Annotated in this window: 66 protein-coding genes and 1 tRNA gene (1 of these 67 only partly in view); 52 read left to right on the plus strand and 15 right to left on the minus strand. The window is 39.7% G+C overall.

Annotation, left to right across the window (positions count from 1 at the left end; all coding sequences use genetic code 11):
* On the plus strand, positions 1-1,053 hold the 3' portion of the coding sequence (locus EP1X_RS01720) for a type II secretion system F family protein (RefSeq protein WP_055281093.1). Its footprint begins 9 nt before the window's first position; 1,053 of the gene's 1,062 nt are visible here — the last part of the coding sequence; the start codon falls outside the window, past its left edge; its stop codon occupies positions 1,051-1,053.
* A gap of 4 nt (positions 1,054-1,057) precedes the next feature.
* A complete protein-coding gene (locus EP1X_RS01725) occupies positions 1,058-1,984 on the plus strand; it encodes a type II secretion system F family protein (protein WP_055281094.1) in 927 nt (308 codons plus the stop codon).
* On the opposite strand, the gene EP1X_RS01730 is transcribed toward EP1X_RS01725, so the two are convergent.
* A complete protein-coding gene (locus tag EP1X_RS01730; protein WP_055281096.1) occupies positions 1,964-2,446 on the minus strand; it encodes a peptidylprolyl isomerase in 483 nt (160 codons plus the stop codon). The two genes, EP1X_RS01725 and EP1X_RS01730, sit on opposite strands and share 21 nt — an antisense overlap.
* Before the next feature lie 130 nt (positions 2,447-2,576).
* Between EP1X_RS01730 and EP1X_RS01735 the strand changes: the two genes are divergently transcribed.
* Positions 2,577-2,864: a hypothetical protein gene (locus tag EP1X_RS01735; protein ID WP_055281098.1), complete on the plus strand. Its 288-nt coding sequence runs from the start codon at positions 2,577-2,579 to the stop codon at positions 2,862-2,864.
* Positions 2,865-2,892: 28 nt separating this feature from the next.
* Here the strand turns inward: EP1X_RS01735 and EP1X_RS01740 are convergent, their stop codons facing one another.
* Positions 2,893-3,390, minus strand: coding sequence for a DUF2118 domain-containing protein (locus tag EP1X_RS01740; RefSeq protein WP_055281100.1), 498 nt, complete (start codon positions 3,388-3,390; stop codon positions 2,893-2,895).
* 73 nt (positions 3,391-3,463) lie between these two features.
* Between EP1X_RS01740 and EP1X_RS01745 the strand changes: the two genes are divergently transcribed.
* The 5 genes from EP1X_RS01745 to EP1X_RS01765 are packed head-to-tail and all read left to right on the plus strand — an operon-like array spanning position 3,464 to position 7,300.
* The gene (locus tag EP1X_RS01745; protein ID WP_055281101.1) at positions 3,464-4,297 is read left to right on the plus strand and encodes a DUF4129 domain-containing protein; all 834 of its coding nucleotides are present in this window, start codon (positions 3,464-3,466) and stop codon (positions 4,295-4,297) included.
* Positions 4,287-4,724 carry a hypothetical protein gene (locus EP1X_RS01750; protein WP_055281103.1) on the plus strand — a complete coding sequence of 146 codons (438 nt, stop codon included), beginning with the start codon at positions 4,287-4,289 and terminating at the stop codon, positions 4,722-4,724. The genes EP1X_RS01745 and EP1X_RS01750 overlap by 11 nt, the downstream gene beginning before the upstream one ends.
* Complete coding sequence (locus tag EP1X_RS01755) at positions 4,690-5,643, plus strand: MoxR family ATPase (RefSeq protein WP_055281105.1); 954 nt, start codon at positions 4,690-4,692, stop codon at positions 5,641-5,643. The genes EP1X_RS01750 and EP1X_RS01755 overlap by 35 nt, the downstream gene beginning before the upstream one ends.
* Before the next feature lie 5 nt (positions 5,644-5,648).
* Positions 5,649-6,884 carry a DUF58 domain-containing protein gene (locus tag EP1X_RS01760; protein WP_055281106.1) on the plus strand — a complete coding sequence of 412 codons (1,236 nt, stop codon included), beginning with the start codon at positions 5,649-5,651 and terminating at the stop codon, positions 6,882-6,884.
* Positions 6,881-7,300, plus strand: a complete 420-nt coding sequence (locus EP1X_RS01765; RefSeq protein ID WP_253276526.1) for a hypothetical protein — start codon at positions 6,881-6,883, stop codon at positions 7,298-7,300. The genes EP1X_RS01760 and EP1X_RS01765 overlap by 4 nt, the downstream gene beginning before the upstream one ends.
* Here the strand turns inward: EP1X_RS01765 and EP1X_RS01770 are convergent.
* Positions 7,297-8,127, minus strand: a complete 831-nt coding sequence (locus EP1X_RS01770; RefSeq protein ID WP_055281108.1) for a carbohydrate kinase family protein — start codon at positions 8,125-8,127, stop codon at positions 7,297-7,299. The genes EP1X_RS01765 and EP1X_RS01770 overlap by 4 nt on opposite strands.
* Positions 8,128-8,257: 130 nt before the next feature.
* Here EP1X_RS01770 and EP1X_RS01775 point away from each other — a divergent pair, with 130 nt between their 5' ends.
* On the plus strand, positions 8,258-9,097 hold the full coding sequence (locus tag EP1X_RS01775; RefSeq protein ID WP_055281110.1) for an LAGLIDADG family homing endonuclease: 840 nt from the start codon (positions 8,258-8,260) through the stop codon (positions 9,095-9,097).
* A gap of 23 nt (positions 9,098-9,120) precedes the next feature.
* Here EP1X_RS01775 and EP1X_RS01780 read toward each other — a convergent pair.
* Together EP1X_RS01780 and EP1X_RS01785 are read right to left on the minus strand one after the other, a co-directional pair.
* Positions 9,121-9,198, minus strand: a tRNA-Met gene (locus EP1X_RS01780).
* Positions 9,199-9,390: 192 nt separating this feature from the next.
* Entirely contained in the window at positions 9,391-9,939 is a 549-nt protein-coding gene (locus tag EP1X_RS01785; protein WP_055281112.1) for a lamin tail domain-containing protein, read from the minus strand.
* Positions 9,940-10,060: 121 nt separating this feature from the next.
* Here EP1X_RS01785 and EP1X_RS01790 point away from each other — a divergent pair, with 121 nt between their 5' ends.
* From EP1X_RS01790 to EP1X_RS01800, 3 genes are read left to right on the plus strand one after another with little or no spacing between them, the layout of a single operon-like run.
* Positions 10,061-11,221 carry an aconitase X catalytic domain-containing protein gene (locus EP1X_RS01790; RefSeq protein WP_055281114.1) on the plus strand — a complete coding sequence of 387 codons (1,161 nt, stop codon included), beginning with the start codon at positions 10,061-10,063 and terminating at the stop codon, positions 11,219-11,221.
* Between the two features lie 9 nt (positions 11,222-11,230).
* A complete protein-coding gene (locus EP1X_RS01795; RefSeq protein WP_055281116.1) occupies positions 11,231-11,623 on the plus strand; it encodes a DUF126 domain-containing protein in 393 nt (130 codons plus the stop codon).
* Between the two features lie 43 nt (positions 11,624-11,666).
* The gene (locus tag EP1X_RS01800; protein WP_055281117.1) at positions 11,667-12,893 is read left to right on the plus strand and encodes a site-2 protease family protein; all 1,227 of its coding nucleotides are present in this window, start codon (positions 11,667-11,669) and stop codon (positions 12,891-12,893) included.
* A gap of 126 nt (positions 12,894-13,019) precedes the next feature.
* On the opposite strand, the gene EP1X_RS01805 is transcribed toward EP1X_RS01800, so the two are convergent.
* Positions 13,020-13,556 carry an HTH domain-containing protein gene (locus tag EP1X_RS01805; RefSeq protein WP_055281119.1) on the minus strand — a complete coding sequence of 179 codons (537 nt, stop codon included), beginning with the start codon at positions 13,554-13,556 and terminating at the stop codon, positions 13,020-13,022.
* A gap of 378 nt (positions 13,557-13,934) precedes the next feature.
* Between EP1X_RS01805 and EP1X_RS10245 the strand changes: the two genes are divergently transcribed.
* Positions 13,935-14,333: a class III signal peptide-containing protein gene (locus tag EP1X_RS10245; protein ID WP_371180373.1), complete on the plus strand. Its 399-nt coding sequence runs from the start codon at positions 13,935-13,937 to the stop codon at positions 14,331-14,333.
* A 46-nt stretch (positions 14,334-14,379) separates the two neighbouring features.
* Entirely contained in the window at positions 14,380-14,757 is a 378-nt protein-coding gene (locus tag EP1X_RS01815; RefSeq protein ID WP_055281121.1) for a class III signal peptide-containing protein, read from the plus strand.
* Positions 14,758-14,810: 53 nt separating this feature from the next.
* On the opposite strand, the gene EP1X_RS01820 is transcribed toward EP1X_RS01815, so the two are convergent.
* The gene (locus EP1X_RS01820) at positions 14,811-15,101 is read right to left on the minus strand and encodes a MazG nucleotide pyrophosphohydrolase domain-containing protein (protein WP_055281123.1); all 291 of its coding nucleotides are present in this window, start codon (positions 15,099-15,101) and stop codon (positions 14,811-14,813) included.
* A gap of 198 nt (positions 15,102-15,299) precedes the next feature.
* Between EP1X_RS01820 and EP1X_RS01825 the strand changes: the two genes are divergently transcribed.
* The 3 genes from EP1X_RS01825 to prf1 all read left to right on the plus strand — a co-directional run bounded on the left by EP1X_RS01825 (position 15,300) and on the right by prf1 (position 17,390).
* The gene (locus tag EP1X_RS01825; RefSeq protein WP_253276527.1) at positions 15,300-15,833 is read left to right on the plus strand and encodes a hypothetical protein; all 534 of its coding nucleotides are present in this window, start codon (positions 15,300-15,302) and stop codon (positions 15,831-15,833) included.
* Positions 15,826-16,062, plus strand: coding sequence for a pro-sigmaK processing inhibitor BofA family protein (locus tag EP1X_RS01830; protein ID WP_055281127.1), 237 nt, complete (start codon positions 15,826-15,828; stop codon positions 16,060-16,062). Before EP1X_RS01825 ends, EP1X_RS01830 begins: the two co-directional genes overlap by 8 nt.
* Before the next feature lie 80 nt (positions 16,063-16,142).
* Entirely contained in the window at positions 16,143-17,390 is a 1,248-nt protein-coding gene (gene prf1 / locus EP1X_RS01835; protein ID WP_055281129.1) for a peptide chain release factor aRF-1, read from the plus strand.
* Here the strand turns inward: prf1 and EP1X_RS01840 are convergent.
* Both EP1X_RS01840 and EP1X_RS01845 read right to left on the minus strand, forming a co-directional pair.
* Positions 17,370-18,257 (minus strand): dihydrodipicolinate synthase family protein, encoded by an 888-nt coding sequence (locus EP1X_RS01840; protein WP_055281131.1) that lies wholly within the window; start codon positions 18,255-18,257, stop codon positions 17,370-17,372. The genes prf1 and EP1X_RS01840 overlap by 21 nt on opposite strands.
* A gap of 88 nt (positions 18,258-18,345) precedes the next feature.
* Positions 18,346-20,280, minus strand: a complete 1,935-nt coding sequence (locus EP1X_RS01845; RefSeq protein ID WP_055281133.1) for an arginine--tRNA ligase — start codon at positions 20,278-20,280, stop codon at positions 18,346-18,348.
* A 69-nt stretch (positions 20,281-20,349) separates the two neighbouring features.
* On the opposite strand from EP1X_RS01845, the gene EP1X_RS01850 reads away from it, so the two are divergent.
* The gene (locus tag EP1X_RS01850) at positions 20,350-20,640 is read left to right on the plus strand and encodes a lipoate protein ligase C-terminal domain-containing protein (protein ID WP_055281135.1); all 291 of its coding nucleotides are present in this window, start codon (positions 20,350-20,352) and stop codon (positions 20,638-20,640) included.
* Positions 20,627-21,187, plus strand: a complete 561-nt coding sequence (locus EP1X_RS01855) for a stage II sporulation protein M (protein ID WP_055281137.1) — start codon at positions 20,627-20,629, stop codon at positions 21,185-21,187. Before EP1X_RS01850 ends, EP1X_RS01855 begins: the two co-directional genes overlap by 14 nt.
* Here the strand turns inward: EP1X_RS01855 and EP1X_RS01860 are convergent.
* Both EP1X_RS01860 and EP1X_RS01865 read right to left on the minus strand, forming a co-directional pair.
* On the minus strand, positions 21,168-23,087 hold the full coding sequence (locus EP1X_RS01860) for a hypothetical protein (RefSeq protein WP_055281139.1): 1,920 nt from the start codon (positions 23,085-23,087) through the stop codon (positions 21,168-21,170). The two genes, EP1X_RS01855 and EP1X_RS01860, sit on opposite strands and share 20 nt — an antisense overlap.
* On the minus strand, positions 23,084-24,172 hold the full coding sequence (locus EP1X_RS01865) for a DUF354 domain-containing protein (protein WP_055281141.1): 1,089 nt from the start codon (positions 24,170-24,172) through the stop codon (positions 23,084-23,086). The genes EP1X_RS01860 and EP1X_RS01865 overlap by 4 nt, the downstream gene beginning before the upstream one ends.
* Positions 24,173-24,471: 299 nt before the next feature.
* On the opposite strand from EP1X_RS01865, the gene EP1X_RS01870 reads away from it, so the two are divergent.
* Positions 24,472-25,758: a UDP-N-acetyl-D-mannosamine dehydrogenase gene (locus EP1X_RS01870; protein WP_055281143.1), complete on the plus strand. Its 1,287-nt coding sequence runs from the start codon at positions 24,472-24,474 to the stop codon at positions 25,756-25,758.
* Positions 25,755-26,888 carry a non-hydrolyzing UDP-N-acetylglucosamine 2-epimerase gene (wecB, locus tag EP1X_RS01875; protein ID WP_055281145.1) on the plus strand — a complete coding sequence of 378 codons (1,134 nt, stop codon included), beginning with the start codon at positions 25,755-25,757 and terminating at the stop codon, positions 26,886-26,888. Before EP1X_RS01870 ends, wecB begins: the two co-directional genes overlap by 4 nt.
* On the opposite strand, the gene EP1X_RS01880 is transcribed toward wecB, so the two are convergent.
* On the minus strand, positions 26,881-28,140 hold the full coding sequence (locus tag EP1X_RS01880) for a radical SAM protein (RefSeq protein WP_055281392.1): 1,260 nt from the start codon (positions 28,138-28,140) through the stop codon (positions 26,881-26,883). The two genes, wecB and EP1X_RS01880, sit on opposite strands and share 8 nt — an antisense overlap.
* Before the next feature lie 144 nt (positions 28,141-28,284).
* Here EP1X_RS01880 and EP1X_RS01885 point away from each other — a divergent pair, with 144 nt between their 5' ends.
* From EP1X_RS01885 to EP1X_RS02035, 31 genes are all read left to right on the plus strand, one after another.
* The gene (locus EP1X_RS01885; protein WP_055281146.1) at positions 28,285-28,785 is read left to right on the plus strand and encodes an ACT domain-containing protein; all 501 of its coding nucleotides are present in this window, start codon (positions 28,285-28,287) and stop codon (positions 28,783-28,785) included.
* A 266-nt stretch (positions 28,786-29,051) separates the two neighbouring features.
* A complete protein-coding gene (locus EP1X_RS01890) occupies positions 29,052-29,558 on the plus strand; it encodes a Na+/H+ antiporter subunit E (RefSeq protein WP_055281148.1) in 507 nt (168 codons plus the stop codon).
* Positions 29,555-29,803, plus strand: coding sequence for a monovalent cation/H+ antiporter complex subunit F (locus tag EP1X_RS01895; RefSeq protein ID WP_055281149.1), 249 nt, complete (start codon positions 29,555-29,557; stop codon positions 29,801-29,803). Before EP1X_RS01890 ends, EP1X_RS01895 begins: the two co-directional genes overlap by 4 nt.
* Complete coding sequence (gene mnhG, locus EP1X_RS01900) at positions 29,800-30,213, plus strand: monovalent cation/H(+) antiporter subunit G (RefSeq protein ID WP_055281151.1); 414 nt, start codon at positions 29,800-29,802, stop codon at positions 30,211-30,213. Before EP1X_RS01895 ends, mnhG begins: the two co-directional genes overlap by 4 nt.
* Positions 30,206-30,481, plus strand: a complete 276-nt coding sequence (locus tag EP1X_RS01905) for a DUF4040 domain-containing protein (RefSeq protein WP_055281153.1) — start codon at positions 30,206-30,208, stop codon at positions 30,479-30,481. Before mnhG ends, EP1X_RS01905 begins: the two co-directional genes overlap by 8 nt.
* Positions 30,475-31,188, plus strand: a complete 714-nt coding sequence (locus tag EP1X_RS01910) for a Na(+)/H(+) antiporter subunit B (RefSeq protein ID WP_055281155.1) — start codon at positions 30,475-30,477, stop codon at positions 31,186-31,188. Before EP1X_RS01905 ends, EP1X_RS01910 begins: the two co-directional genes overlap by 7 nt.
* The gene (locus EP1X_RS01915; RefSeq protein ID WP_055281157.1) at positions 31,185-31,526 is read left to right on the plus strand and encodes an NADH-quinone oxidoreductase subunit K; all 342 of its coding nucleotides are present in this window, start codon (positions 31,185-31,187) and stop codon (positions 31,524-31,526) included. The genes EP1X_RS01910 and EP1X_RS01915 overlap by 4 nt, the downstream gene beginning before the upstream one ends.
* The gene (locus EP1X_RS01920) at positions 31,523-33,007 is read left to right on the plus strand and encodes a proton-conducting transporter membrane subunit (protein ID WP_055281159.1); all 1,485 of its coding nucleotides are present in this window, start codon (positions 31,523-31,525) and stop codon (positions 33,005-33,007) included. Before EP1X_RS01915 ends, EP1X_RS01920 begins: the two co-directional genes overlap by 4 nt.
* On the plus strand, positions 33,004-34,857 hold the full coding sequence (locus EP1X_RS01925; RefSeq protein ID WP_055281161.1) for a proton-conducting transporter membrane subunit: 1,854 nt from the start codon (positions 33,004-33,006) through the stop codon (positions 34,855-34,857). The genes EP1X_RS01920 and EP1X_RS01925 overlap by 4 nt, the downstream gene beginning before the upstream one ends.
* Positions 34,858-34,860: 3 nt before the next feature.
* Complete coding sequence (locus EP1X_RS01930) at positions 34,861-35,790, plus strand: respiratory chain complex I subunit 1 family protein (protein WP_055281163.1); 930 nt, start codon at positions 34,861-34,863, stop codon at positions 35,788-35,790.
* A gap of 11 nt (positions 35,791-35,801) precedes the next feature.
* Positions 35,802-36,383: an NADH-quinone oxidoreductase subunit B family protein gene (locus EP1X_RS01935; RefSeq protein ID WP_055281164.1), complete on the plus strand. Its 582-nt coding sequence runs from the start codon at positions 35,802-35,804 to the stop codon at positions 36,381-36,383.
* 3 nt (positions 36,384-36,386) lie between these two features.
* Complete coding sequence (locus EP1X_RS01940; protein WP_055281166.1) at positions 36,387-36,914, plus strand: NADH-quinone oxidoreductase subunit C; 528 nt, start codon at positions 36,387-36,389, stop codon at positions 36,912-36,914.
* 10 nt (positions 36,915-36,924) lie between these two features.
* Entirely contained in the window at positions 36,925-38,100 is a 1,176-nt protein-coding gene (locus tag EP1X_RS01945; RefSeq protein ID WP_055281168.1) for an NADH-quinone oxidoreductase subunit D, read from the plus strand.
* A gap of 6 nt (positions 38,101-38,106) precedes the next feature.
* A complete protein-coding gene (gene nuoI, locus EP1X_RS01950) occupies positions 38,107-38,718 on the plus strand; it encodes an NADH-quinone oxidoreductase subunit NuoI (protein ID WP_055281170.1) in 612 nt (203 codons plus the stop codon).
* A 93-nt stretch (positions 38,719-38,811) separates the two neighbouring features.
* On the plus strand, positions 38,812-39,525 hold the full coding sequence (locus tag EP1X_RS01955; RefSeq protein WP_253276533.1) for an N-glycosylase/DNA lyase: 714 nt from the start codon (positions 38,812-38,814) through the stop codon (positions 39,523-39,525).
* A 158-nt stretch (positions 39,526-39,683) separates the two neighbouring features.
* On the plus strand, positions 39,684-40,334 hold the full coding sequence (locus EP1X_RS01960; protein ID WP_055281174.1) for a peroxiredoxin: 651 nt from the start codon (positions 39,684-39,686) through the stop codon (positions 40,332-40,334).
* Between the two features lie 132 nt (positions 40,335-40,466).
* On the plus strand, positions 40,467-42,179 hold the full coding sequence (locus tag EP1X_RS01965; protein WP_055281176.1) for a 2-oxoacid:acceptor oxidoreductase subunit alpha: 1,713 nt from the start codon (positions 40,467-40,469) through the stop codon (positions 42,177-42,179).
* A complete protein-coding gene (locus EP1X_RS01970) occupies positions 42,176-43,048 on the plus strand; it encodes a thiamine pyrophosphate-dependent enzyme (RefSeq protein WP_055281177.1) in 873 nt (290 codons plus the stop codon). Before EP1X_RS01965 ends, EP1X_RS01970 begins: the two co-directional genes overlap by 4 nt.
* A 94-nt stretch (positions 43,049-43,142) precedes the next feature.
* Entirely contained in the window at positions 43,143-44,369 is a 1,227-nt protein-coding gene (locus tag EP1X_RS01975) for an FprA family A-type flavoprotein (RefSeq protein ID WP_055281178.1), read from the plus strand.
* Positions 44,370-44,540: 171 nt separating this feature from the next.
* Positions 44,541-45,083, plus strand: coding sequence for a ferritin family protein (locus EP1X_RS01980; RefSeq protein ID WP_172672583.1), 543 nt, complete (start codon positions 44,541-44,543; stop codon positions 45,081-45,083).
* Between the two features lie 9 nt (positions 45,084-45,092).
* Positions 45,093-46,184, plus strand: a complete 1,092-nt coding sequence (locus EP1X_RS01985) for an NAD(P)/FAD-dependent oxidoreductase (protein WP_055281181.1) — start codon at positions 45,093-45,095, stop codon at positions 46,182-46,184.
* Positions 46,185-46,270: 86 nt separating this feature from the next.
* Complete coding sequence (locus EP1X_RS01990) at positions 46,271-46,786, plus strand: rubrerythrin family protein (protein WP_055281182.1); 516 nt, start codon at positions 46,271-46,273, stop codon at positions 46,784-46,786.
* A gap of 76 nt (positions 46,787-46,862) precedes the next feature.
* A complete protein-coding gene (rd, locus tag EP1X_RS01995) occupies positions 46,863-47,027 on the plus strand; it encodes a rubredoxin (protein WP_055281184.1) in 165 nt (54 codons plus the stop codon).
* 11 nt (positions 47,028-47,038) lie between these two features.
* Positions 47,039-47,386, plus strand: coding sequence for a class II SORL domain-containing protein (locus EP1X_RS02000; RefSeq protein ID WP_055281185.1), 348 nt, complete (start codon positions 47,039-47,041; stop codon positions 47,384-47,386).
* Positions 47,387-47,473: 87 nt separating this feature from the next.
* Entirely contained in the window at positions 47,474-48,094 is a 621-nt protein-coding gene (locus EP1X_RS02005; RefSeq protein ID WP_055281187.1) for a hypothetical protein, read from the plus strand.
* Between the two features lie 94 nt (positions 48,095-48,188).
* Entirely contained in the window at positions 48,189-48,710 is a 522-nt protein-coding gene (locus tag EP1X_RS02010; protein ID WP_055281189.1) for a ferritin family protein, read from the plus strand.
* 60 nt (positions 48,711-48,770) lie between these two features.
* Positions 48,771-49,580 (plus strand): ZIP family metal transporter, encoded by an 810-nt coding sequence (locus EP1X_RS02015; protein WP_055281191.1) that lies wholly within the window; start codon positions 48,771-48,773, stop codon positions 49,578-49,580.
* A gap of 79 nt (positions 49,581-49,659) precedes the next feature.
* On the plus strand, positions 49,660-50,562 hold the full coding sequence (locus tag EP1X_RS02020) for a glycine betaine ABC transporter substrate-binding protein (RefSeq protein ID WP_055281193.1): 903 nt from the start codon (positions 49,660-49,662) through the stop codon (positions 50,560-50,562).
* 26 nt (positions 50,563-50,588) lie between these two features.
* Positions 50,589-51,683: an ABC transporter ATP-binding protein gene (locus EP1X_RS02025; protein ID WP_055281195.1), complete on the plus strand. Its 1,095-nt coding sequence runs from the start codon at positions 50,589-50,591 to the stop codon at positions 51,681-51,683.
* 9 nt (positions 51,684-51,692) lie between these two features.
* A complete protein-coding gene (locus EP1X_RS02030; protein WP_055281197.1) occupies positions 51,693-52,325 on the plus strand; it encodes an ABC transporter permease in 633 nt (210 codons plus the stop codon).
* Positions 52,312-52,929: an ABC transporter permease gene (locus tag EP1X_RS02035; RefSeq protein ID WP_055281199.1), complete on the plus strand. Its 618-nt coding sequence runs from the start codon at positions 52,312-52,314 to the stop codon at positions 52,927-52,929. Before EP1X_RS02030 ends, EP1X_RS02035 begins: the two co-directional genes overlap by 14 nt.
* 131 nt (positions 52,930-53,060) lie before the next feature.
* On the opposite strand, the gene EP1X_RS02040 is transcribed toward EP1X_RS02035, so the two are convergent.
* The 3 genes from EP1X_RS02040 to EP1X_RS02050 all read right to left on the minus strand — a co-directional run bounded on the left by EP1X_RS02040 (position 53,061) and on the right by EP1X_RS02050 (position 54,671).
* Positions 53,061-53,519, minus strand: a complete 459-nt coding sequence (locus EP1X_RS02040; RefSeq protein WP_253276528.1) for a ferritin family protein — start codon at positions 53,517-53,519, stop codon at positions 53,061-53,063.
* 243 nt (positions 53,520-53,762) lie between these two features.
* Entirely contained in the window at positions 53,763-54,107 is a 345-nt protein-coding gene (locus EP1X_RS02045; protein ID WP_055281203.1) for a ferritin family protein, read from the minus strand.
* A gap of 87 nt (positions 54,108-54,194) precedes the next feature.
* Entirely contained in the window at positions 54,195-54,671 is a 477-nt protein-coding gene (locus EP1X_RS02050) for a ferritin family protein (RefSeq protein ID WP_055281205.1), read from the minus strand.
* Positions 54,672-54,688 lie beyond the last annotated feature (17 nt).

Below are 54,688 nucleotides of genomic sequence, written 5' to 3' on the forward strand. Positions count from 1 at the left end.
AAGGCTAGAATATTGGAGTTTATAGAAAGGTTAGGACAGAAAACTATTGAGGTGAGCGAACGACCTATTCGTAGAATCCCCAAGACGCTCACATTAGAGGAGAGACTCCAACTATTGAAAAAACTCCAAGAAGAGATCAGTGAAGAAAGAGAAAAGAGATATGAAGAAGAGATTGAGGAATTAGTAGAGTGGAGAAAGAAGGAACTGGAAAAATCTTTCAGTCACAGATTTTCAGAATTCATGTTGAGGCGTTTCAGAGGTCCAGTTGAATCTTTCACGAGATCTATCAAAGGTCTAGATTACGACCTGCTTCGTGCAAATATCAAAATGAGTAAGGAACAGTACGTCGCTTTGATGATAGGAGTATCAATTTTTTCTGCCATTTTTGGATTTATACTTGGTATTCTTCTCATTCTCCCAATTGACATATCAATAATGCTGGGACTTCTTGGTTTCATCGGTGGTTTTCTTTACATGAGGAATTATCCAAGGCTAGTGTGGAGAGGAAGAGTGATAGAGGTAGAAAAGGCGTTGCCATATGTATTGAGACACATGGCATCTCTCTTAAGTGCAGGTGTTGGTATAGCTGAGGCTATGGTTTCAGTGGCTAATGCCGATTATGGCCCAATCTCTGAGGAATTTGATCTAATGATAAGGGACATGCATGGTGGAACATCTTTTGAGGATGCTTTAACAAGATTTGAGGAGAGAATGGCTTCTGAAAACGTTAGCAGGGTTGTGAAGCAAATATTAAGGGCTACAAGATTCGGTGGAAACTTGGCAGATATATTATACAAACTTGCTGAGGACTTTTCCTTTGAATATAGGATGAAGCTCGTAGAATACATACAGAAGGTTAATGGTATAGCATTCGTTTACATGTTCATGACGATAATTATGCCGACACTCTTTGTTGTGGCAATACTTGCAGCATCTATGATGTCGAGAAGTGTTGTATTACCACCTTCCGCACTAGCTGTTATCTTATTGTTTGGATTCCCTGCCATGTCTACAATGGTAGTGTTCATGATAAAACGAAGCGAGCCGAGGTGATTAAATGCCTGAAATTACCTTTCTACATCCGATTGCAAAGGCCCTTGAAAGGATAATTCCAAAGAAGTGGACTAGGAGGTACACCCTGTTTCTGTATTCTGCAGGCATATCATTCTTGGCACTAGAATTTTTAATAGTGTCTTTCCTACTTGCACTTTTAGTGAGTATTGTAGTCTTCATAATTTCTCCAGTCAAGCTTTATGCACTACCTGTCTTCTTTGCCGTATTCGTTGGAGTTGCGTGGGTGTATCCTTACTGGAAGCTCATTAAGAAAATTGAAAACATGGAAAACAACATTCCTGATGCGTTTTTCTATTTGGCGAGTTCTCTTAGGGCTGGAGTATCGTTTTCGGAGGCATTGGAAGAGGCCTCTACTGCTAGATTTGGAGCCTTAACAGAGGAGTTTAAAAGAACAGTCAGTGAGATAAAGAGAGGTAGGTCAACTTATGAGGCTTTAAAGGCTTTTGCACTGAGAAACAGGAGATCAATTATAATATACCGATCTACGATGATCATCCTTGAGGCCTATGAAAGAGGTGCACCAATGGCTGATGTGTTGGTAGCTGTTGCTAATGATGTTCGTGAGATCCTAAGAATAAAAAAAGAGAGAAAAGCTTCTACGGGAATGCAAACAATGTTTTTCATAATTGCAAGTGGATTCCTTGGTCCGATAATCCTTGGGATAGTCTCTCAAATCATGGGGGGCATGAATACGCCAGAGGTTGGTCTCAACCTACCGCTGGATGCTATTTACAACATTCTCTTAGCATTTGTGGCACTGCAGGCAATAGTTTCTGGATTGGGAATTGGAATAATAAGAGAAGGAAAGTTCTCAGCAGGCTTTAAATACAGCGCAATGCTTGCCGTAATGGGTGTCTTAACGTTTCTCGTAGCTACTAAGATTCAAATATCAAGCCTCGGCTTTATCTGATTTTTCTTTTTCTATGTCCACTATTTCTACTTCAAAAATCAGTGTTTTCCCGGCAAGTGGATGATTGAAGTCAAGGGTAACGTTCTCTTCTCCAACAGCAGTTATTCTTGCAATTCCACTGTCGGTCATAATATAGGCTCCTTCTATCGGCTCTATACCTGCTTTTTCGAATTCACTTGTTGGCACATCAATTATTAAGTCATCACGTGGCATACCATATCCTTTTTCTGGGGGAATCGTTATAGTTTTCTTCTCTCCAACTTCCATCCCTATTAGGCCTTCGTCCATTCCGGAGATAAGTTCACCAACCCCCACATTGGCACCAAGGGGGCCATAAGTCCTATCTTCAGTATAAATACCTGCTTCTTTAGCAATATTCTCATAAGTCGTATCGAAAATTTCTCCATTCTCAAACTTTCCAATGTAGTTAAAAACCACAAAATCGCCTTTTTCAACTTTCATTCTTTCCACCAACTAAATTTTCTCAAGCTTAACTCTTTCATTGCCCTTATAACATTTTTGGTCAGCGTTATACAATTTTGTGATAAAGTATATATAGGTGTTTAGCATAAATACTCCCAGGTGACGTTATATGGGAGAATTTGCGGAAATGCTTGAAAGAGAGTTCAGTGGATTGAAAACTACAGAGATTTATTCCACAAAGCTTGGTAATAGGAATATTGAAATAATTGAAGTGGAGGCAAAGGGTTCTAAAATGCTTGTAATGTTCCAGGACGAGCCAATGAAACATGATTTACATAGATGGTCTTTAATAATCACAAGTGCGAAGAATACAAGGACAATCCAGGGAATGGACAAACTAAAAACTTTAAAAATGAGAATTAAAGAGAATGTAAGGTCGATAATGGAAGGTATGTGATTAACTCTCACTAATTCTTTAAAGGATATTAATGCTCCTCTGGAAGAAGGTAGTATACATAGTGTGGCCTGTTGCTGAATTCATCGATGTAAACAACTGTTCCGTTCTTAGGTGGTTTGAGGTAGTGTACTTCTCCTTTTTTAGTTGTTATTGCAGCAAATGCATCGCTTTTTCTGACTCTATTTCCTACCTCTGCGATTATACTTGAGACGTATCCTTCTACGGGTAGGAGCATTAATTCATCTCCTTTGTAAAGTCTTATTTCTGTTCTTCTATCTGGCAAGACTATTATCACATCACAAATCATTCTATGCTCATATTTATCTACATAGAAATGGAATCTGTCATAGACTTCTTTTTTCATGAATTTTGCTTTTTTTACATCTATAAACGCGGGAAGTTTTTCTTCTTTCTTTAGCCTCACTTCTACGTTTTCCTGAATAATTATACAATCTATTTTTGCCTTACCATTCTCAACACATTCCTCAGCAGTGCTCTCAACGAAAAGCCGTGGGACTTTTTCCATATTCTCACCCAGCTTTTCTCCCGCTATAAAACTTTTTAAACCTATCTTTGCATAGATTTACAGATGAGAGATTATGAAGCGTAGATTGACAATCCTTTATTTTATCATTGTTCTACTAATGAGTGCCATAATAAGCTCTCAAGCTAAAATTGGAGAGATTAAAAAGGGAACTCAAGACTATTACTTAATTGGACTGTTCTTTGCTATTTTGATAGTTATTGCAGGGATAATATTAATTCAGATCTTTCTTACAGTTGGGGATCCATTTGCCAAAGAAGGCCCAGGTTACAAAGTAAATTGGGGAATATTTCTTGCTATAATTGTTGGTTCTATCATAATAGCCCTTCCAATCCTTTACAAGGTGTATAAGACACCCTTGCCAAATATGACCATTAACCAGACAGAAGGAATCTACTATGTTAACCAGAGTTACCGTGTCAGCTTTTATGAGAGATACTTCCAGAACCCGTTAGGCCCCTCTGTCGAAGGAAGTATTTATTTATATGCCCTCTTTGGAGTGCTTGTGGCCCTTTTGGCTTATGTTGCTGTTAGATTTTATCTTGATTTAAGGACCGCAAGGGAGAGGAGAAAACTTAAAGAGATGGTAGAGAAATTTGATAAAAAATTGGAGGAAGAGGGCATAAGTTTCCTTGGAGATCCAAATGAAATAGTTGTCAAATTGTACAAAAATGCGGTGATATGGCTCAAACTTTTGGGCATCCCCTACAGGGAAAGTTGGACCCACTGGGAACATGCTGAGAGAGTGAAGTATAAGCACGAAGCATATGTAGCCCTTGCAAAGCTATTTGAAAAAGCGAAATATGCACCTGAAAAGGTCACAATGGAGGATGCTAGAAGAGCTTACGATCTTTATATGAGGATTAAGGGGGATGTGAATGAGGTTTAACCTTGTGTTTATCTTGGTTTTGCCATTTGTGCTGATAGCTTTCTCCGCTGGTTCGTATCTAGTTAGGTGGATCGCCGTTTTAATTGCGGGAGTAATCCTGCTCGCATTCATCTTGGAAGAGACTGAACTCCCCTATATCCCGAGGAGGAGAGAAAGTAAGCGGGAAAAGAGAACTGATGTTGAAAGACTCGCTGATGTTATAAAAATGGCAAAGAAGGGGACGGTTGCAAGACAAATTATTTCTGATACAGTTCTTGAAATATATGAGGTTCTAGAGGAAAATAGAGAAAAAGCGGTGGAGAGAACAAGGGAAGTTTTTAGTTCTTCATATCATGGGGGAAACTTTTTGGAGAATCTTGAAAATGCTCTTAAAATTGTGGAGGCGGATGTAAATGAAAATAGAAGAGGTCCACGAAAAGGGAAATGAAATTTTGAATGAGGTAGGTAAGGCGATAGTTGGAAAAAGAGAAGTTTTGAAACTGATGCTGGCAACAATACTAGCAGATGGCCACATACTTATTGAAGACTTACCAGGCTTGGCAAAAACATTAATGGCAAAGAGCTTTGCTGCGGCTTTAGGCGTTAAATTTAGAAGAGTCCAGTTTACCCCCGATTTGTTGCCTTCGGATATTCTGGGAGTTAGTGTCTTTAACCAGAAAACTCTCGAGTTTGAGTTCAAAGAGGGTCCAATATTTACAAACATTCTTCTTGCAGATGAGGTCAATAGAGCACCTCCAAAAACCCAATCTGCTCTCCTTGAGGCTATGCAGGAAAGACAGGTAACAATAGAGGGAAAAACTCGCTATCTTGAGAGACCATTTGTGGTAATAGCAACTCAAAATCCCATAGAGCAGGAAGGGACGTACCCCCTTCCAGAGGCTCAGCTAGATAGGTTTTTGGTTAGGCTTAGAATAGGATATCCCACAAAGGAAGAAGAAGTCGAAATACTAAAGAGGAGAATTGGGAGAAAGAAGGAAGAAGTTGATATAAACCAGGTGAGCTCTTCTGAGGAAGTCATTAAAATGCAGAAGGCAATTGAAGAAGTTTATGTAAGTGACGCAGTGTTAGATTATATAACTGAGATAGTATGGGCTACAAGGGAGAATAAGAAGGAGATTGAAGTTGGAGCCTCACCAAGGGGAAGTTTGGCCTTACTTAGGCTTTCAAGGGCTTACGCTGCTTTGGATGGAAGAGATTATGTAATTCCTGATGATGTAAAGAGAGTAGCCATTCCTGCTTTAAGCCATCGCCTTATTCTAAAGAGGGAACTCTGGTACACAAGAGTCAGCCAAGAAATGGTAGTAGAGAGAATGCTTGAGAAAATACCAGTTCCAAAATTCGAGTGAGGAATATGAGGGAGTTTTATCCAACTGGAAAGGCACTTCAACTTTTACTTGCTTTATGGCTAGGGGTATTAATAGCGTTCTTCACATTAAGATGGGACATGATTTATTTAACGCTTCCAATAATGTGGCTTTTCTTCATTGCTGTGGCCTTTTTCAAACCTCGACTTGATGTAGAGATTGAGCGCATTCTTCCTCACGATAGGATCCTCGAGGGAGAGATTATAGAAGTGAAGCTTAAAGTCAAATCAAAAGAGAGGATCCCAAGCTTAAAAATAACCGAAGATGTTCCAGAAGAACTTGAAATAATTGAAGGCAGTAAGGAATTTTTACTCTCGCTAAAAAAAGACGAGGTTAGAGAAGTTTCCTATAAAATTAAAGTTCGCAGAGGAGTTCATGAGTTCACCAGAATTAGGATGAGTTACCAAGATCCTTTTGGCTTTTTCAAAAAGGATAGAGAGGTTGAATTATACGATGAACTTATTGGCGTGCCCCTTATTGAGGATGTAATAACTCCTTATTCCACAAAGGGAACGAAAATAACCGTTGGCCCATTACCATCTCCCAGAATTGGTGAAGGGGTTGAATTTCATGCAATTAGAGAGTATCAGCCTGGAGATCCATTTAAAATAATTAACTGGAAAGCAACAGCCAAAATTGGCAAGATAATGAGTAACGAATATGAGAGCGAAAGAAAGGTGGATGTTGTAATAGTTCTTGATGCAGGTTACCTGGGTGCTGAGGTTATAGATTATTCTGTAAGAGCGGCAGCTTCTCTTATGTTAGACTGTCTCAAAAATGGAACAAGCTTTGGTCTTCTGCTTTCTGAAAGTGTTCCCCTTTGGGCCAGAGTGGATTATGGAAAAAGGCATTTCTTCAGATGTGTTGACCTCTTGAGCACAGCAAAACCCGATAAGAACAATCTCATTGCCTATCAAGTGGAGCATCTCATACGAACACGCTTCCCGGCAAATGCTCAGATAATTTACATTTCTCCACTAGTAAGTGAGGAAAGCAGAAAAGCCCTGAAGATGATGTACTATTATGGCTATAAGACAATAGTTATTTCCCCTGACCCTTATTCTGCTTTAAAACCGAGAAGCAAAGAGCAGGAACTTGCAATTAAGATCTTAGACCTTAAAAGAAAGGCCTATCTCAGGAAGCTTTCCCCCTATGCGTTGATAATAGATTGGGATATTAGGAAGCCTCTTAAAACAGCCATTGCGGAGGTCGTTACCATATGAAGATTGGAATAAGATTTTCTCCAATTCCACTTATAGTCATGGCCATTGTTTTGTTAAATTATAGAGAAATTTTGCCTGTATTAGTGCTAGCCCCATTGGTGTTTTTATCATATTTCTTTGGCACCCTATTTCTTGTAGCTCTTATAGGATTCTTAGTATATTACAAAGTGGGGGGTATTGAGGGCCTGTTTTTGGTGGCCTTGGGGCTTATTTTTATTGAATCTGCATACTTGGATAGAGAAAAGGCCCCAAGGGAGCACTACTTAATAGTCACTGTAGCATCTCTCCTGGCAATTCCGACATACATTTTAATAGGGGGACTTTCGGCGGTCATGCCTAAGTTTGAGGTTACAGCAATTGCAGTGCTTGTTTTACTCTCCCTCTACTTGTTTTCAAGAATGGTTACAAGGGATTAGACTTCAATACTCCAGCTTCCCTTCTTCTTCAAAACTTCCCTTGCCCTTAGCAGCCCTTGTTTTATGCATTCTTCTATCGGTTTTTCTTTTGCGTAATAGGCCAGAAAACCTCCAGCAAAGGCATCTCCAGCTCCGGTAGGGTCAATGATTTCATCAATTGGGAGGGCCTTGAAGTGCATAAAGCTTTCTCCATTATATAAGAGAACACCCTTTTCACCCATAGTAACAACAACAATCTTAGCTCCCCATGTGTGAAGTTTTTCGATAGCTTTTTTGATGTCTCGTTCTCCAGTTATTGTCAGGGCTTCTCTTTCATTTGGAAAAATTATTTCTGTTTTTGATATGATTTCCATCATAAGGTCCTTTTTAGTTCTGTAGTCCTCCATGTAGGTTGGGTTAAAATCCAGGCTTATTCGTTTACCTTTTAGGCGTTTTATCGCTTTAAGCTGCTCTTCAGGAGGTATTGGAGAGATATGGAAGATCTTTGCATTTAAATACTCTTCAGGAATTTTTGTCTCTCCCATTTTCTGAGCTACTCCCATATCTACAGGAGCATCAACACTTCCGTCTTCATGGTAAATCATGTATATGTGAATGGTATTTCCTTCAAGAATTTGCACTCCTCTTATATCTATGATTTGCTCAAGCTTCTCAAGCCACTCTTTTGGAAAATCCTTGCCGACTTTTGTCACTAATCCCACTTTGGCACCACTTAAGGCTGCTGAAGTAGCTACAGCAGTAGCAGCTCCTCCAGGGAGAATTATCTCCTTTTTATTTGGAAATATAACATGGTCGATTGCAACGTGTCCGAGTACTACTAATTCCATAATCGCCCTCTCTGAGCTATTAGTGAGGGATTTATTAATGTTGCTTCACGAGTTCATTGAAGTTTAATTACAAGTAATTGTATAAAAATTACGAAAAAAATTAAAAATAATAAGTCTCTTAATTAGCATCATGCGCAGTCTGAGAGATCTTGGACAGGAAGAGCTTCAAGAACTCTTAGGATACATTAATGAATTAAGGAAAAGAGGATTGAACTACTCTCAAATAGCAAAGAGAATAATGGAAGAGAAAGGAATCAAAATTTCTAGGGTCACTGTTGCGAGATGGTGTAAAGGAGAACATAATCCCTTTAATAAGATTAAGTTTGTTAATCTGGAACCTTCTCCTTCGTTGGCCTATATCATAGGTGTTTATTTTGGAGATGCTAGCATAAGTCTTTATGAGAAATACAAATACAGAGTCCGGTTGAAAGTTGTTGACAAAGAGTTTGCGGAGGCATTTAAAGATGCGCTTGCTGATATTGGGGCTAATCCGAGGGTGGAATATGAGAAAGATAAAAACAGGAGTAATAGATGGTGTGTAGAAGCCACAAGCAAATCTCTGTATATGTTCTTAAAACAACCAAAAGAAAAGCTCTTTGAAATTGCAAAGGAGTACCCGAAGGAGTTCTTGAGAGGATTCTTTGATAGCGAGGGGTATGTTTATGTAGATAAACACGCATTTCTCTCTTCATATATCGCAGCTTATAATTATGATCTAGAAGTATTAGAATTTTCTCAGGGATTGCTCTCATTCCTGTCTATCCATTCAAAAATAAGGGTTTCAAAAGAGGGTGGAACACCAGTAATAATCAGGGGAAAGGAATACTTCTACAAAAGCAATCTCTATGAGCTTAGGATTTATAGAGTAGAAAGTGTGAGAAAATTTGCAATTGAAATTGGTTTTACAATTCAGAGGAAACAAGAAAAACTTAATAAATGGCTAAAAACGAGGACTAATGAATCTTTTTAATCATCAACGTACAAAAATATACATGGTAGCGGGGCGAGGATTTGAACCTCGGACCTCCGGGTTATGAGCCCGGCGGGCACTCCTAGCTGCCCCACCCCGCTGCTTGACCCGATATCTCTTATCTGGTGGGAATTTATAAAGCTTACGGTTCTTATAAGGGACTATCTATTACCTTAGAATTGCTTGTCGTACGCTGTATAGCTAGCATTCTAAATGTGAAGGATAGGATTTATTTAACCCTATAAAAATTTCTCTGGTTGTAATTGTTAAGCCTCAAATGAAAGGAAAAACACTTAATGACATTTTATACTCCCTTCTCCTCTTTCGCTCCAAGAACATTTATCTATTAGGGTCCCATCCACTGAATAGAGATAAGCGGTATCTTCCTCATTGTTCCACACAGGGAGTGAGTTTCCCCAATAGAGGTCAGTTTCATTATTGGTTCCTTTCCCCGTGTGAATGGTTATCATGTCTCCAGGATTTATGACTATTTCTGGAAAGGTGAACACATGGTCTTTCTCATCCGTCAGTCTCCATCCCTTTAAATTAACGCCTTTGCACCAGATATTGGCTATTATTACATACTCATCGTTCAAGACAAACATGTCGCTAATAAATCTGCCTCCTGCATCATAGTTAACATAATAAATCACGATATTGGGAATCCCGTCACAATTTTGATTTGGGTATGCTGTAAGTTCTTCGTTTATTTCAACGGAGATCTGATTTATAATCTCCTGTGGTCCGGGGTTTATTACCGCTAAGGTGTGAAGCACAAGGAAAATTGTAAGTAAAGCCCCACTTAGCATAAATGTATATTCAATGGAGCCTTGTCCTCGCATTTTTATCACCTTTAAGATTAGATCTTATCTAATTATTGAAACCATTACTTTGCTGGTTATTTGACATACTATGCTTAGCAAACCTTTAAAGTTCTTTTGTATAAAGGGTAGTGGTGATAAAATGTACCTCACGAAAGAAGAAGAGTTAATACTGGCTGGGGAGTATGGTTTTGCACTTCAAAAGGCCATGGAAATCCTCGTGGCCTTGGGAGAGATTTATGGTGCTGATAAACTTATCCCGATTAAGAGTGCTCAAGTTGCAGGAGTTTCTTACAAAAATATTGGGGATGCAGGAATAGAGTTTCTTAAGGACTTTGTAGATGCGGGTGCGAAGGTGAGTGTTTACACTACTCTAAACCCAGCGGGAATTGGAGAAGAGGCTTTCATGGAGAAGCAGAGAGAAATTTTAAACCTTTATAAGGCCATGGGAATTGAGATAACCTCTACCTGTACTCCTTATTATGGAGCAAACCTTCCTAAATTTGGGGATCATATAGCATGGAGTGAAAGCTCGGCAGTTGTTTTTGCAAACTCTATAATTGGGGCTAGAACGAACAGGGAGGGTGGTCCTTCTAGTTTGGCAGCGGCAATAGTGGGAAAAACCCCTAACTATGGACTTCATTTAGAAGAAAACAGAAAAGCAACCATAATAGTGGAGGTAGAAGCTAAAGTTAGAGGGTTTGCCGATTACAGCTTTCTAGGTTATCACCTCGGTAAGACTCTGAAGAATGACGTTCCTTACTTTAAGGGTCTCAAAGTTAAAGCTCTTGATCACTTAAAAGAGCTTGGGGCTTCAATGGCCGCCACTGGTTCAATAGCTCTCTATCACGTTGAAGGGGAAACTCCAGAGTATAAAGAAGCTTTGGTAGATAGTGTAGAGCGGCTTCAAGTGGGTGATGAAGAACTTAAAGAAGTTAAAGAGAGATTTAACACTGAGTGGGAGGAAATAGATGCGATAGTTATAGGGTGTCCTCATGCTTCTATTCAGGAGGTAAAGGAAATTGTTGAGCTCCTTAAGATACGAGAAAAACCCTTGAAGATCCCCCTCTTAATAACCCTTAGTAGAGTTGTAAAAGCTTTAGCAGACGCTTTGGGGTATACTGATGTAATAGAGCGATACAACGGAAAAATGATAGTTGATAGCTGCCTAATAGTCTCTCCAGTTGAAAAGTGGTATCAAGGAATAGCAACAAACAGTGGAAAGGCGAGCTTTTACTTCTCCACCGCTGGTTTGAAAGTTAGATTAGAAAACACGGATGAACTTATACTCGGGGCACCGTGAGGTGGGAAAATGAAAATTAAGGGGAGAAAAATTTTTGGTGGAAAAGCTAAAGGTGTTGCCCTAGTATCTAAAAAACCCTTGTCCTTTTTGGGAGGCGTTGATCCAAAGACAGGAATTGTTAAGGATGTGGAGAGCGATATTAGGGGCGAGAGCGTGAAGGATAAAATTCTAGTTTTTCCGAGAGGGAAGGGATCAACCGTTGGTTCTTACGTAATCTACCAGCTCAAGAAAAATGGAGTTGCACCTAGGGCAATAATTGTCGAAGAGGCTGAAACCATTGTAGCTACAGGCGCAATAATAGCCGAAATTCCTATGGTGGATAAAATAGATATAAGCAAAATCAAGACAGGGCAATTTGTTGAGGTTGATGCTAATAAAGGGGAGATCATTGTAGAGGAATAATTTTTAAGCTCTCCTTTCCAATTTTCTTTTAGTGGTGGAAAAAATGCCAAAAGGTATTTATGAATGTGTTAACTGTGGTCATAAGGAAGTTATAGATTCAAATGAGGCCCTCTTGGAGAAGGCTTGTCCTAAATGTGGGTCTGACATGGTTATTGTGGGGTTTGAAATTGAGCCTGTAGTTGAGGAGGGACCTGCGAGAGATTTAATTGAAAAACTCAGCCAATTCTATTCTTTGGGAGAGACGCAGTCTAGAGGGAATGTCACTGCTTTTGAGGTTCTTGAGATAAGAGAGAGCAACTTCGAGAAAGTTCTCAGGGAACTTGAAAAACTTGGCTATTGGGGAGCTCTAAAGAAGAAGGAAGGAAAGGTCATTCTCTACCTCTTCCCAGCCCAGGAAGTGAAGGAAGAGAACCCATTCATTGGTATAGGGCTTTTCATAGCAACTGTATTAAGCACGCTTTTTGCAGGCTACTGGCTTTCAGGGTCTTATATATCATTCCTTGATGAATACAACCTACCTGGGATTAGGAACATCTATCTCAATGCTTTAGCATTTTCAATAAGTGTTTTGGCAATTTTGGGAACGCATGAGATGGGTCACAAGATAGCAGCCACATTTCATGGAGTAAAGTCAACTTTCCCATACTTTATTCCATTTCCTAATATCCTAGGTACTCTGGGGGCAGTTATAAGAGTTAAGTCTCCAATCCCCACGCGAAATGCTGCCATAGATTTAGGCTCAAGTGGCCCCATAGCTGGGTTTATTGTCGCTATACCGGTTTTACTCATAGGTTTGAGACTTTCTCCCGCTTTACCGATGAGCGCCGTTGCTCAAGTTGAGGGAGGAATAGCATTTGGTCAGAGTTTAATAATGGTACTTCTTGAGAGATACATCTTCAGGATTCCTGAGGATTATGTGATCTATCTTCATCCCGTGGCAATAGCTGGATGGGTTGGAATTCTAGTAACTTTCTTGAACTTAATCCCTGCAGCCCAGCTCGATGGAGGCCATATAGCTAGGGCCTTTCTTGGAGAGAAGTTCCACTCAATTTTAACCTTTGGGCTCGGCTTAGCCATGATTGGTTTAAGTGTTCTATGGGCTGGCTGGCTCATATGGGGATTCATAATTTTACTCATGGGAAGAATTGGTAATCCAGGTGCTTTGGATGAAGTGAGCCCGATATCGCCGAAAAGAATTGCTTTAGCTTTAATAGTCTTGGCAATATTTGTTTTGTCAGCGACTCCAGTGCCAATAAGTGTTGTTCAGTGACCTCGATTGGGCTTAACTTTTTTAATTATTCTAAATCTTTCAAAATTAAAAGCAACTTCTTATAATCTCCCCATTGAAGAATCTGCTATCTCATTGTGCGGTAAAGCCCTAAATTTGGATAACTATTTACTCCCTTTCCTTCATGATCTGCTCTATGTCGTTGTATATTGAATCCCTTGAAACATTGAAGAGTCTCGCTATTTCAGATATGTTTAATGCCTTTGGATTCCACCCGAAGAGTTCGAGTGCCTTTCTTAAAATTGCCCGTCTTTCCTCTATGGTCGGATTTTCAAAGTCTCTCTCTTCTTTGAGTCTGTTCACCACAGCCACTCCAACAGCATATTTTCTTCTCGTCACTGGCATCGTATAGGTTCCAAAGGTGAAATCTACTATTTCAGTGTCCTTTATTCCGTTCTGCATTTTTTGCTGGAGTCTCTCTATAACGTCTTTTCCTGACGTGTATTCGGCGATTATGTATTTTTCTGCTTTTTTCGTTGGGTCTATATTCAGGGCTATCCTTATTCCCATAAAAGCTCCAAAAGAGAGTTCTATTTTAGCCTTCTCTATTGAACCAGGCATATTTTCAAGGATTTTGGCTTTTTCTTTCAATTCTCTTAAACATCCTTCCACACTTACAGCTTCGCATTCGATGAAGACCAGCATTTTACTCACCGCAGTTTTGGGGATTTTGTATACATAATTTAGCACTTAAAATATTTATAGGATTTGGTGAGCTTGCTTATAGTGTGGGAAACTATGGCATATCAAACTAAAAATTTAGGTTATGAGGATATCTTTAATCGTTTGGAAATTCATTGGCACATTTCCTAATGCTTACAGTGGGTTCTGTTATTATTTTGATTCATATTGGATTTTATCCAATGATGATAAATAGGTATTGGAAAATTTCCACTCAATATTCATCAATTTTGAGGTAATAATAGACATAATTGGGGGGAAAGGTATTTATACAACTTTGATGTAATTTGTATTTGGAAATTTTCCATTGGAGGTGTTGGTGAAATGATAAACCTGAAAAAGTTGTTTAGAAGGAAGAAAGGTCAGGGTGCGCTGGAGTACCTCTTCATGATCGCAGCAGCACTAATAATTATCTTTGTCGTTGTGAGGTACATCTCAAGTAGTGGGCAGCAAGCTACTGGACAAAGCGATATTGCTTCCCTGCAAAGCCAAGCAGAGCTTGCAAAATCATCATTACAAGCAAAGGATTGGTGGGATGATGACTATACAATAACTATCAATACGAATGCCCAAACAATTACAATTGACAATGTCAGTGTTACAATTGATTACTCAAATAGCAAATATGTGGATGATATCACAACTACTTATAATGGGGAGACTCTAGGGAACATCTATGATGATTGTATGGAAGGAACTGAGGAAGCATGTAAAGTCCTAGCCGCCCTTGGTGGAACTTGATTTGTTTTTCTTTTCTTAACTCTTTCAAATTTGTGAGGGAATATTAATGAAAAAAGCTCAAGGTTCTCTTGAGTATTCTGCTATGATTGCTCTTATCCTTGTGATAATATTAGTTGCCGTTTTTTACTTTGGTGAAGGAATTGTTCCAAAGGCAATAAAATCTACCCAACAGAATGAAATCTTACAATATCAAAATAGTGTGGAAATGATAAAATCTAACTATGAAGCTACGGGAGCTTGGGACTCCCTCAAAAATGAAACCATCTCCTGCTCAAACTCTCAATGTACCTTTAACGGTGAAACAAAAAGTATAGATGACCCGGCATTTTCTTACTCAGATACTCTTGAGAATGCCTATAATAAGTGCATCTACGAAAATGACCTCGATTCATGCAAAGCGATAGTTTATGTTCTTGGAGAATAAAATTAATTTCTTTTTCTCGAGGGTTTGAAGTGGGTTGGGTTCAAAATTTTGAGCTACTCCTTCTCACACTCACAAGGATTCTTCCCGCAGTAAGGGCAGACCCCAGGATACTTCTTCTTAGCGGCTTCCTCCACATCCACCCCTACTATGTTGGCCAAACTCACGAGCCAAGCTAAGACATCGGCAAATTCCTCCTCTATGGCCTTTCTATCATTTTTCCTTAAGGCCTCTGCTAGTTCACCAACTTCCTCACTAAACCAGAGAAAAGTCTTCTCTAATCCTCTTTTTTCATCCCTATGAAAGTAGAGCTCCTTAATAAGTTCCTGGAATTCTTTGATGTGCATAATATCTCCCTCCAGAGGCTCGGACTTCTTTTTTCATCATAGCTCAGCGCAATTCGCTTTCCTCATTGCCTAGCTTTAAATTCTCGTGCTTCTTTTTTAAAACTTAAGGAAAATGATTTAAAGTTTAATGCAAAATTACAATAGGGTTGTGTAATGGGGTTATTTTCATTCGGTTCCAAAAAGAATAAAGTTATAAAAATGCTCTCTCAGGGTGATTTAGAAGAAATTCTCATCTCTGCGATGAAAGATAAAAAATATGTTGATGCAATAATAGAACTTCTCGATGAAGAAAACCCTGGCCTTAAGGGCGATGCCCTCCTACTCCTTGGGGAGCTTGTCTCAAGACATAAGGATTTGATGATGGAGTATGTTGAAGAGGGTCTTCCATTGAAAACTCTCTTCCTTGTAAACGATCCAGACCCATACGTTAAAGAGAATGCTATGCAGACATTTGAACTAATGCTAAGGTTTTTCCCGTGGATTGAAGGGATGTTTAGGGATGAGATAATAGGGGAGCTTATAGATATTCTTGAGAGGGGGGATAAAAATAGAAAAGCCTTTGCAATGTTAATGCTTAAGAAACTCAGAGTTAAGGAGGCTCTTCCAATAATTGAACAATTTAAGGATGTCACTGAAGCTGTTATTTTGCCACTTGAAGGTGTTAAATGGGTTTCCTTGGGTGAAATTGCCCGAGAAGTGATAAAAGACTTAGGAGGTGAAAGGAATGATTAATGTCTTAATATTCATAATATTGTTAATAATTGCCGCAGTGATAGTTGTCAAACTGACCTTTGCAGTGCTGAGATGGATGGCTATGAATGCAGTAGTTGGTTTAATCCTTTTGGGAATTCTGAATTATCTTGGTATAGCACACATAGAGATAAACCTAATAAACTTCCTTATAGTGGCCGTTGGCGGAATTTTGGGCGTTTTTCTTTTATTGTTCTTGTCTTATCTCTAGCTTTTTTCCAAATCTTTATAAAGTCGAATTTTTTAAGAGGGTTGTAGTGAGAAAAGGGAAGAGTTGGTGAGGTGATAATCATGTCTCACAAGTCTGCTGAAATGTATGAGCTTAAAAAGAAAGTTGAGGAGCTTAAAAAGATTCGAGGTCGAGCCACAGAGTTAGTATCCCTCTATATTCCAGCAGATTATGATTTGAATAAGGTTATGCAGCAGCTTAGAGAGGAGTATGGAACAGCACAGAATATTAAATCAAAAACAACTCGAAAAAACGTTCTCGGTGCTTTAGAAAGAGCTATGCAGCATCTTAAACTTTACAAACAAACTCCTGAAACCGGATTAGCTCTTTTCGTTGGTAATGTGAGTGAACAGGAAGGAGTCTCTGATATTAGGGTATTTGCTATCATTCCACCAGAACCACTGAACGTCAGGCTTTATCGATGTGACCAAACTTTTGTAACAGAACCCCTTGAGGAGATGCTCCGTGTTAAAGATGCTTATGGTTTAATAACGGTTGAAAAGAACGAGGCTACGATAGGGCTTCTTAGAGGGAAAAAGATAGAGGTTATAGAAGAGTTGACTTCTAATGTGCCTGGAAAGACAAGAGCTGGTGGTCAGTCAGCTCGAAGATATGAGCGAATTAGGGAGCAAGAGACCCATGAGTTCATGAAAAGAATTGGTGAGCACTCTACCAAGGTCTTCCTGCCTCTTCTGGAAAAGGGAGAGCTCAAGGGTATTATTGTTGGTGGTCCAGGACCAACAAAGGAGGAATTTGTTGAAGGGGAGTATTTGCATCATGAACTCAGAAAAAGGATTCTTGGAGTCGTAGATATAAGCTATCATGGCCAGTATGGTCTTAGAGAGCTTGTTGAAAAGGCAAGTGATATTTTAAGAGAGCATGAGGCTGTTAAAGAAAGGCTCCTCATACAGGAATTCTTTAAGCACTTGGTTAAGGATACAGGCCTCATAACATACGGTGAAAAGGAGGTCAGGAATGCTCTAGAGCTTGGGGCCGTTGATAAATTATTACTTAGTGAGGGTTATGATAGGGTTAGAGTAAGGGCCAAGTGTAACAATTGTGGATGGGAAGAGCTAAAAACTATGAGCGAGCCTGATTTTGAGATTTACAAGAAAAATCTCAAAAACTGTCCTAAGTGCAACAGTCAGAACATAAGCTTTGAGAAATGGGATGTGGCTGAAGAACTTATAAAAATGGCAGAAGAAAGTGGATCAGATGTTGAAATAATCTCCCTCGATACTGACGAAGGCCAGCAGTTCTATAGGGCTTTTGGAGGAATTGGTGCAATCCTAAGGTACAAGCTCCAGTGAAGCTAGTAGTTGTTTTATTCTTTCTCTGGCTTTTTCTCCATCCATTATATAAGGTGGCCTAAGAATTGGTTTTATTGAAAATCCTCTTATATTCATAGCAATTTTTATTGCAGAGCCGAATGAGGATGCTAGATCATAGACTTTTGAGACCTTTGCAAGCTTTTGGGAGTAGTTCATAGCTTTTTCAAAGTTTCTCTCTTCAAATGCTTTATAGACTTCAAGATGAAGCTCGGGGGCAAAGTTGGCACATGCCATTATTCCTCCATCCCCTCCCAAAAAGAGCGTGTTTAAAAGGTGCTGGTCTAGACCTGTGAACACTTTAAAGTCTTTCCTTTCGCTTTTCACTTCAAATATTACATCCCTAACGTGGTTGATGCTATCTATGGTTTCCTTTATCCCAGTTATGTTTGAGTACTCGAGAGCAAGGTGTTTTACTAGAGAAACACTCATTGGATTGGCACAACTGGGGATATTGTAGAGAATTATTGGAATTTCTGTTTTTTCTGCCACTAGAGAGTAGTGCTTAAAGAGGGCATCATCATTGAGGGGACAGTAGTAGGGAGGAGCTATGACCACATAATCAGCTCCTATGTCTTGGGCATGTTTGGTTAGCTCAATAACCTCAAAGGTGTTCGTTGAGGCTGTTCCTACTAGGTAAAAGGCTGAAGTAACAATTTCTCTGCCTTTTTCTGCTAAAAGTTTCCTTTCTTCATTATTTAAGCTCGTAAACTCTCCAGTTGTTGCATTTATGAAAATACCATGCACTCCAACTTTTTGAAGGTAATTTATGTGCTCTTCAAGGGCAGGGAGGTCAATGGAATAGTCTTCATTAAAAGGCGTTACAAGAGGCACTACAACTCCACGCATAGGATCACCAGAATAGTTTGGTTTTGGTGTATTTTAGGTTTGTGGAAAAAGGAGTTCTACACCTAAAATGTATGGAAAAGAAAAGACCTCACATAACCTCGGGAGCTTCGATTCCCATTAGTTCAAGAGCGTTCTTGAGAACTTGTTTTGTTGCTATCACCAATAGAAGTCTCATTTCTCTTGTTCCTTCTTCAGCCTTCAAAACTGGAAGGGCCATGTAAAATCTGTTGAATATCATGGCGAGCTCATTTGCATATGTGGCTATTAAGTTCGGCTTTATGTCCCTTCCAGCCGTTTTTACGATCTCAGGGAATTTTGCTATGGCTTTTATCAGTTCTTTTTCTTTTTGATCCAATCTCGAAAAGTCTGCCTTCTTTAAGAGTTCTGTGGGGTCGATTGTCATACCTGTCTCCATAGCCTTTTTCAGAATTGATGCACACCTAGCATGTGCATATTGAATGTAGGGTGCACTTTCGCCTTCGAAATTAAGTACGTCTTCCCACCTGAAAGTGATTATCTTTTCTGGGGAATATTTCACGAGGTTGTACCTTACAGCGCCCACTCCAACGATCTCGGCTATCTTCTCTTTCTCCTTCTCACTTAAACTGGGGTTTTTCTCCTCTACAAGCTCTTTGGCTCGCTTAACGGCCTCATCCAACACTTCATCAACAGTGAATCCTATCCATGTACCTTTTCTTCCACTGAATTTTCCTTCTGGTCTTATTACATGTTCATAAGCTAAATGGTGGAAGTTTTTGTATGCTTCTTCATATCCAAGAAGTTTTAGTGCGTAAGCGACGGCCTTTTGCTCATACCTTTGCTCTGAACCAATGACGTTTACCACGATATCTGCATTTGCGAATCTTCCGGGCATTTTTTCGCCGTCTTTGGCAGTAGTCCATGTTTCATGCTTTTCTACTTTGTCCCAGAGCTTGTAGAGCATATCTGCATTTACCTTTCCAAATTTCCAGAGGTGGTATGCTATGTCCTTTCCAGTATATGTTGCAGTCCCATCACTTCTAATAAGTACAGTGTCAGGATTTTCTAAGTCTGGGAAGAGATCGCCAAGTTTCATGATAAAAGCTCCCTTATATTTGCCCTCTTTGGCCCACTCAAAGTGTGGATTGGTTTCAATCTTCTCGTAGGCCTCTTCAAATATTCCACTTCTCACAATGTCGCTCTCCCAGCTAAGGAGGTCATATGAGATGTTGAGTCTATATGTTGTTTTCATCTGAGCTTTAAGAACATCCTCAGCAAGTTTTCTTCCCTTTTCTGCTACTTCACTCTTTCCTTCCTCAAGCTCCTTCATTAGGGCTCGTATCTTCTTCTCCACTTCGGGATCTTCTTCCATTTTCTTGTGGACCTCAACGTAAAGCAGGCCCAAAGCGTGATCAATTATATCGTCCTTTGAGAGTCCTTTTTTCTTGAGCTCTTCCATTATTTTCTCAAATTCCTCTCTCATATTGAGATAACCCCAGAGGACCTGAGCAAACTGGACACCGAGATCGTCGATGTAGTTTTGAACCTCTACATTGTATCCAAGAGCCCTCATTATTCTGGCTATAGTGTCCCCCAATACGGCGTTTCTCGCATGCCCCATATGGAGGGGTTTTGTGGGATTAACGGAGGTGTGCTCAACAATGACTTTTTTACCTCCTCCAAAATCGCTCTCTCCAAAGTGCTCTCCCTTTTGTAGAATCTCTTCCACTGTGAGCGTTCCAAATTTTTCATACTCTAAAAAGAAGTTTATGTATCCAGCCCCAGCTACTTCAATCTTTGCTATGTAATCAGGAAGCTTTCCTTCTAGATTTGATACTATTTCTTGAGCTATCATTCGGGGGGCTTTTCTAAATACTTTTGCAAGTTGAAAGGCAACGGTTGTTGCAAAGTCTCCAAACTCCATGCTGGGTGTTTCATCAAATAATATCTCACCTTCCCATGATTTTTCTTCTTTTTTGAGCATTTCTGAGATGACATCTTCCAGTAATTCCTTTATACTCTCTTTAATATCATCGTAACTCATGATCACCACCAGACTTCCTTTTTCATAAACCTTTAAAAACTACCCGCTTTAAATTTGTTTGTGAGTGTCATGAAAAGGATTGGGGAACATAAGGCTAAGAAGGGCCTTATAAGGTTTGAGATTGAAGAGGAGAACAGTATTGCTAAAAATGTGAGAATTACTGGGGACTTTTTTATCTATCCTGAAGAAACCATTCTTGAGCTGGAGGATGCATTAAAAGGAAAGAAGCTGGAAGAGCTTGAGAGTATAATAGACGAGTTCTTTTCTGTAAGAATGGATATCGAAATGCCCTATATAGATGTTGAGGACTTTAAGATGGCCCTTAAAAATGCATTGAGTGGTGGAAATGAAGAGAAGTAGAATTTTTTATGGGTTTATAGCCTTATTTTTAATCGGATCATTCTTTGGTATCCTTTTTGCTCGGGTAAATCCTAGTTCAGCTGAGATAATATTTTCAAATTTAAGGGAATTCTTGGGGGGCAACATTAACGAGAATATGGATAGGTTTAGCCTTTTCACATTCATTTTCTTTAATAATTCTAGGGTTGCACTTATTTCAGCAATTGGAGGGGTTTTATTTGGAATAGTACCAGCTGGAATATTATTCTTCAATGGGTTTATAGTGGGAATAGTGATAGAGTACTTCCATTTACAAGGTGAAGATTTGTTAAGAATTGTGCTAGCTATACTCCCTCATGGATTGATTGAAATCCCAGCTTTTGCTGTTGCTGGAGTTGGGGGTGTTGAATGGTATTTTGAGCTTGTTAGAGGGGAAGGTACTCTAGGAGAGCGCTTTTTAAATGGATTCAAGAAGTCTATGAAAATGCTTGCCATAGCGCTTGTGATGCTTTTAGTAGCAGCTTTTGTCGAGGCTTATATCACTCCAACTATTGCATCTGCTGTTTGAGTGCATACCCTCCCAAAATAAAGGATATTAGCAGAAGATATATGACGGAGAAAATGCTATTTGATTCAGGGTTATTTATTTGGTTGTTTGCTATTATTGGGCCGTGCTTTTCTTCCCATTTGTCTGTGATCAATATGTCAACGGCTCCTCCAGAGAGGAGCTCGATAGTTTCTAAATCCTTAAGATGCAGGACATAAGTCTCTCCTGGCCTTAGATCTCCTATATAATAAGTTTTATCGTCTATTCTTAAGCTCACATTTTTTGAGTAACTTTCTCCTATTAGGAATTTTCCGTTTGGCTTAGGTGTGCTGATATTGCTGGATAAAAACAGACATCCAATTGAATATGTTGCTGTCCCATTAAAGAGAAGGGAAAGCGTTATTGTTCCATCAGTAGGCATATAAAAGACATAGTAAAAAGGCCGCCATTCATTGCTTACCTGTGCAAGGCCACCATAAACGTTTTTTTCTGTATAAACAGTAACATGTACAGGCCTAATCTGGGTGCCCCAGGGCTGAGAACTTTTGAGGCACAGTCCTAAGGTGTACCATCCATTTTCGAGCTTTAGCCCTGTGAGTTCTAGGGCTGAAGAGGGTCTTGAAGGGGATAAGATTAAAACATCTCTTTTCTTTTCTATAGTACCGTTTATTGCCTTCCAATTCAATTCAGTGGAAAGATGATTTTGGAATTTCTTCCCTTTTATGACAATTGCAATTGGGTATTTCGTGTGTATTGGAAATATTATAAGCCTGTTTTCAACAAGGGTTCCAGATACGGGAAAGTTAGAGCCTTTTCCATAGATCAATTTTAGGGCCTCTTCTCGTGTGAATAATTTCATTCGTAAATTGTTCATATAGAGATAACCGTTTGCTATGTGGATAGGATAGAGAGTATTAGTCCCATTTATTAATCCCCCACTTATCTTCCTCCATACTATTCCGTCGAGGGATATCCAGAGATAATCCATGCCCTCTTTATGATAGTCCACACTTACTACATAATGAATTCCGGTTTCTGGGTCTCTTAGAGCATCGTAGAACTTCATTTCTGCTTTATAATATTCCCCGAACCATGTTGCTAAGGGTTTAAGTTCGTCCTTTTTCTTGTTGTACTCTATTATCTGAGGGAAATTATCATTATAGAAGAAGACTCTATTTTCATCAGGATACGTGACAGCTAATGGTCCACTGTTCATTACATAATTGATTATATGATTGTTAGTATTTCTAAACATCCAAGTGCCGTTTTTATAGATGTACAGTCCTCTATATGGGGGATTATCGCCAACTCCAACGTAAACGATTTTATCGTAGGGATCTATGCTGACTAAGTGGATATGACAACCGTTGTCTTTGATCTTGTAGTGATCTTCTATGTCAAAGAAAACTTCAAAATGCCTCCCGTCGAAAGTTCTATAGACTTTCGCACTGTTGGACTTCTTCCCATATTCCCCTATAAGCAAAAAGTCTTCATTTCCTGCCCATGACCACCAGATAGCATATTTGCCCTCATCGAGTCTCAAAACTTCTTCAAAAGTTTGTTCATTCCACATAAATATCCTTCCTTTGATGTCCGAGAAGAAGAGCGTGTCTTTCCATAGATAAAGAGAAGTTATCTCGGTATTGTGTGTATATAACACTTCCCACTTCTTTCCATCTAGACTTTTTAGTATTTTCATTCTTTGGTGCCTCAATCTCTTATATTCTACTCCGTAAATGTATCCGCTTGAATCAGGCCCTACTACATAAGTCACCGGAAGTTCTTCAGTATTTAGAACAAGAGAAGGTGGAAGAGGGGTGTCAATTACCTTCCCAATTCCATGGAGATAATATTCAAATGATCTTGCCGGAGAAGCGTAAATGAGTAAAAGAAAAATAATCGTGGCCCATTTGGCCCTCATTTTCTGCTCACCAGTTCTTCGGGAGCAGTTTCTTGGACAGGGAATGTTCCATATTCTTCATACGTTTCGATTTCGTTCAAAAATGCATCTACGGGATTTTCCATAGTCATAATTACGTTTCTAACATGCTTTCTAAAGGCCCCATTCTTTCTCATGAGCTCCCAGGCCTTTTCAGAAACTCTTATGGGGTCTGTGGAGTGGAACTTAATCCCCAAGTTTATAAGCCACCGAGTTATTGCGAGTAGCTTACCTGGATATGTCGATATGGTTGGAGTTCCTAAAGCTAGTGCCTCTCTATTCATTGTTCCACCGGCTCCTATCATGAGTTTTGCGTAATATAGAAGCGATAGGCTGTCGGTAACATGGTCGGGGATTATAACATTTTCAAAGTGTTTAAACCGCTTTGCCTGGCTTTCAGTTCTCGGGAAGAGGACAATGGGAATGTCAGGGAGTAGAGGGATGATATTCTCAAGTATGCTTTTCTCAGCATCCCCGTTAAAGTAATTGGCTTTTATCGGTTCAGTTCTCATGACGATATAGCTGTAGGCAGTTAAATCCAGCTCTTTTAGTGGTTTTTTACTTGGAACGAATCCATATAGGTGAGCAAGCTCAGGTATGCCGTTTATAGGCCTTAAAGAATTTGCATCAGCTCCGCATTTTATAAGCTCGTATGCATCAATGGCTTTTGGATAAACAAGTCTCCTCGTGAATGGTAACATGAGTTTATTAACCGCTGTTGCAGTGTCATTATCTGCAAATCCTATAGTTGGAATCCCCAAACCAAAGGCAATTCTTGGAGCCTCTGGAGAATTTTTATAGAGGGCTAAATCGGGTTTTTCTTCAATTATTAATTTAGCGAGCTTATGTTGTCTTTCAACACTTGCTATGAGCTTTCCTTCAAGTGTAGAACCACCATGTTTTCCAACAATATAGTAACCTATTCCCAACATGTCCAAAATTCCAGTTAAACCGTCAAATTCCCTTGTAGTGACCAAAACCTCATGTCCTCTCTTCTCGAGTTCCCTGATTATACCCTTGAAAAAGTGAGCGTGAGGTGCGTTGACAATGTCTATCCAGATCTTCACAGATTTCACCCAATATTATGAACACCTTTGTCCATTAAAAGGGTTTCCGTAAAATGGTTTTTTTGAGTCTGGATACTCATATCCCAAAAGCTTCTTTTTGGTTGCAAACGTTTATTACAATTTCTGTCAATGAAACAAACATTTTGGAGTCATGTATTATAATTTTGTCTTATTATCAGGCTCCCATCTTAAGAAAAATCAAAAATTCTGGAGAAATCTTTGGGAATTTTGGTTTGAAATTGTTGCGTGGAAAAACCTTAAATTTGGGTTTTCAGTCTCTTTTACTTAGGGTGGAAGAGATGAAAGAGAGAATAATTGAGAAAAGTGCAGAAATCGCGGTCATTGGATTGGGATATATTGGGCTTCCAACCGCTATAATGTTTGCAAATGCAGGTTTTAATGTGATAGGATATGAAATAAGGGAAGAAGTTGTGAAAAAATTGAATTCTGGCAACTCTCATATAGTGGAACCTGACATAGATGAACTTTTACATAAAGCCATAAAAAGTGGCAGATTAAGGGCAACTTCTGATAAGAATGATATAAGAGGAAAAGACGTTTACTTAATATGTGTTCAAACACCATTAAAGGATGATAAAACTCCTGATCTAAGTTATCTTGAAAATGCTGTTAGAACAGTTGCTGAGACTATGAAAAGGGGCTCTTTAGTGATAATTGAGAGCACGATTCCACCAATGACCACTATAAGAATGGCAAAGCTCATAGAGGAAGTAAATGGTCTAAAAGCTGGAAAAGATTTCTACATGGCACATGCCCCTGAGAGGGTAATGCCTGGAAGAATATTTAAGGAGCTTGTTTATAACTCAAGGATACTCGGGGGTATAGATGAAGAGAGTGCAGAACTGGCTGAGATCTTATACCGCTCATTTGTAAAAGGCCAGATATTCAAAACGAACTCCACAACCAGTGAAATGGTAAAACTGATGGAAAACACTTTTAGAGACGTGAACATAGCACTGGCAAATGAATTTGCTCTTTTAGCTCATCAATACGGCGTTGATATTTTTAAAGCAATAGAATTGGCCAATACGCATCCACGGGTCAAAATTCACACTCCGGGAATAGGTGTTGGGGGGCATTGTTTGCCAAAAGATCCTTATTTATTATTAAGCTCTGCTAAAGAAGATTTTGGATTGGTGAAGAAAGCTAGAGAAATCAATGAAGACATGCCCCTCTTTGTCAAGGATCTTCTAGTGAGTGCTCTAAAGACTATAAACTTGCCTCCGGAGGATGCCATTGTCACAGTATTGGGGTTGGCGTATAAAGGAGATTCGGATGATACGAGGAACTCTCCAGCTTTATTCTTTATTGAAGAGATAAAAGAGGAAGTGAAGGATGTAAGGACCTATGATCCATATGTAAAAGGTACTCACGAAACTCTTGAAGAGGCCTTAAGAGGAAGTGATGTGGCAGTAATAGCAACAGATCATTCTCTGTTTAGAAATCTTAATTGGGAAGAATTGGGGAAACTTATGAGAAATAGAGTTTTAATAGATGGGAGACACGTAGTGCAGACTCCTCCAAAGGGTTTTGTGTTTAAGGGGGTTGGGAGGGGCGAGTATTGAAACCGGCTTTTGTTTTTGGAACAAGGCCTGAGATAATAAAGCTGGCACCTGTAATAAGGGCATTTGAGGAAAGGAGTATTGAGCCCTTACTTATTCACACTGGTCAACATTATGATTATGAAATGAGCAAGATCTTTTTGGAAGAGCTTGACCTTCACAGGATAGACTATCATCTTGAAGTTGGTTCTGGAACTCAAGCATATCAAACTGGAAGTGCTATGATAAAAATAGAAGAGGTTCTGATGAAAGAAAAGCCGGATGTCACTCTAGTTCAAGGGGATACAAACACTGTTTTAGCTGGTGCTTTGGCGAGTGTAAAGCTTAAGATTCCGGTGGCTCATGTTGAAGCAGGTTTAAGAAGCTTCGATAGAACAATGCCTGAGGAGATAAACAGGATCTTAGCAGATCATGCTAGTGAAGTTCTTTTTGCACCTACGGAGGAAGCAAAGAAAAATCTCGAACGAGAAGGTATATCTGAAGGAGTTTATGTTGTTGGGAACACAATTGTTGATGCGGTTCTTCAAAATTCGGAAATAGCCGAAAGGAAGAGTAAAATCTTAGATAAGCTCGGATTAAGACCCAAAGAGTACGCCGTTTTAACAGCCCATAGGGCAGAGAACACTGATAGTGAGGAGAACCTCAAAAAACTCGTGGAGATAATAGAATCCTTGCCGATAACTGTAATTTATCCGGTGCATCCAAGAACGGAAAAGCGCTTAAAATCGTTAAATCTCTGGAGCAGGCTAGAGAAAAGAGCTCATGTAATTTTAACGAAACCTTTGGGTTATCTTGACTTCTTAAAGCTTCAAAAAAATGCAAAATTCGTGTTAACAGATTCTGGAGGTATTCAGGAGGAAAGCATAATACTAGATGTCCCGTGTTTAACGCTCCGCTACAATACTGAGAGACCAGAAACAATAAAAGCAGGCGGGAATGTCCTCGTAGGCCTAGAAAAGGAGAGAGTTCTTTATTATGTGGATAGACTCTTGAATGATAAGCAGTTCTATGAAAGAATGGCAAAGGCTCCCAACCCCTTTGGGGACGGAAAGAGTGGGGAGAGAATCGTTAATACTCTCCTGCAGCTTTATGAGAAAGGAGAACTCAGAGTAAAGAGTTCAAGGTTTATTTAATTGGAGTGCCGACGTAGATTCCATGTCTTGTCCTTACTATTTTTACTTTAATCTCTTCGCCAACTTTTGCGTGAGTATTTATGACCTCTATCAGACGGTTTCTCGCAGTAGCTAGCATTTCCCCTTCAATTCTACCAGGAAGAATTATTTTTGCCTTAACAACCTCTCCAACGTGGAATTCTAGTGGAATAAACCTTCTTTTATGCATCCCAAAGTGTTCTGGCTTTAGCACTAAAGGCCTCATACCAGTTTTTTCTTCGAGCTCCCTAAGCCATGTGTAGAACTTTTTGAAAGATAAAAACTTCACAGATGGATGCCTTCCGAATTTGTAGGGTACGTAGTTCTGAAATCCTAGAGCGGGCCATCTCTTCCCTGCTCCAATTTTTCTTGCAAATTCAATAAAAGCCTCGGCCTCCATATCGTTTATTCCAAAAATAATCACTGGGGCAAAAAGGACATCAATCCCAGCATTTATCAAGGCCTCGGCCATTTCCAAGACATGATTGAGGTCATAATTTTTCATCCCCATAAGCATTCTGGCTTTTTCTGGATCGAGGGAGTGGATGGAGAGATTTACTCTGTCTAACCCAGCCTCTGCTAACTCTTCAATTAACTTCTCATTGAGCAGAATCCCATTGCTCTGCATTGAAATAATGTTAACATTTGGATTCTCTCTAAGCCCCTGGACGAGCTCCACAATGAATGGGTAGAGTAAAGGTTCCCCTTGACCATCCAAATGGGCCTCAATCCCTTTTCCTTTAAACTGGGCGACTTCGTCGAACCATTTTAGTAAATAATCTACATCTACGACGTAGTCAAGAATTCTAGTTCTTGAATATGGTCCCTCATCTACAGAACAGAAAATACACGAAACGTTGCACCCTGTAGAGCCTCTAACCTGAATTAAGTTTGTTCCTCGATCTATCAATCCAAATGCATTATATCCTAAAAGCGGGACGTTCATCCCTTCATGAATGTAGAGCACCTTTCTTTTTGTATATCTACTTCTTAAAAATTCTCCCAGATGACTTTGGATTAGAAATGTAATTAACCTTTCAATCTCCTCGTTTTCAACATCTACAATGAGATACCCCTCTTCAGCGCTTATAGTAGGTTTTATCCTAAACTTACGTTTAATGGCTCTCTCGAGAAGCTTTTTTTCAAAATCGGCATAGAGGGTCTCTCTCCAAATCAATCTTATGCTATTCTCGTGTTCTTCAAAATATGAATTTGGAAGCTTTATTCTCATCATATACTCCTTTGAAAAGAACTTCCTTTTAAAATTTTTAGCAAGATTTATAAAATAGATAACTGAGCACATTACCGCATGGAAACATTTTAATACTTTTGTAGCAAAGGGTCTAATGATGGACTATTGTGGACAGAGGTGAGGAAAATGTGGGGTAAGCTTGAACATTACTTTGATGAATATCCCGTGAGGAAACAAATAGCTAAATTGCTCTTAAAGTATGGTTTAAAGGTTTCGGATGATATGAAAATTAAGTGTGGGGAAATAGAGGTACCCTATACAAAAATAGCAAAGGCACTTGATGTTGATAGGAGAGTCGTTAAAGAAACTGTCACAATGATTCTGAAAATTCCCGAACTTAAGGAGGTTTACGTTAATCTAGAACCTACTGTGCACATGAAGTTTGTTGGAAGGCACGTTGGTTATGGAGTTATAGAGATTGAACCAGAACCAAGGGCTATCGGAATCTTGGCAAAAGTGGCCTCTAAGATCGCTGATAGGGGCATAAATATTATACAGGTAGTTGCGGAAGACCCAGAACTTTATCCAGAGGCTACACTCACAATAATCACAGAAAAACCAATTCCTGGCGAACTGATAAACGAACTATCAAAGCTTGAAGGAGTTAAAAGGATTTCAATTTATTGACCTTTTTTATTCTTCTTGAATTATTTAGGGAAGGACTTATTCTATATCTTGACAATTTTGAATATGCTGGATTTTTTAGCTTTTTACGCCTCTTAAATATTGTAGATCTTGATTTTCTCTTATTCTCAGGAGCATGTTTCTAATATATAACCAATGGTTATTAACCATTTGCTCTCTTGGGAAGGTTTATAAATGTATATGTCTCAATAAACGTTAGAAACGTTAGGTGTAAAAACTTTCAACCTTTGCTTACGGAGGGTTGTTAAATGGGAGAAGCAAGCAAAGTAAGCCGCTATCTATACACGGTTTTAATCCTGTTTATTATTTGGATGTTTTTGACAAGCAGTTTTGATCCACAAGAGCTAGTAATGGGAGTAATATTTTCATTAATCGTTGGAGCACTCACATACGAGGTATTTACTGAAAAAGGCCTAGCAAATCTTAATCCGAGAAGAATAGCCTATTTCGTAGCATACATTCCATATTTCATCTGGGCAATGATAATGGCCAATCTGGATGTTGCCTATCGTGTTTTACATCCAAAACGCCCAATAAACCCAGGGATTGTTGAATGCAAAACAACGCTCACAAACAATACTGGAAAACTCGTTCTTGCAAACTCAATAACTCTAACTCCGGGAACAATAACCCTTGATGTCAAAGGAGATAGATACTTCATCCACTGGATTGATGTGAAAGATGAAAGTGTAGAAGGAGCTTCTGAGAGTATAACAAAACCGTTTGAAAAATTCCTAAAGGTGATCTTCGAATGATAGAGATTTACCTAATCCTAATTGGGATTGCGGTGATTTTAAGCATGTATAGATTCTTTAGAGGTCCAACAACAGCAGATAGAATTGTCGCTGTCGATATCATGACGACACTTACCACTGGATTAATGGTGCTTTTTGCCCTTTACTACAGAAGAGCAATATTCCTTGATGTGGCACTGGTTTATGCGGTGCTTGCATTTGTAGGAGTCATAGCTTTTGCCAGATACATGGAGGGGGGACTATGAGTATTGCTTCTATAGTTGGGCAAGCACTTGTATTGTTTGGAACATTCTTCTATGTAGTATCATCCCTTGGTCTAATTAGGATGCCAGATGTTTACAATAGAATGCAAACTGCCACAAAGAGCGCTACTTTGGGATCTCTTGGTGTCATTATTGGAGTTGGAATATGGGCAGTCGGAGAAGTAGGCAGTTACTCTTGGATTCCAAAAACTTTGACAATTGCCGTGTTCTTGCTTTTGACTAATCCAATAGCAGCTCATGCGCTTATTAGAGCAGCATACAAGAGTGGAGTGCCTCTCTGGGAGGGAAGCATCATTGACAAATACAAAGAGGCAGAGACTTCGTTGGAGAGAGTAGGGCAGATAAAAGAGGCCTTAGAGGAGTCAGCTAAGGAGGTTGAAAAAAATGAGTGATTTGGTGGCCATTTTTATTGCTGCACTAATGGTTATCTCCGCAATCTTTGCAGTGGAATGGAGAGACCTCTTAGCAGCAGTTGTTGGAATGGCTGCAGTGAGTCTTTTTGCCTCAATAGCGTTCTTCTTCCTCCAAGCTCCAGATGTTGCAATGGTTGAAGCTGCTATCGGGGCTGCATTAAGCGCTGCAGTGTTTATCTTTGCAATAAAGAGAACTGAGAGATATGAAAAGGAAGAAGAAGGCACAGGATGGTGGGTGAGATGGTAAAAAGAGTTCTAGCAATAGTTTTCATACTTATCATAGGGCTCTGGATGGCAAAAGCACTTGACCAAGTTCCTTTTGGCGAAGACCGAATGCTCGTGGGTAAATATTACCTTGAGCATGTGAAAGAAGAGACAGGCGCTGTGAATGCTGTAACTGCTGTAGTTGTTAACTATAGAGGTTTTGATACTCTCGGAGAGGTCACAGTACTTTTCATAGCTTCTACTGGTGTTGCAGCACTTCTATGGAAAAAACGAAAAGAAAGGTCTGCTAAAACGGAAGGAAGTGTTGTCCTAACAACAGGTGCGAGAATTCTTTTGCCCTTCATAATGCTCTTTGGAGCTTATATCTTCATCCATGGACATCTTACCCCAGGAGGAGGCTTCCCAGGTGGGGCCACAATTGCAACAGCATTTTTGTTCCTCTACTTGACGTTTACCCTCTATGAAGTGGATCATAAAATCTTCGAGCCACTTGAAGGTCTTGCAGGAATTGGGTACGTTACAGTTGGTCTTATTGGTCTAGCAGTGGGTGGTTACTTCCTCTTTGACTGGATATGGCAAACATGGGGAGTAGGAAAGGAGAACATTGGAAGACTCCTTAGTGCAGGCTTCATTCCAATAATCTATACCTTAATTGGAATTAAAGTTGGCACTGAGCTTACTGGAATTATTGACAACATGATTAAAGAGCCCGAGGAGGGAGGGCAATGAATCCGTACTATTTTGCTTCAATAGCTCTCATATTAATCGGGTTTTATGCGATATTAGCCAAGAGGAATATCCTAAAGATGCTTGTAGGTCTAAGTATAATGGAAACAGGGGTTAATCTTCTGCTAATTAGCGTTGGTTATGTGAGTGGTAAGAGTGCCCCAATCTTAACAGAAGGAGTGACCCCAAATAATGCGGTGGATCCAATTCCACAGGCTTTAGTGCTTACGGCAATTGTAATAGGTGTTGCAACGACTGCAATGGCTCTGAGCGTTGTGATAAACCTCTATGAAAAGTACAAAACCCTTAACGTAGAAGAGATAAGGAGGTTGAGGGGATGAGCCAGTACGCTTCACTTCTCATTGCGTTACCCTTATTTGGCGCGTTCCTTATACCTGTCCTCAAGAAAGTAGGCAAAAACCTCGTAATGCCCTTCCTGGTCCTGGTAACCTTAATACAAACTGGAATTGCAGCTTGGGTATTTAATGAAGTTTACACAAGTGGAAAGCCAATAATAATCATGGCAGGTGGCTTTAAACCACCAGTCGGGATTAACCTCTACATAGGATATTTCGCAGCATTATTCGTTCTTATAGTTGCAGTTGCAAGCTTTTTAATGGCCGTATTCAGTATAAAAGCTGTAAAAGTTGAACCACAAGATAAATACGCAATGCTGTTCCTTCTTTTGATGCTTGGTGCAACCGGTATGATTGCAACTGGGGATATCTTCAATCTCTTTGTCTTCATGGAAATAACGGCAATAAGTGCCTATGCTCTAACTGCTTACAATAAAACAGGGGAAGCGAGTGAGGCCGCCCTCAAATACGTGGTTCTTGGAGGCATTGGTTCGAGCTTCTTCCTAGTTGGTGTTGCTTTAATCTATGGAAGCCTTGGAACACTAAACATGGCACACATCGCCCAACTAGCTTCAATGATTAATCCAACTGTTGCCAAGGTAGGATTGGCACTTCTTATCTTTGGTTTGGCAGTTGAAGCTGAGCTCTTTCCATTAAATGCTTGGGCACCTGATGCTTATCAGGAAGCGCCTCATCCGATAACTGCAGTATTTTCAGCCTTTGTGGTCAAGGCCTCTCTCTATGCAATAGCAAGGATACTCTATATCTTCAGCGCTTCAGAGGGTTGGAACTCAGTTTTGAGCCTTCTCATAATTATGGGAACTCTTACCGTAGTGATTGGCGAACTCAGTGCTTTGAGGCAAACTAATGTTAAGAGAATGATTGCATACTCAAGTATTGCTCAAGTTGGTCTTATAGCTGTGGGTATAGCATTGGGGACTCAAAAGGGACTTGATGCAAGTATTTTCCAAATGTTCAACCATGCGATAGTGAAACTTCTGATGTTTCTGGCTGTTGGATACGCCGCTTTAGAACTTGGTGGACCAGAGATGGAGAATTTCAAGGGTCTAGGAAAGAGAATGCCAATTACAGCATTCGGGATAACTCTTGGAGCCATAGCCATTATTGGAATTCCGCTCTTCAATGTATTCTGGAGTAAGATGCAACTAATCATAGCTGCATTAGAAGCAGAGAAAACCGGCGTCGTTGCTTTAATCCTTGGTGCAAGCTTGGTAGAGATGGTTTATTATGTTAGGCTAATTCACACGATTTGGTTCCAAGGAGATGGAGATAAGATCAGGGAAAACAGTGCTCTAGCTTTGGTGATGCTCCTCTTAATAGCGTTCATTATCCTCATAGGAATCTATCCACAACCCTTCTGGGATATAATGCAAAAAGCTGGGAGTGACATCTTTAACGTTGCCGAATACATTAAGAATGTTCCTCTAGTGGGGGTGAGCCCATGAATGAACTTGCCATAATCATTTTCGCTCCTCTATTAGCTGGAGCATTGGCGTGGCTTATAGAGGTAAAGGGGATTAGGGAATTAATTGGAGTCACTGGAGCAGCATTACCTTTGGGATTTTCCCTTTTACTGTACCAAAAAACGACTGAGGGCATCAACCTTGCTCTCAATATTGGGGTTTTCAATTTGACTTTTGCCCTAAATCACCTTAATTGGTTCTTTATTGGAATTGGAACTTTGGTAGGATTTGCCTCAATACTAGCTTTAGTCTCAACGGCTAAAGACAGTTATGAATGGCTCTTTGCTTTAATGAGTCTCAGTGGTGTGCTGGGAGTGTTCCTTGCAAATGACATGATGACATTCTTCATCTTCTGGGAGATAATGACATTTGCAAGCTTTATGATGGTGCTTCGCTACAACCGCAGTGCATCGCTGAAGTACTTCCTATTAAGCGTTTTTGGAGCATATGCAATGCTGATTGCATTGGGAATCATTTATGCAAAACTAGGAACCTTTGACTTTGGAACAATTCAACAAGCAATGTACCAAGAGGCATATGCAAGTGCATTTGGCGCTGAGACACTACTAAGCAAGAACGAGAGTGCATTAATTTATTTGCTGTTCCTCATTGCATTTGGAGTTAAAGCGGGCATGTTTCCACTACATGTATGGGCACCAGATGCATATGGAGAGACAAACCAAAGTTATACAGCGATGTTTAGTGGAGTTTTGAGCAAAGCAGGAGTTTATGGATTCATTTTACTTTACGTACTTATGGGAACCCGTTTAGCACTTGAATTTGGAGCATTCAGAAGTGCAACGAAATTTGGTTATATCATAGCATTCCTTGGAGGTTTAACTATAATTGTTGGTGGGCTGTTAGCGGCTCTTCAGGAGGATATAAGAAAACTCTTTGCATATTCAAGTATAAGCCAACTTGGATACATACTGGTAGGAATTGGTGTTGGCACAGCGTTAAGTATTCAAGCAGCAATGTTCCATGCTCTTAGCCACGCGTTGTTTAAGGGCCTTTTCTTCCTCATAGTAGCTACAATAGTATACAGGACTGGTAAAACAACCTTTGCAGACATGGGAGGGCTTGCTGAGAAAATGCCATTTACATTCGCAATGGCCTTTATAGCCATTCTTAGCCTTGCTGGAATTCCGCCTTTAGTTGGGTTTGCCAGCAAGTGGGTTCTCTTTGAAGCAGTAATAAGCCAGAACTTGCCGATACTAGGTGGCATGGTGTTCTTTGGAAGTGCAATTGGGTTTGTTTACCTCATAAGATTTGTATACGCAGTATGGTTTGGACAAAGACCCACTGATTTAGATGAAACCAAAGACGCGCCCTTACCAATGGCTATAGCAATGGCAATTTTAGCTCTCTTCAATGTAATACTTGGAATTGCACCAGGGCTTGTTGCAAAGGAGCTTAATAAAATATTTGGAAAAGAAGTCATCGGCGGAGACCTCTTCATACTAGATCTAGGGTTTGGAAAGTACAATGCACTGGCAGTCACGATTTATCTTGTAGTTGGCATAATAATAGCGGGGATAATCTATTTCCTCGGTGCAAAGGTTAGAAAAGTCCCTGTTACAGACACCTACCAGTCTGCTAACCCTGTAACGATGGAATATAATCTTACAATAAGGAGAAACTTCTTCCTTCCACTCAAAGAGACATTGGCATTTTGGCTTAGGATAAGCTTTGACAGGCTTTATCGCACCATAGGAACATGGGTTGAAGATCTAGCGGAAGTTATGAGGACTTATATCTACAATGGAAATACTCAGAGCTATGCATGGTACCTTGCAATACTGTTACTAATACTAGCACTTTGGGGGGTGTGAAGGATGATTGAAATTGCTTTAAAAGCTCTCTTTATCTTAATTTATGCAACTTTCGTAGGTTTCATGTTCATGGGAATAATAAGAATAGTCACTGCAAGAATACATAGAAGAGTTGGGCCTCCTATCTATCAGCCCATCTTAGATACGATTAAGCTCCTTTCAAAAAAAAGCAACATAACTCATGGTTTAATATACGACTTTGGCGTGATCTACGCATTGGGAGCAACAATACTGGCTATAATGTTCATACCTCTTGGAAATATCGGTGTTCTCAGGGCGTACGGTGATCTAGTATTAATTACCTTCCTCCTTGAGATACCAATGCTTGGGATAATGTTTGCAGCAATGAGCTCAGGAAACCCCTATGCTGGCATTGGTGCTCAGAGAGCCTTGTTGACGCTCTTAGCAATCCAAGTGCCACTAGGTTTTGCAATAGTTGCCCTTGCTGAATATTATGGTACATTCAGCACCTATGAAATAGTGATGGCCCAGCAGAGCATGGGATGGAGTATAACAGCGCTTCCACTCTTGTTTGCAGCAATTGCTTACGATCTTGTACTTCAAGCAATGTTTGGTAAAGAGCCCTTTGATATCATGATTGCACCTGGTGAGATATCCCTTGGTCCAATGGTTGAGTTTGGCGGTAAACACATGGGAATACTTCAGATTCAACATGCGATAGCCCTCTTTGGAGAGACACTGTTCTTCTCAAACATATTCCTTGGGGGAGCAGCGATTACAATATTTGGGAGTTCAATACTCAATACAATAGCAACTTTGGTTGTACTCCTCATCAAGCAGACTGCAGTACTTTTGGTGGCAACTTTCATGGGCGCAATATTCCCAAGGTTCACTATAGATCAAGCTGCTAGGTTTTACTGGAAATGGCCTACAATAATAGCCGCTCTGGGGGCAATATTAGCGACTCTGTGAGGTGAAGAAAAATGGTTGATTGGAGATTATATGAACCGCTCATTAACTTTGCGAGAAAAAGGAGCATGTGGATTGTGGCGTTTTGTACAGGATGTGGCGGTATAGAAATGCCTCCTCTAATGACCTCAAGATACGATCTAGAGCGTTTTGGTATGATGCCTAATCCAGCTCCAAGAATGGCCGATCTCTTCCTCATTACTGGATACGTGACTCCTAAGACCCTCAAAAGAATAATAATCACCTATGAAATGCAACCTGATCCAAAGTACGTCCTTGCTCACGGTTCATGTCCACTAAATGGCGGAATTTACTGGGACGGTTACAATGCTATCAAGCACCTTGACAAGTACCTGCCAATTGATGTTGCAATAGCTGGATGTATGCCGAGGCCTGAGGCGGTTATGGATGGCATCAAGAAGATAATGGAACTCATTGATAGTGGTAAGGCTGATGGATGGAAACGCTACAAGGAGAACTACGAGTACTACAAGAAAAATCAGGACGAGCTCTTTGGTGAGGGATGGAGAGAAAAGACTGCGAGAAGATGGATTCCATGGTTAATGGACAAAAAGAAGAAAGTTAGGGAGGAGTGAAACATGACACTAGAAAAAGAGGAGAATATAGTGAGGCAAATTCTTGAAAAGGCGCCATATGCAGAGGGAAAGGTTAGAAGAGCTAGAAGAATAGAGTTTCATATCCCCGCAGAGAGAATTAGAGAGTTTCTCACGCTGCTTAAGGAGAGTAACTTTGAAACTATGATGCAAATAACAGCAGTAGACTGGATTAAAGATGGGGAGATAGAGCTTGTTTATCAAATGTGGAGTTATACTCACGCTGTTCATGCATTTGTAAAGACAAGAATTCCAAGGGAAGTAGAAAAGGCAAAAGTACCTTCAGTGAAGGATATCTATCCCGTGGCAGAAACCTACGAGAGAGATGCTCATGAATTTTACAAGGTGTACTTTGAGGGTAATGAAAAACTGGAAATGCCGTGGATTCTCGAGGATGAGGATAGAGAAGCAGGAGTTTGCCATAGAAAAGACTTTGACATGCTTGATTATGTGAAAAGGAAATACAAGATTCTGGATAGGTTCGAAGAGGATAAGGAGGACTATGTAATTTGAGGTGATGATGATGGTTTCACAAGAGGAACTCATTAGAGAAGCGAGAGAGAATGGGATGGAACTCTTACCCCTGGATAAAGACACTTATGAGTTGTTTTTTGGTCCCCAGCACATGGCCACTGAGAATTACAGCTTAATCTTAAAACTGGATGGGCATAGAGTTGTTAAAGCCATAGCTAATCCAGGCTTCCTTCACAGGGGATTTGAGAAACTTGCCGAGCTAAGACCATGGTACACAAATATAGCACTTCTACTGAGAATCTGTGTCCCAGAGCCTGATGTTCCAGAGGCTATTTATTCCATGGCTGTTGATGAGCTTATGGGATGGGAGGTTCCAGAAAGGGCTCAGTGGATCAGGACGGTTGTTCTTGAGATGGCTAGAGTTACTTCGTACCTATTCTGGACAATGGGATTATCATTTAAGCTTGGTGTTTACACAGCAGGACAATGGGCTGCTGCTTATAGAGAGAGGTTTATGGCACTCTTTGAACAGCTTACTGGAGCAAGAGTTTACCATATTTATACAATTCCTGGTGGAGTTAGAAGGGATATCCCTGGAGACAAGTGGCTGAGGCAGCTCAAAGACACTGTGGAATATGTTAAGAATAAACTTCCAGACTTTGACAACATCTTATTTGAAAATTACATTACTTACAACAGGCTTGAAGGGATTGGAGTAATGGACAAAAAGTTCGCTTTAGCAGAAGGCGTTACCGGACCAAACTTAAGGGCTGCAGGAGTAAAAGCAGATGTAAGGAGATTAGATCCCTATTTACTCTACCCAGAGCTTGATTTTGAAGTACCTGTTCTCAAAGAAGGTGACTCTTTGGCCAGAGCACTTGTGAGGAGATTTGAAATTGAACAGGACCTTTACATCCTTGAACAGCTTCTTGAGATGGGACCACCGGATGGGCCTTATAAAGTGGAAGATCCAAGACTTAAGGCACTCCCGAGGTTTAAAGTTCCTGCAGGAGATGCTTATGCTCATGTAGAAGCTACTACTGGAGATTTTGGAGCCTATGTTGTAAGCGATGGAGGAAACAAGCCTTACAGAGTCCAGATAAGAGGTCCAAGCATATCCCATGGAATTAGGGTAATAGAACAGCTTTTGGTGGGGGCTAGAATAGCAGACGTGCCAGTTATATTGATGACCTTAGGGAACTGTCCACCCGACATAGACAGGTGATGAAAAATGAGTGAAGCTAAATTTAAAATTGCACCTGAGGAGAAGGTTAAGAAGAGGCCCTCTTTCTTGAAACCCTGGCTTAGTCTAAAATATCTCTTCAAAAAGCCTGTAACTATAAAAATCCCCTATGAACCCACACAAATTGCTGAAAAATACCGTGGATTCCATACTCTCAACTGGAAGACATGTATCGGTTGTAATATGTGTGGTCAGATATGTCCCGCAAGGGCTATAGAGATGACATGGATTGAGGGAGAAAAAAGAGCACATCCAAAGATAGACTATGGAAGATGTACCTTCTGTCAGTTCTGTGTTGATGTATGTCCTACTGGAGCATTGGGCCATGTTGAGCACTATATCTTAACTACAGAGTGGAAAGAAGAAGAACTTGAGCTCTTTGACTGGGTTCCATTGCCAGAAGATATGGTGAGAAAATTCGAAGACTACAGGCATCCATTAGCCAAGATCGAATATCTTGAAGATGGGAAAGTTAGATATATCCTGAGGGATGGGAGCACTTTTGAATTCAAAATACTCGGTTATGGTCTTAAACCACCAGCAAAGCCAAAACCATCTAAAGAAAAGAAAGAGTCTGCAGAAGAGAAAAAAGTTGATTAGTTCCCCTTTCCTTTTTTCGCAAACTCTATAAGTCCTTCATCCCTTTCTATTTTGGTGGAAGCGTTGAAAGTTGAGGTACTTAAAAATATCCTTATGGAACTGGGGATCGAATGCGCGAGAATTATCGAAGAAAAAGTGGATCTCCAGTTTTCAGCATTAGAAAAGCTCTATGAAAACCTAGGCAATGATGAACTCTTCATTAAGCTTGTTATAGCGAATTCTATTGTTAGTTATCAGCTCTCTGGTAAGGGGGAGCAGTGGTGGTTGGAATTCTCCAACTATTTCTCCCAAAATTACCCAGAGACCACCATCTTAAGAGCTTATTCTGAGTTTTTACCTAAATCTAAAACTAATAAAAGGCTAATTTCCTCAAAGCTAAACCGTCTGGAAAGACTTGAACCGTTTTTAATGACTCTGACATTAGAGAATTTTGAAGTTTATTACAACAACATGCTAAAATTTAGGAATGATCTTGTGAAGGTCATGAGAGCCAAGGGAGATGCTAAAACAATAGTATTTGCTGTTAAAATGTTTGGGTATGCGTCTAGAATTGTTTTTAGAAAATTTGTTCCTTATCCAATGGAGATTCCTATACCCAAAGACTTTAGAATTGAAAATTACACAAAAAGGTTTACATCTGAAGATCCTGTGAAGTTTTGGGAGAGAATTTCAAAAGAGGTTGGGATCCCACCTCTGCACGTAGATTCTATTCTCTGGCCTGTTTTAGGGGGAGAGGAGGAAGTAAAGAAACGGCTTAAAGAGCACTGTGAAAAAGCCGAGTTAGTTTTAAGGCTCTCTTCTTTGTGAGAGATTTTCCCAGAAGATGTAGCATTTCGGAGAATAATGGAGACATTTACGCAACATTATATTTGAAATTTTGCTATTTAAATATTATCAGACAAACCAAAAACCTTATATATTCGAACTATGTTAGTTTCATATGAAATAATTGTGAGGTGATAGAAATGGTAGTTATTGGAGAAAAGTTTCCAGAAGTTGAAGTGAAAACAACCCATGGAGTGATAAAGCTTCCCGATTACTTTGTTGAGAAAGGTAAGTGGTTTATCTTATTTAGCCACCCAGCGGACTTTACTCCGGTTTGTACAACTGAATTCTACGGCATGCAAAAAAGAGTTGAACAGTTCAGAGAACTTGGTGTTGAACCTATTGGATTAAGTGTTGACCAAGTGTTTAGCCACCTTAAGTGGATGGAGTGGATAAAGGAGAACCTTGGTGTGGAGATAACGTTCCCAGTTATCGCTGACGATCGTGGTAACCTTGCTGAAGCTTTGGGCATGATACCCAGTGGAGCAACGATTACAGCAAGAGCAGTTTTTGTAGTTGACAATAAAGGAATTATTAGGGCCATTGTATACTACCCGGCAGAAGTTGGCAGAGATTGGGACGAAATACTTAGACTTGTGAAGGCTCTTAAAATAAGCACCGAAAAAGGTGTTGCATTGCCTCATAAATGGCCAAACAATGAGTTAATTGGAGATAGGGCTATTGTACCACCTGCCGGAACCGTTGAACAAATCAAAAAACGCAAAGAAGCCAAAGCAAGAGGGGAAATTGAGTGTTATGATTGGTGGTTTTGCCATAAAAAGCTAGAATGACTTTTTCTAACTCTGTTCTTTTCTTCTTTAAGATGGAGGATCTTATTATTAGGATTCCAAAAGAAAATTATATAAACCTAACTCACAAACCTTATTATGACGAAAGTCGAACTTAATGTGAGGGATTGAGATATGGTTGAGTTTAAAGAAGATGTTTCTATTGTTTTGGGTGGTGCAGCAGGGCAGGGAATTCAAACCGTGGAGGAAATCTTAACAAGGGTTTTGAAACTTTCTGGATACAATGTCTATGCGAATAAAGAATATATGTCTCGAGTGAGAGGAGGTATAAATACAACCGAAATAAGGGTTTCTTCTAAGAAAGTAAGGGCCTTTATAAAGAGAATTGACATTCTAATTCCCTTCAAGCGTGGAGTTTTACCTTGGCTGCAAAATAGGCTCTCAGAAAATACGGTTGTTCTTGGAGAGCGAGAAAACGTCGAAGAGGAATTTATGGAGAAGATTACTTTTGTTGAAGTTCCTTTTAACAAAATGGCAAAAGATGTGGGCAGTCCTTTATATCTAAACACAATAGCTGCTGGAATAGCAGTTGGTCTCTTCCATGGGGATTTTGAGATTCTCAAAAAGTACTTAATGAAGAGATTTGGCTCTAAAGGCGAGGATGTAGTCTCTAAAAATATTGAGGCGGCTGAAAAAGGATATAACCTTGGTGTAAAGTTGTGTGAAGAAAAGACCATTGGAATCGATGTGAAAAAAGATGAGAGAGTTAAGGAAGAAGTACTCTTGAGTGGCACTGAGGCTATTGCTTTGGGGGCCATTGCTGGAGGAATGAACGTTCTAACTTTTTACCCAATGAGTCCGTCAACTGGAGTTGCTGTTTTTTCCGCTCAACATGCAGAAGAGTTCGAGATAATTGTGGAACAAACGGAAGATGAAATTGCAGCAATAAATATGGCACTGGGCGCATGGTTTGCTGGTGCAAGAGGAATAGTCACAACTTCCGGTGGAGGATTTGCTTTAATGAGTGAGGCCCTAAGCTTGGCTGGAATGGCAGAGAACCCAATAGTAATTCATCTAGCTCAAAGGCCAGGCCCGGCAACTGGTTTACCTACAAGGACACTGCAAAGCGATTTGAACCTTGTCCTATACTCTGGACATGGTGAGTTCCCACGTATAGTTCTTGCTCCGGGGAGCATAGAAGAGGCGTTCTACCTAACAGCTACTGCGTTCAACTTGGCGGATAAGTATCAGGTTCCTGTGATAATTCTCACTGATCAATACTTTGTTGATACATACTATAACTTGCCAGAGTTCGATTTGAGTGAACTTAAGCTTGAGAAACATATAGTCGAGACAGACGAAAACTATAAGCGCTACCTCCTCACAGAAGATGGTATCTCTCCGAGGGGAATACCTGGTTATGGAAAAGGAGTTATAATAGCAAATGGAAATGAACACGATGAATGGGGAGATATTACAGAAGATGAAGAACTCTCGAGACTTATGCAGGAGAAAAGGGCCATTAAAAAGCTCATGACAATAAGAAAAAATGCAATGATGCCGGAGCTTATTGGAAGTGAAGACGCGAGGTACCTTGTTATTAGTTGGGGTTCAACATATCATGTAATAAAAGAGGCTCTTGAGAGTCTTAGAAGGAAAGACATCGCATTTTTACATTTTAAATGGCTTTATCCACTACCAGATGCTGTTAAAGAACTATTGGAGGATAAAGTGCTAATTGATATTGAGCAGAACGTTACAGCTCAGTTTGCGGAACTCCTAAAGAAAGAATTTGGAGTAAGCGTGGACCACAAGATTTTGAAGTATGATGGGAGGCCTTTCTCAGTTGAGGAGATTCTTGATGCTCTTAAGGGGGTGTTAGAATGACCTCTCCAATGCTTTTTGAACCAAACAGGCCAGGAAGTAAGGATGTAGCGTGGTGCCCCGGATGTGGGAATTTTGGAATTAGAAACATCTTAAGGAAGGTTTTTGCTGAGCTTAATCTAACGCCTCAAGAAGTAGTGATCATAAGCGGAATAGGTCAGGCTGCAAAGATGCCCCACTACATAAAGGTCAATGGTTATCACACACTTCATGGGCGTTCAATACCCATAGCGACTGCTGTAAAGGCAGCTAATCCAAAGCTTACCGTGATAGCGGAAGGTGGGGACGGGGATATGTATGCCGAAGGAGGGAATCATTTCCTTCACGCAATAAGAAGGAACCCCGACATCACGATCCTCATCCATGACAACCAAATTTATGGGCTTACCAAAGGTCAGGCTTCCCCCACAACGATGCTTGGAATGAAAACTCCAACTCAACCTTGGGGTGTCTTTGAAGAGCCATTTAACCCAATAGCATTAGCAATAGCCCTCGATGCATCATTTGTTGCGAGAACTTTCATGGGGTACTTCGAGGAAAGTGCAGAAATTATAAAGAAAGCAATTCAGCACAAAGGATTAGCTATAGTGGATATATTTCACCCCTGTGTAAGCTTCAACAAGATAAATACCTACGAATGGTACCACAAGCATACATACTGGATGGAAGATCATGATCCATACAATAGGGAAGAGGCTTTTAAAAGGGCAATAGAAACTGATCCTCTTCCACTTGGAATATTCTACATCCACGAGAAACCAACATTTGAAGAGCAAGTTACAGCTTATAAGAAGGACAAAACACCATTATGGCAGAGAAAACCAAAACTTGGGCAGATTAAGGAGATTTTGGAGGCAAAGAAAGGCTTTTAATTTTGTTATCCCCTTCTTGAGGTATTTGAGTTTTTTGAAAAGTGAAAAACCTTTTATATTTTTGATTTCTGAACTAAATTGGGGTGATGAAAAAATGTCAAAGGTTTGGATTGAGAAGCTTTTAGAAGAGCCAGAACTCTACCTTTTGAGAATTGATGATGACCAGATAAGATATTTTGAAGCTACGTGGGATATCCCAGAGGGAATAACGTACAATGCCTATTTGATGAAAACAGATAATGCTGTTATACTCTTTGATGCTTGGAAAAAAGATTATACGGAAGAATTTCTTGAGGCACTTTCTAGCATTGTTGATCCTAAGGAGATAACCCATATTGTAGTCCATCATATGGAACCTGACCATAGTGGAGCACTACCGAAAGTGCTTGAGGCCAACGGCTATAAAGCGAAAATAATTGGGACAATATTTGCAAAAAGACTTCTAGATGCATTTTTTGGGATAAAGGAGAATGTTCATGCAATTAAAGACGGAGAAGAGCTTAGGATAGGAAACAGAACTTTTAAATTTATAACAGTTCCATGGCTGCACTGGCCCGATACAATGATAACGTACTTGGTTGAGGACAAGATAATCTTTGGCTGTGATGTTGGAGGAGGCTACTCAATACCTGAGGCAATAGATGATAGTGATGATGAAATTGTGGAGAAGTACCTTCCATATGTAACGAAGTATATTGTAACTGTCATTGGCCACTATCACAAGTACATTGTAGAAAATCTCGAGAAAATAAAGAATCTGGGTATCGTGAACGATGTTAAAATGATTCTCCCTGGCCATGGTTTAATATGGCGTAAAAACCCGCAGAGGATTTTTGAATACTATGCAAAAGTTGGAGCTGGGGTTCCAACAAAGGGAAAAGTTCTAGTGGTCTATGATTCAATGTATGGATTTGTTGAAAAAAGTATCCAAATAGCTATTGATGAATTAAGGAAACAAGGGTTTAATCCAGTAGTTTACAAGTTTACAGATAAAGAAGCACCAGCAGTTAGTGATATCCTTGGAGAAGTTCCCGATAGTGAGGCCTTGATAATTGGGGCTTCGACTTATGAAGCAAACATCCATCCCCGCATAAGATACACTCTTTACGAGCTACTTGATAAAGCCAACTACGAAAAACCTGTGCTTATACTTGGTACTTTTGGATGGGCAGGAGTTGCAGGAAGAGAAATAGAGACGCTCATCAAAAGATCAAAGTTCGACCATGTGGATACCATTGAGGTAAAAGGTCAAACCACTCCAGAAGACGAAGTACGGATAAGGGAAGGTATGAGAAAGCTCATCCAGAAGCTTAGGAAATGACTCTTCTTTAAATTTTTAAATGTTATATTTTTCTGAAAACTCGCTTCTCAGGAAGAAATAAGTCTCATCTAAAACTCGATATTATCTTTTTTGTTTTTGAATGGGAACTATTAGGATCGTTTTGGATACTCTTAAATAGAAGCTATGAAAAATATTATTGGGGTAATGTCAATGGAAGAAGAAATTGTTAAAAAATTGGAGAAACTGCCTGAAAAGGAGATTTTAGGATATGCAATTGCATCTGAGGAGGATGCAAAACAGTTCTACCTAAAACTTGCCGAGGGAAAAGGTGAGTTAATAGGGGAATTCTTTAAAGACCTTGCAAAGGCCGAACAGGCCCATAAAACACTTCTACTAAACCTTTATGATAGGATCTTTGGGGATAAAGAGTATACAGTCCCAGAAAACGTCCCATTTGTAGAGAGTACGGTTAATATTGTAACTCTAGGAAACTTAGTGGAGGCATTAAAAACAGCCCTCATGAATGAAAAGACTGCTGAAAGAGTTTACACTCTTTTGGCTCAAAAACTTCCCGAACATAAAGTCCTTTTTGATTTCCTAGCTGCACAGGAAAAAGCCCACTATAAAGCTATTGAAGCTCATAAGGAGTATCTTGAAGGGCTGATGAGAGGAAAGCCCGAATATACCGAAATACCAGCGCATGTAATATTTAATCAAGTGGAGATATATTACAAACCTAGAACTCAACCATGAGGGAATTTTATGGGGCTTTTGATTGTTGGAAATGGCCCTGGGGGAGTTGAATTAGCAAAGCAGCTTTCCGACGAATATGAGGTAACTATTATAGAGCAGGAGGATCTTCCTTACTATATCAAACCTATGTTGAGTCATTACATAGCAGGGACTGTAAAAAAGGAGAAACTTTTTCCTTATTCGCTTGAGTGGTATGAAAATAAAGGGATAGAGCTAAGATTGGAGACTAAAGCAGAGGTTATAGATAGAGCCCGTAAAAAATTGATAACGAGTGCAGGGGAACTTCCTTATGATCTTCTCGTAATAGCTACAGGGGCCAGACCTAGGGAACCAATGATAGAAGGAAAAGAGAATCTAATGCCACTCAGAACATTAAGAGATGCAGAGAAAATAAAGCAACTGGTTGAAAATAAAGGTGATGTTCTTATCGTTGGAGGGGGATTTATAGGGCTTGAACTGGCAGGCAACTTATCAAAAGCTGGCTATAGGGTTAAACTTGTCCATAGAGGAAGTAACCTTCTTGGCCTTGATAATGAGCTTACAGAGCTGATAATAGAAGAGCTTGCATCTAAAGGTGTGGAGTTCTATTTAAATGCCAATGTATTAAAAGCTGATAGAGAAGGCGTTTTCACTGAGAAGGGCTATATAGAGGGAAGAGTAAAGATCTGTGCAATAGGGATAATCCCAAACAAAGAACTTGCCCTGAAGAGTGGCATTCATGCAGGCAGGGGAATTTTAATTGATGAGCGATTCAGGACTTCAGCTCGAGATGTCTATGCTATTGGGGACTGTGCAGAATATAACGAAATAATCTGTGGAACAGCTAAAGGTGCAATGGGACATGCGAAAGTTCTTGCAAATCTCATACGGGGTGAAGAAGATAGGTATGCTTTTGAGTTTCGTTCTACCGTTTTTAAGTTTGGTGACTTCCCTATAGCTATCATAGGGGAAACAAAGGGGGATGGGAACTGGCTAGATGATAAAACAAAGGTATTTCTTAAGGAAGGAAAAGTTGTTGGGGCAGTTATCATTAAAGATGTGAAAAGGGCATTAGAACTTGAAAGGAAAATAAAGTCTAGAGTTAGCATTAACGAACTTTAATATTTCCTCTCCTCTTTATAAGTTTCGGATAGAAAACCTTTTATATTTCTCTATCGAATTAATAATGTCGTTTTGGGGTGGTAGCTATGGTAGTCGAAAGAAAAATGACGAAGAAGTTTCTTGAAGATGCATATGCAGGAGAAAGCCAAGCGCATATGAGATATCTAATTTTTGCGGATGTTGCTGAAAGGGAAGGATTCCCTAATATAGCAAAGCTCTTTAGAGCAATAGCTTTTGCTGAGCTTGTACATGCTAAAAATCATTATCAAGCACTTGGCAACATTAAGGACACTCCTAGCAACCTTCAGGTAGCAATAGATGGGGAGACTTTTGAAGTCGAAGAAATGTATCCAGTTTACAAAGCAACTGCTGAGCTCCAGGGTGAGAAAGAGGCTGTGAGGAGTACTCATTATGCCTTAGAGGCAGAAAAAATTCATGCAGAGCTTTACAAGGAAGCCAAAGAACTGGCGGAACAGAAAAAGGATCTTGAAATAAAGAAGGTCTACATATGTCCAGTATGCGGATACACGGTTATAGATGAGGCTCCTGAGTATTGTCCAGTATGCGGGGCTTCAAGAGAAAAGTTTGTAGTTTTTGAGTGATCTTTCATTCTTTAACCATATTGGTTTGGAGCACAAACTTTTTAAGGTCGATCTAATAATATTAGGTGGTGGAAACATGGCAAAGTGGAAATGTATAGTATGTGGGTATATATACGATGAGGAAACAGGAGATCCAGATAGTGGAGTTAATCCAGGAACAAAGTTTGAGGAAATCCCAGATGATTGGGTATGCCCGCTCTGTGGGGCTCCAAAAGATATGTTTGAGAAGATAGAGGATTGAGGTGATTGAAAATGATTAGTGGAACTATAAGAAGTGGGGATTGGAAAGGAGAAAAACATGTACCTGTTATAGAGTACAAAAAAGAAGATGATTTAGTAAAAGTAAAAGTTCAAGTTGGTAAGGAAATTCCACATCCAAATACTCCTGAACATCATATAGCTTGGATTGAACTTTATTTCCACCCAGAGGGTGAGAACTTTCCTATACTTGTTGGCAGGGCAGAATTTGCAAACCACACAGATCCCCTAACAGAGCCCATAGCTAAATTCTTCTTTAAGACGACTAAAAAAGGGAAGCTTCATGCTTTAAGCTATTGTAATATTCATGGTCTCTGGGAAAATGAGATTGTATTTGAGTGATTTTTCTTAAACTTTTTTCAAGATATCCGGAAGATTTATTTACTTTTCTGTATAAACATAATAGTCAAAGACGTGGATGATGAGAACATGGTTGACCAATATCAAATCTTCATGAGTGTTGGTGGTATTTTGGTGCTTGCGGGAATTTTTCTTACATGGAACTTATCACAGCAAATAGAAAAAGTAAGGCTCAGAGGTAGGCGACTCTCTCGCTATATTCTTCTTGGAGGGATTTTAACGTCGCTTGGATTTATCGCTACCATGTTTGAGATTCATGAAGCCGTCATAAGTGTTGCGATTCTCTTGGGACCTGCCATGATAGCATATTCCCTCTCCGAGAGTAAGCTTGTGAAAGCAACTTGGACAATGCTCTTGCAAATAGTGCTTATAATGGCCTCTACAGTTTTTGTTGAGGAGAAAGGATTTTATGTCGTTGAATTGGGGTCCTCAGTTTCCTTGATTCTACTTATTAATGCAATTGCAGGATACATTAGAACGCCAGAAAATTACAAAACACTCGCAAAAATTTCCTCTTGGGTATTCGTGATCTTTATCTGGCTCAATGCACTTCAATCTACTAGAACAATGGCCCCAGTAGTCTATTTGTTGTCGCTCGTCATTTGGATTTATACTCTTGTGAGATTGCACTATGTAGCTAGAATCCGATTTAGCAATCTCGAGATAGAATCTCAGTATACCCGTGAATAGTTTTTTGTTATTTAAAAACCTCATCAAATGGAAAGGTTTTAGTATAAGGGGGTTCTATTAGATAATATCAGGTTTTTGAAATGAGGTGAGAGAAATGGTAGTTGATATGGATATGGGGATCCCTCTTGAGAGGGTAAATGAATTCTCCCTTAAGGAACTTTTGGGAATGGCTATAAAGGCCGAAATTGGGGCAAGGGATTTTTATAGAAGCATGGCTGAGAATGTGGGTGTAGAAACCTTAAAAAAGAAGCTTGAGTTCCTTGCAGGTGAAGAGGAAAAGCATGAGGAGTTTTTAAGAAAGCTTTATGCTCAGTCTTTCCCGGGAGAAGATATTGTATTTCCGAAAGAACATGTAGGACCTGAGTTGAAACCGGTTTTAGAGAAAGTTAAAGATGTTCACGATATATTAGAGCTTATTCGTTGGGCAATGGAGGCCGAAAGAATAGCTAAAGAGTTTTATTCAAAGCTTGAAGATATGACGGAAGACAATGCTAAAAAAGGCCTTCTTAGGTATCTTGCTTCTATGGAAAATACTCACTACTTCATCCTGAAGACAGAGTACGACCTTCTCCTTGACTGGGAGATGTACTCTCAAATGATGCATGTTGGTCCATAATCCTTTGTTTTTGGCAATTTTATAATATTTCAACATTTTATTTATTAGGGTGGGCTAAAAGTGTTAGAGAACTCTATTGCAGGACTTGGAGAGTACCTACTCAACATATCTGGGGGTAATCTCATAGTAGTCTCTTTCTATGCGGGTCTCTTTGTAGCAATAATGACTACATTGGGTTCTTTATTGGCCATATTCTACAATAAACTGCCAGATTGGGGAATTGATGTGAGTCTATCTTTTGCTGCTGGAGTCATGATTGTGGCTAGTTTCACCAGCTTAATACTACCAGCGATTGAATTTACAAATAGTTTTACTCCAGCAGGAATTGGAATACTTTTAGGAATATTGCTTATCTATGCTATAGACAGGTTTATACCTCATGAACATCTGGTTAAGGGATATGAGGGTCCGAAAGAGCTGAAGGATAGGCTCAGAGTGGTTTGGCTCATAGTTCTTGCTGTTGTAATTCACAATCTTCCTGAAGGCCTTGCAGTGGGCACTTCAATAGTCTTTGATCTAAGGACCGGTATTATCACAGCTATAGCGATAGGTATTCAAGATTTTCCTGAGGGAGCGGTGATTTCTCTTCCTCTTGCAACTCTCCAAAAGAAACGGCTCCAACCAATTCTAATGGGGAGTTTAAGTGGTGTAGCGGAAATGATCATGGTGCTTGTTGGTGCACTCTTCTTTACAACATTTCGCAGTCTCCTTCCTTACGGTTTGGGCCTAGCAGGGGGGGCAATGCTTTACGTAACTGTGAAAGAAATGATTCCGGAGATATACAAAAGGGAGGAAAATGAGCTTTATGTAACCCTTGGATTCTTCATTGGCTTCTATGTAATGCTCTTCTTGGATTCTATGCTAGGTTAGTTCGAACTCTATACTTTTACTTTTAATTTTTCGAAAAGTTTATTAAAATGCTCGAACAATATAGTAAAGGTGTGTAAGAATGCACAAATCAGCTGCTTTGATTGTAGGAAGCTTGGTTTTGGTTTCTTTTCTAAGTGGGTGCATAAGTGAAAAAGAAGAAGTCCCTACAATAGTTATTGGCTCTAAACCATTCAATGAACAGTACATTTTGGCCCATATGATAGCTCTCCTCTTAGAGAATAATGGCTATAAGGCTGAGGTAAAAGAGGGGCTTGGTGGGACACTAGTAAATTATGAAGCATTGAAGAAGGGCCAAATTCATATTTATGTTGAGTACACTGGAACAGCATACAATAATATCCTTAAACTTGATCCTCCAGAAAATTGGGATCCTGATTATGTATATGAGAAGAGTAAAGAGGAAATGCTCAGTCGTGATGGTGTTTTAACGGTTGTAAAATTAGGTTTTAGAGACGACTATGCGATAGCTGTGAAGAAAGAATTTGCTGAGAAAAACGGCCTTCAAAAGTTGAGTGATTTAGCTCCATATGCTCCCAACATGGTTTTGGGTACAGATCCAGAATTTGCTACGAGACCAGACGGGTTGCCGAGGATTAAAGAGGTATATGGTTTCACATTTGGGGATGTTAAACAGATGGAACCCACATTAATGTATGAAGCTATAAAGAACGACCAAGTAGATGCAATTTCTGCTTACACCACAGATGCACGTGTTGATCTATTTGGTCTTAAGATACTTGAGGACGATAAAGGTGCCTTACCTCCCTATGATGCAGTTATACTTGTAAAGAAAGATTTTGCTGACAAATATCCTGAAATTATTGAAATTCTTAAGAAACTTGAGGGACTTATCGATACTGACACAATGAGAGTATTGAACTACAAATACGATGTAGAGAAAAAAGATGCTAGGGAGATAGCAAAAGAGTTTTTAATCGAAAAGGGCCTTATAAGTGGCTGATTTTTCTTTCCTTTTTGGTGAGGGACATGCTCTTTAATAAAATAGAAAATGTTAAACTCAAAAATGTGACAAAACGTTATGGGAATTTTAAAGCTGTTGATAACGTTAGTCTAGAAGTAGTTGGAGGTGAGCTTCTTATACTAATTGGACCAAGCGGTTCAGGGAAGACAACACTTTTGAGAACTATAAATAGACTTGTCGAGCCAGATGAAGGTGAGATCTTCATAAACGGGAAAAATGTGAAAGAATTTGATGTGGTGGAACTTAGGAGAAGTATAGGCTATGTAATTCAACAGATCGGTCTTTTTCCACATATGACAGTTAAAGAAAATATTGCTCTTCTTCCAAGACTTGAAGGATGGAGTGAGGAGGAAATTGAAAATAGAGTGAATGAACTTTTAGATCTTGTTGCCCTTCCAAGAGAGTTTGCTAACCGTTATCCTCATCAGCTAAGTGGAGGGCAGCAACAGCGTGTTGGTCTTGCTAGGGCGTTGGCTTTAAACCCGCCCTTACTTCTAATGGATGAACCATTTGGTGCTTTGGATCCTATCTTAAGGAAACAGCTTCAAGAGGAGTTTGCTAAGATAAAAGAGACCCTCGGGAGAACAATAGTGTTTGTAACACACGATATAGAAGAGGCCTTTAGACTAGGAGATAGAATTGCTATAATGAGGAAAGGTAAGCTTATTCAAGTTGGATATCCTGATGAACTGGTTTTAAATCCAGCCAACGAGTTTGTGGCTAGACTTGTAAATGCTGATAAAAAGTTTAAGCATCTTGACACTCTAAAAGTCAGGGACCTAATGATGCCTGTTGAACCTTATTTGGTGGAAGCTGGAGGGAAAAATCAGTTAATAAAATGGATGAAAGAAAAGGATGTTGAATTTGCTGTTCTCGTTGATAGAGGAGTGTTAAAAGGGATCGTAGAGCTTAAGACACTCTTGATCTCAAAAGATTTGGAGAAGGTAATTAAACAGCCCATGACGTTTTCGCCAGAGGACTCACTAGCTTCTGCTCTCGCTGAGATGAAAATGAAAAACACCTTTTTGGGTATTGTAGTGAAAAGAGAGAGACCGGTGGGGATACTCCTTGCAAGTGAAGTACTTCTAAAACTTTTGTGAGGGAAAGAAATGGACGTTCAGTGGGTGTGGGAGAGTCAAAAGCTAACTCAGAGAACGATAGAGCATCTGAGAATATTTAGTATCTCTTTGTTATTGGCTATACTCATAGGTGTTGCTTTAGGCCTATTCCTTTATCGTAGACCAAAACTTGCTTCATTAACTCTGAATATACTAAATGTGGTTGAAACAATCCCAACATTGGCTCTTCTTGTATTATTTCTTCCTATCTTGGGTATTGGAGAAAAACCTACTATAGCAGCTTCTGTACTCTATTCTATCCTCCCTATAGCGAGAAACACTTACACTGGATTAACAACGGTTGAGAGAAGTTACTTGGAGGTTGCTGAGGCAATAGGTCTAAGTGATAGGGAAATATTGATGAAGGTGAGGTTTCCATTGGCTTTACCTTTAATTGCAGCTGGGGTTAGGATAGCTGTCGTTTTTACGATGGGTGTGGTGACATTGGGTGGCCTGATAGCTGCTGGAGGTCTTGGGGCTCCAATTCAGACAGGCATCCACCTCTATGATAAGGAAATAATAATTGTCGCTGGTCTGTGGGTGGGAATCCTTGCGTTACTCTTAGACGGTATTGCAGCTTTGATTGAAAAGTACTTAAGGAGGCGTTATCGTGGTGGGGATTGAAAGAATTTTAAGTGCTTTCAGTGAACACATTGTTCTAACGTACGTCTCACTCTTTGTAAGTATCTCGGTTGGAATTCCTCTTGCAGTACTGGCACTTAAAAGCAAAAGACTTGCATCGATCATAATGGGGTTTGCGAACTTGGTACAGGCCATTCCCAGCTTTGCTGTTGTTGCAATAGTGGTGCCACTTCTTGGCATAGGGTTCACTCCTGCAATCTTTGCAATATTTCTCAGGGCCCTGCTTCCAATAGTCAAAAACACCTATGTGGGTCTTAGTGAGGTAGATGAAGCTATGATTGATGCCGCTGAGGGTATAGGGTTAACTGAATGGGAGATAATTCGCCATGTTCGCTTTCCCCATGCCTATCCAGCAATGTTTGCAGGTATAAAATTCGCAGCAGTTTTAGCTAACTCAATAGCAATCTTAACGGCTATAATTGGTTCTGGCGGTCTTGGAAGGCTGGTTTTTGAGGGTTTGGCAAGCTTTAACACAGATAAAATCTTAGCAGGCTCAATTCCTGCTATTCTTATGGCAGTTTTTATAGATGTAAGTTTCTCTTATGTTGAGAAGAAGATAACTCCTGAGGGAATTGGGAGTGAATGATACTCTTCTCTAGCTGGTCTTTTCCCTACCCTTTAGGGCAAGGCTTTCAAAAGAAAAAAGTAATGGGCTTTAAAGTAGATGGTTACTCCTAGAAAATAAAAATAATCCTGGAAGCTCAATATTCTCTAACTTCAATCTTTATGCTTTTCTATGAGTTCCTTTAGAAGTTTGTGGTGCTCCTTTTCATTTTCAACAAGAGCTTCTGCTAGTCCTTTAAAGAGGGGATGAGTCATCTTTTCGGCCATTTTTTGATATGTTTCGATCATATCCTTTTCAATTTCAAGATGCATTTCGGCAAATCTCTTTACAAGAAAACCCTGTTCTTTGCCCATTTCTATCTCCATAGGCTCTTTAACATGTTCATACCCTTTTCTCACTTTTTCGAGCTCTTTTTGTGCTTCTAGAATAGCTTTCATCAAGTGTTTATGGACAATTGTGTCAACAGCTATCTTACTTACAACCGCCTCAACATCTGTGTACTTCAAACCTTGGCCTCTTAATTTCGCAAGCCCTTCAGTATAGCTTTTAGCAGCTTCATTCTCAACATCCGCTGCTTTTTTTACAAGAGGTTCGACCATCGGAATCACCACTTCGTATTATCGTATTTGGAAGTTATATATTTTTCTCACTGGGGGATGAAGAAGACTCAAAGTCCATAGTGAAAACTCGATATTGTTTGAGAAACTCCCCAAATAAGTTCGAGAACGTATATAGAAATTATCTTCGCATAAGACATGTTACAGAAGACTTGGTTTGAAGCCTTGTTTAAAAAATAAAGTACAAAGATCTTCCAATAGGGCGATTGTCTGGATTTTTGAAGCTTCTTGGAGGTATTATCTTTTGGGCGGGAAGACCTCTTCCGAAAGGGAGGGGTAGTTCACTTCTGTTTTAATTCCCGTTAATTCTTCAACTTCTTCGAAACCATCCTTAAGTTCATTAAGCTGTTCAGGATCTAGATTAAGCAGAAGAGCCATGAACTCTCCTACATGGGCTTTTTCTTCTTTTGCCACATCTAAAAATACTTTCTTTATGTTTTCGTCTTCTATTAATGTTGCAAATTGTTCATAGAATGTTATGGCATCTAGTTCTGCGATGATGGCCCATCTTAGGGCCTGAGCAATTTCTTCTTTTGATAGGGATTTTTCACGAGATATCGAAATAGGGTTTAATCCCAACATATCTATCACCGATTTTATTTAGTTTTCAAACTAGATAAGTTTTTTCTCTAGAAATTCACATGTTCTTTTCGAAAATCTCCTCTTGGACTAATCTACCTCAAGACTGAAGTCTTGATAATCCATCCAGATGCCAGTTTTCATAACAGAATCGTATTGGGCCTTAAGAAGTTCATAATGGGATTTTTCAACTTTTGCAAGTTCATCGAATATTTTTCTCACATTTTTGTCCTTAGCTTCCTCTGCAGCTTTCTCATAAAATTCCCAAGTCCTTTTTTCCTGTTCCATTCCTATTTCCACAGCCTTGACTTCACTTAGTTCTCCTTCATATTTTGGGATTAACGTTTCAAACATCTCTTTGGTAACGGAGGGGAGTTCACACTTTTCTACAAGTTTATTGATAAAATTTTTCTCAAAAATATCCCAGTGTTCAGCTTCTTCATGTGCCAAGAAGAGAAACATCTTTTTGGCCTTTTCATCACTTGCTTTTTTGGCCATCTCAATATAAAACTTTAATTCGGCTTTTTCTACCTCTAAAGCTATCGCTAAAGCTTCAAGTTCGTTCATAATACCACCATTTCTTA

Source organism: Thermococcus sp. EP1 (assembly GCF_001317345.1).
Taxonomy (GTDB): domain Archaea; phylum Methanobacteriota_B; class Thermococci; order Thermococcales; family Thermococcaceae; genus Thermococcus_A.

Coding starts and splice junctions, on each gene's coding strand:
- EP1X_RS01975 (WP_055281178.1), top strand. CDS start 43,143: ATGTCAAAGGTTTGGATTGAGAAGCTTTTAGAAGAGCCAGAACTCTAC.
- EP1X_RS01945 (WP_055281168.1), top strand. CDS start 36,925: ATGGTTTCACAAGAGGAACTCATTAGAGAAGCGAGAGAGAATGGGATG.
- EP1X_RS01990 (WP_055281182.1), top strand. CDS start 46,271: ATGGTAGTCGAAAGAAAAATGACGAAGAAGTTTCTTGAAGATGCATAT.
- EP1X_RS01745 (WP_055281101.1), top strand. CDS start 3,464: ATGAAGCGTAGATTGACAATCCTTTATTTTATCATTGTTCTACTAATG.
- prf1 (WP_055281129.1), top strand. CDS start 16,143: ATGTCTCACAAGTCTGCTGAAATGTATGAGCTTAAAAAGAAAGTTGAG.
- EP1X_RS01925 (WP_055281161.1), top strand. CDS start 33,004: ATGAATGAACTTGCCATAATCATTTTCGCTCCTCTATTAGCTGGAGCA.
- EP1X_RS01825 (WP_253276527.1), top strand. CDS start 15,300: ATGCTCTCTCAGGGTGATTTAGAAGAAATTCTCATCTCTGCGATGAAA.
- EP1X_RS01820 (WP_055281123.1), bottom strand. CDS start 15,101: ATGCACATCAAAGAATTCCAGGAACTTATTAAGGAGCTCTACTTTCAT.
- EP1X_RS01805 (WP_055281119.1), bottom strand. CDS start 13,556: ATGCTGGTCTTCATCGAATGCGAAGCTGTAAGTGTGGAAGGATGTTTA.
- EP1X_RS01775 (WP_055281110.1), top strand. CDS start 8,258: ATGCGCAGTCTGAGAGATCTTGGACAGGAAGAGCTTCAAGAACTCTTA.
- EP1X_RS01890 (WP_055281148.1), top strand. CDS start 29,052: ATGGGAGAAGCAAGCAAAGTAAGCCGCTATCTATACACGGTTTTAATC.
- EP1X_RS02045 (WP_055281203.1), bottom strand. CDS start 54,107: ATGTTGGGATTAAACCCTATTTCGATATCTCGTGAAAAATCCCTATCA.
- EP1X_RS01785 (WP_055281112.1), bottom strand. CDS start 9,939: ATGCGAGGACAAGGCTCCATTGAATATACATTTATGCTAAGTGGGGCT.
- EP1X_RS01860 (WP_055281139.1), bottom strand. CDS start 23,087: ATGAGGGCCAAATGGGCCACGATTATTTTTCTTTTACTCATTTACGCT.
- EP1X_RS01725 (WP_055281094.1), top strand. CDS start 1,058: ATGCCTGAAATTACCTTTCTACATCCGATTGCAAAGGCCCTTGAAAGG.
- EP1X_RS02025 (WP_055281195.1), top strand. CDS start 50,589: ATGCTCTTTAATAAAATAGAAAATGTTAAACTCAAAAATGTGACAAAA.
- EP1X_RS01790 (WP_055281114.1), top strand. CDS start 10,061: ATGTACCTCACGAAAGAAGAAGAGTTAATACTGGCTGGGGAGTATGGT.
- EP1X_RS01880 (WP_055281392.1), bottom strand. CDS start 28,140: ATGATGAGAATAAAGCTTCCAAATTCATATTTTGAAGAACACGAGAAT.
- EP1X_RS01940 (WP_055281166.1), top strand. CDS start 36,387: ATGACACTAGAAAAAGAGGAGAATATAGTGAGGCAAATTCTTGAAAAG.
- EP1X_RS02000 (WP_055281185.1), top strand. CDS start 47,039: ATGATTAGTGGAACTATAAGAAGTGGGGATTGGAAAGGAGAAAAACAT.
- nuoI (WP_055281170.1), top strand. CDS start 38,107: ATGAGTGAAGCTAAATTTAAAATTGCACCTGAGGAGAAGGTTAAGAAG.
- EP1X_RS01955 (WP_253276533.1), top strand. CDS start 38,812: ATGGAACTGGGGATCGAATGCGCGAGAATTATCGAAGAAAAAGTGGAT.
- EP1X_RS01750 (WP_055281103.1), top strand. CDS start 4,287: ATGAGGTTTAACCTTGTGTTTATCTTGGTTTTGCCATTTGTGCTGATA.
- EP1X_RS01795 (WP_055281116.1), top strand. CDS start 11,231: ATGAAAATTAAGGGGAGAAAAATTTTTGGTGGAAAAGCTAAAGGTGTT.
- rd (WP_055281184.1), top strand. CDS start 46,863: ATGGCAAAGTGGAAATGTATAGTATGTGGGTATATATACGATGAGGAA.
- EP1X_RS01985 (WP_055281181.1), top strand. CDS start 45,093: ATGGGGCTTTTGATTGTTGGAAATGGCCCTGGGGGAGTTGAATTAGCA.
- EP1X_RS01765 (WP_253276526.1), top strand. CDS start 6,881: ATGAAGATTGGAATAAGATTTTCTCCAATTCCACTTATAGTCATGGCC.
- EP1X_RS01895 (WP_055281149.1), top strand. CDS start 29,555: ATGATAGAGATTTACCTAATCCTAATTGGGATTGCGGTGATTTTAAGC.
- EP1X_RS01735 (WP_055281098.1), top strand. CDS start 2,577: ATGGGAGAATTTGCGGAAATGCTTGAAAGAGAGTTCAGTGGATTGAAA.
- EP1X_RS01755 (WP_055281105.1), top strand. CDS start 4,690: ATGAAAATAGAAGAGGTCCACGAAAAGGGAAATGAAATTTTGAATGAG.
- EP1X_RS01730 (WP_055281096.1), bottom strand. CDS start 2,446: ATGAAAGTTGAAAAAGGCGATTTTGTGGTTTTTAACTACATTGGAAAG.
- EP1X_RS01930 (WP_055281163.1), top strand. CDS start 34,861: ATGATTGAAATTGCTTTAAAAGCTCTCTTTATCTTAATTTATGCAACT.
- EP1X_RS02020 (WP_055281193.1), top strand. CDS start 49,660: ATGCACAAATCAGCTGCTTTGATTGTAGGAAGCTTGGTTTTGGTTTCT.
- EP1X_RS01965 (WP_055281176.1), top strand. CDS start 40,467: ATGGTTGAGTTTAAAGAAGATGTTTCTATTGTTTTGGGTGGTGCAGCA.
- EP1X_RS01840 (WP_055281131.1), bottom strand. CDS start 18,257: ATGCGTGGAGTTGTAGTGCCTCTTGTAACGCCTTTTAATGAAGACTAT.
- EP1X_RS01870 (WP_055281143.1), top strand. CDS start 24,472: ATGAAAGAGAGAATAATTGAGAAAAGTGCAGAAATCGCGGTCATTGGA.
- EP1X_RS01915 (WP_055281157.1), top strand. CDS start 31,185: ATGAATCCGTACTATTTTGCTTCAATAGCTCTCATATTAATCGGGTTT.
- EP1X_RS01760 (WP_055281106.1), top strand. CDS start 5,649: ATGAGGGAGTTTTATCCAACTGGAAAGGCACTTCAACTTTTACTTGCT.
- EP1X_RS01850 (WP_055281135.1), top strand. CDS start 20,350: ATGAAAAGGATTGGGGAACATAAGGCTAAGAAGGGCCTTATAAGGTTT.
- mnhG (WP_055281151.1), top strand. CDS start 29,800: ATGAGTATTGCTTCTATAGTTGGGCAAGCACTTGTATTGTTTGGAACA.
- EP1X_RS02010 (WP_055281189.1), top strand. CDS start 48,189: ATGGTAGTTGATATGGATATGGGGATCCCTCTTGAGAGGGTAAATGAA.
- EP1X_RS01905 (WP_055281153.1), top strand. CDS start 30,206: ATGAGTGATTTGGTGGCCATTTTTATTGCTGCACTAATGGTTATCTCC.
- EP1X_RS01920 (WP_055281159.1), top strand. CDS start 31,523: ATGAGCCAGTACGCTTCACTTCTCATTGCGTTACCCTTATTTGGCGCG.
- EP1X_RS02030 (WP_055281197.1), top strand. CDS start 51,693: ATGGACGTTCAGTGGGTGTGGGAGAGTCAAAAGCTAACTCAGAGAACG.
- EP1X_RS01885 (WP_055281146.1), top strand. CDS start 28,285: ATGTGGGGTAAGCTTGAACATTACTTTGATGAATATCCCGTGAGGAAA.
- EP1X_RS01740 (WP_055281100.1), bottom strand. CDS start 3,390: ATGGAAAAAGTCCCACGGCTTTTCGTTGAGAGCACTGCTGAGGAATGT.
- EP1X_RS01910 (WP_055281155.1), top strand. CDS start 30,475: ATGGTAAAAAGAGTTCTAGCAATAGTTTTCATACTTATCATAGGGCTC.
- EP1X_RS01830 (WP_055281127.1), top strand. CDS start 15,826: ATGATTAATGTCTTAATATTCATAATATTGTTAATAATTGCCGCAGTG.
- EP1X_RS01845 (WP_055281133.1), bottom strand. CDS start 20,280: ATGAGTTACGATGATATTAAAGAGAGTATAAAGGAATTACTGGAAGAT.
- EP1X_RS01855 (WP_055281137.1), top strand. CDS start 20,627: ATGAAGAGAAGTAGAATTTTTTATGGGTTTATAGCCTTATTTTTAATC.
- EP1X_RS01800 (WP_055281117.1), top strand. CDS start 11,667: ATGCCAAAAGGTATTTATGAATGTGTTAACTGTGGTCATAAGGAAGTT.
- EP1X_RS01980 (WP_172672583.1), top strand. CDS start 44,541: ATGGAAGAAGAAATTGTTAAAAAATTGGAGAAACTGCCTGAAAAGGAG.
- EP1X_RS01960 (WP_055281174.1), top strand. CDS start 39,684: ATGGTAGTTATTGGAGAAAAGTTTCCAGAAGTTGAAGTGAAAACAACC.
- EP1X_RS01970 (WP_055281177.1), top strand. CDS start 42,176: ATGACCTCTCCAATGCTTTTTGAACCAAACAGGCCAGGAAGTAAGGAT.
- EP1X_RS01815 (WP_055281121.1), top strand. CDS start 14,380: ATGAAAAAAGCTCAAGGTTCTCTTGAGTATTCTGCTATGATTGCTCTT.
- EP1X_RS01770 (WP_055281108.1), bottom strand. CDS start 8,127: ATGGAATTAGTAGTACTCGGACACGTTGCAATCGACCATGTTATATTT.
- EP1X_RS02050 (WP_055281205.1), bottom strand. CDS start 54,671: ATGAACGAACTTGAAGCTTTAGCGATAGCTTTAGAGGTAGAAAAAGCC.
- EP1X_RS02005 (WP_055281187.1), top strand. CDS start 47,474: ATGGTTGACCAATATCAAATCTTCATGAGTGTTGGTGGTATTTTGGTG.
- EP1X_RS01935 (WP_055281164.1), top strand. CDS start 35,802: ATGGTTGATTGGAGATTATATGAACCGCTCATTAACTTTGCGAGAAAA.